We start from the raw sequence: 57206 nt of genomic DNA on the forward strand, positions 1-57206 counted from the left end.
GAAGGCCCGGAGGCCTTCGATTTGTTTCCTGTGCCGAGACCGGTTAGGCTTATCAGAACCGCAGTTCCGATCGCCCCCGTGGCAACTCGACTAGCTTAGCACATCCGCAGGCCGTGTCAAATCGGCTTCTTCGTGATGTCGGCGGGCGGGTTGCGGCCGTTCAGAGTGCCGTGATCACGAGGAGCACGACGATCATCACGATCGCCTTCCGTTGCCTTCATCCGCTCGTCGCCCCCGTTGCCGGTGGCGGTGTTGCTTCGAAGCCGGGACCGAAGTCCTGCAGAGGCTGTTCATCTTACGCTCACGATCCGAAGCCTTCAAGAGACGAATCTCTAACAGACGGTGGAGTGAGGGGATGGTCCCCGCTTGAGGCCGACGAACTGGTCTCGACGCTCTGCGTCCGACTCTCGCTCGCCGCTCCTTTGGGGTGACGAGGAGTTACATTACGTCGATGTTTCGCAGGGCCGCAAATCGCCTGCAGCCCGGGCGTGTCGCCCTAGGCCCCCTGCGCGACGAACGCGCCGGCGAAGCTCTTCTTGCCTCGGCGCAGCACGGCGATCCCGTCGATCAGCGGGAGGTCGCCGAGCAGAGCCGAGTCCTCCGTCACCACGGTGTTGTTCACCGAGATCCCTCCCTGCGCCACGCCACGGCGGGCCTCGCCGAGGCTCGTCGCGAGCCCCGTCTCGACCACCGCCTGGATCACCGGCATGGAGGCGTCCGCCTCGATCGTCCGGACCGCGGCCAGCGCGCCCCGGAGGATCTCCCCGTCGATCCCGTCGAGGGAGCCGCGGCCGAACAGCGCGGAGGCAGCGGCCTCGACCGCCCTCGTCACGGTCTCCCCGTGCACGAACGACGTGACCTCCCACGCGAGCGCGCGCTGCGCTTCGCGCTTGAAGGGAGCCGCCGCGGTCGCCTCGGCCAGCCGTTCGATCTCCGTCCGCGGAAGGAAGGTGAAGACCTTGAGGCGGTCGATGACATCGCCGTCGTCGACGTTGAGCCAGAACTGGTGGAAGGCGTACGGGCTCGTGAGCTCGGGATCGAGCCAGACGGCGTTGCCCTCGCTCTTGCCGAACTTCGTCCCGTCCGAGTTCATCACCAGCGGCGTGCCGATCGCGTGCACCGAGACCCCCTCCGTGCGGTGGATCAGATCGGTGCCGCTGGTCAGGTTCCCCCACTGGTCGCTGCCGCCCGTCTGCAGAACGCAGCCGTACTGGCGGTGCAGCTCGAGGAAGTCCAGACCCTGCAGGATCTGGTAGCTGAACTCGGTGTAGCTGATGCCGGCGTCCGAGTTGAGGCGCGCGCTGACCGCGTCCTTCTTGAGCATCGTGCCCACCCGGAAGTGCTTCCCGATCTCGCGGAGGAAGTCGATCGCCGACAGCGGCGCCGTCCAGTCCAGGTTGTTCACCAGACGCAGCGCGTTGTCCCCCTCGGTCGAGAGGAACCGCGACACCTGCCGCTGCAGCTTCTCGACCCACTCGGACACGGTCTCCCGGGTGTTGAGCGTCCGCTCCGCCGTCGGCCGCGGGTCTCCGATCAGCCCGGTGGATCCCCCGACGAGACCGAGCGGGCGGTGCCCGGCCAGCTGGAACCGGCGCATCACGATCAGCTGCACGAGGTTGCCCAGGTGCAGGCTGGGCGCGGTGGGGTCGAATCCGCAGTAGTAGGTGATCGGGTCTCCGGAGAGCAGCTCCCGGAGCGCGTCCCGGTCGGTCGACACGTGCACCGAGCCGCGCCAGACGATCTCGTCCCAGACGTTGTCGAAGCTCGGGTCCAGCAGGGGGTGCGCAGCGGAGCCGGTGGATGCCTGATCGATCACCGGACCAGGGTATCGCCCGTCCTCCGCGGAGGTCCGTGCTGATCAAGTGTCGGGGCTTGATATCGGCGCATCAAGCCTGGATACTTGATAACGGAGGGTCCATGTTCGTCATCACCGCCGATCAGCGCGACAGCCGCCACGATGCGGACCGGGTCGACGAGGTGATCTCGCGTCTCCTCGCCGAGAGGGCGGACGACCTGGTGCTCCGTCCGGAGCGCACGGCCGGCGACGAGTTCCAGTGCGTCCTCGACGACCCGCACGCCGTCGTCCCCCTCGTGCTCGAGCTCCATCGCAGCGCCCACTGGAGCATCGGGCTCGGGATCGGCTCGGTCGAGCGCCCGCTCCCCCGCACCATCAGGGCGGCGACGGGACAGGCGTTCTTCGCCGCCCGCCGAGCGGTCGAGAGCGCCAAGGGCCGGCCGGCGCGATTCTCGCTCGATCCCGACGCGGTGCGCGGATCCTTCCCCTCGATCGCCGACGCCAGGGGCTCTTCGATCCGCTGCTGCACCTGCGCGACGCGCGCTCGGATGCGGGCTGGGAGATCATCGACCTCCTCGCCTCGGGGCGCACCCAGAAGGAGGCGGCCGCGCAGCTCTCCGTGACCCCGCAGGCGGTCAGCCTCCGGGTGCGGGCGGCGAGCGCTCGAGTGGACGAGCCCGCCGTGGACGCCCTGGTCAGACTGCTGACGGTGGTCGACCGTACTCTCGACCCCACCGACGGAAGGACAGAGCGATGATCCCGCCCCGCACAGCATGGAGCGACACGGTGGCCGTCACCGTGCAGACCGCCGCTGCCACCGGAGTCGTCCTCGTCCTGATCGCGGCGCTCGTCGGGACGGTCCTCGCCCTTCGGCTGCAGCGGCCGGGGCTCGCCTGGATCCCCGTCGGCGGCGTCGCGGCCGCGTTCCTGCTCACGGGACTGGGCGGTGCGGCCGCACCCGCTCTCGTCGTCGCGACCCTCGCCTTCGCCCTGGCGATCCTCGGCGGCGGACCGGCGGTCCTGCTCACCCTCGATCTCGCGACCGCCGGCACCCGGGCGGGCGTCCACGGCGGCATCATGATCGCCGCCCCGCGGGGTGGGACATCCGTTCCCACCGCCATCGGCCAGCCCATCGAGGTGCTTCGCGGAGGCACCACCATCGGCCTGCTCGAGCGCCTCGCCACCGCCGGCGCGCTGATGAGCGGCATCCCCGAGGCCGTGGCCGTCGTGGTCGCCGTCAAGGGCGTCGGCCGGTTCAGCGAACTCGCCTCGCCGGAGGCGCGCGAGCGCTTCATCATCGGCACTCTCGCGAGCCTCGCCTGGGCGGCCGCGCTGGGCGTGCTCGGGCGGATCTACCTCGCCGGCTGAGGTCCATCGGGTCGCCTGCGCGGCACGGCGGGCCGGTACGGCGACACCGTCGGCTCGTCGGGGATCGAGAACCGCCACGGGAACGCTGCACCACCTCCGGGTCCTGCCACTCCCGTCCTCGGCGACGCCCGCACCGGCACCGCCCGCGATCGCGACCGGAGCTCGAACGACGCCGTGAGCGGATCGCCCGACTCCGACAGCAGCACCCCGAGCGCCTGCGCCAGTCGAGCGGGTCCTCGAGCGAGATCCCGATCGGAGGCCCTCCCCCGTCGCGATCTCGCGAGGTCGACACCCTCGACGACCTCGCCCGCGCGCAGCAGCACGGCGGACGCGGTGCCCTCGGGAGCGCAGACGATGTTCACGCAGGTGTGCATCCCGTAGGTGAAGTACGCGTAGACGGTCCCGGGCGGACCGAACATGGGGGCCGTGCGGTCGGTCCTGCGCCGGTAGGCGTGCGAGCCGGGATCCTCGCCGACGCCGAGGTACGCCTCGACCTCCGTGAGGCGCACGGCGACCGCACCCTCGACGGTGCGGTGCACCAGAGTGCAGCCGAGCAGGTCTGGCGCCACGTCGAGCGCGGACCGGCTCAGGTCGATCGGCGTCCGCACGCGCTAGAAGAAGCTCTGGCCGGTCATCACCGTGACGAGCACCACGCCACGATGATCACCGAGGCCACGACGACGAGTGTGCGCTGCTGCCAGGGGCGCAGCGTCGGACGCTGATCGTCGTCGTCGGCGCGTCGCAGGGTCATCAGCGCTCCCCCCGCAACGAGGAGCGCACCACGCGCACGCGCTCGGTCAGCCGGGCGAGCTGCTCCGCGACCCGGACGGGGGCAGTGCCGCCCACCCCGTCACGACTCGCGACGGACCCCTCGAGCGAGAGCACGGAGCGCACGTCCGGCGTGAGCAGGGGCGACACGGCCGCGAGTGCCGCATCGTCGAGATCCTCGAGACCGAGGCCGCGCTGCTCCGCCGTCTTCACGAGCTCGCCCGTGATCTCGTGCGCGTCCCGGAACGGGACGTGCTTCTTCACGAGCCATTCGGCGACGTCCGTGGCGAGCGAGTAGCCCTGCGGAGCGAGCTCCGCCATCCGCTCGGTGTGGAAGGTCAGGGTGGCGATCATCCCGCTGAAGGCGGGCAGCAGGACCTCGAGGGTCGTCACCGAGTCGAAGACCGGCTCCTTGTCCTCCTGGAGGTCGCGGTTGTACGCGAGCGGCAGCGCCTTGAGCGTCGCGAGGAGGCCGGTCAGGTTGCCCAGCAGACGACCCGCCTTGCCGCGCGCGAGCTCGGCGATGTCGGGGTTCTTCTTCTGCGGCATGATCGAGGACCCGGTCGAGTAGCCGTCGTCGAGGGTGACGAACGCGAACTCGCGGGTGTTCCAGAGGATGATCTCCTCGGCGATCCGCGAGACGTCGACTCCGATCATCGCCGCGACGAAGGCGAACTCGGCGACGAGGTCGCGGCTCGCCGTGCCGTCGATCGAATTGGGCACGCTGCCGGCGAAGCCGAGCTCGCGCGCCACCGCCTCGGCGTCGAGGCCGAGGGTCGATCCCGCGAGGGCCCCGGAGCCGTAGGGCGAGACGTCGGCGCGGACGCCCCAGTCGCGCAGTCGCTCCAGGTCGCGCAGCAGCGCCCAGGCGTGCGCGAGCAGATGGTGCGCGAGCAGCACGGGCTGCGCGTGCTGGAGGTGCGTGCGCCCGGGCATGATCGCGTCGGGGTGAGCGGACGCCTGGGCGGCGATCGCGTCGATCAGCTGGACCACCTGCTCGGCGATCACCGCCGCGTGGTCGCGGAGGTACATCCGCACGAAGGTCGCGATCTGGTCGTTGCGCGACCGGCCCGCGCGCAGCTTGCCTCCGAGCTCGGGGCCGGCCTCGAGCATCAGGCCCCGCTCGAGCGCTCCGTGCACGTCCTCGTCCGAGTCCTCGGCGACGAAGCGCCCGTCGGCGACGGCGGCCGCGAGGCGCTCGAGGGCGTCGAGCATCGCGGAGAGCTCCGCATCGTCCAGGTAGCCCGCGGCCGCGAGGGCGCGCGCGTGCGCCCGGGAGCCGGCGAGGTCGTAGGCGGCGAGCTGCCAGTCGAAGTGCGTCGACTTCGAGAGGGCGGCGAGCTCCGGCGACGGGCCGCCGGCGAACCGGCCGCCCCAGAGAGCGCCGGCCTCGCCCGCGCGGGCGGAGGGTCGTTCCGTCATGGTTCTCCTCGGGGTCGGCTGTCGAGTCTACTGAGCGGCGGCGGGCTCGCCCGCGCGCTCGAGGAGCCAGACGAGGAGCGCCTTCTGAGCGTGCAGGCGGTTCTCCGCCTCGTCCCAGATCACGCTCTGCGGCCCGTCGATCACCTCGGAGGTGACCTCGTACCCGCGGTCGGCCGGCAGGCAGTGCAGGAAGAGGGCGTCGGAGGCGGCGGCGGCCATCGTCCCGGCGTCGACCCGGTAGGCGCCGAACGTCGCGACGCGCTCTGCCTTCTCCTCCTCCTTGCCCATCGACACCCAGGTGTCGGTGATCACGATGTCGGAGCCGGCGGCGCCCTCGGCCGGATCGGTCGTCGTGGACGCCGAGCCGCCCGTGCCCGCAGCGATGCGCTGGGCGTCGGCCAGCACGTCCGGATCGGGAGAGTAGCTCTCCGGCGACACGATCCGCACGTGCATGCCGGCGGTCGCCCCTGCGAGCAGGTACGAGTGGGCCATGTTGCTGGCCCCGTCACCGAAGAAGGTCAGGGTGAGCCCGGCCAGGCGCCCGCGGTGCTCGCGGATGGTCAGCAGATCCGCGAGCAGCTGGCACGGGTGGAACTCGTCGGACAGCGCGTTCACGACGGGGACCCGGGTGCCGCGCGCCATCTCCTCGAGCCCGGACTGCGCGTAGGTGCGCCAGACGATCGCCGCCACCTGCCGCTCGAGGACCCGCGCGGTGTCGGACGCGGTCTCCTTGCCGCCGAGCTGGCTGCTCGCGGTCGAGATGATCAGCGGCGATCCTCCGAGGTCGGCGATGCCGACGGCGAAGGACACCCGCGTGCGCGTCGAGGACTTGTCGAAGATGACCGCGACGGTCTGCGGACCCTGCAGCGGGGTGCGCGACCACCGGTCGCGCTTGAGCTCGAGCGCGAGATCGAGGATCTCGGCCTGCTCGGCGGGGGTGATGTCGTCGTCGCGGAGGAAGTGGCGGGTCACGGGCGCGGGTCGCTTTCGCTGGAGGAGTGGTCGGAGGTGAGCGCCGCGAGAGCGCGGCCGAGGCGGGCGGCGAAGTCGTCGACGTCGTCGGCGGTGATGATGAGGGGAGGCGCGAGACGGATGCTCGATTCGTTCGCCGCGTTGACGATCAGCCCCTCGGCGAGGGCTGCGGCGGCGAGCTCCACCGCAACGGGCTCGGTCAGGGCGATCCCCAGCAGGAGCCCTGCTCCGCGGACGCCGCCGATCAGGGGCGAGCCGAGCGCGTCGACGGCGCGCACGATCTGCGCCCCGCGCTGCCGGGCGTTGTCGAGCAGGTCGGCCCGCTCGATCTCGCCGATCACCGCTCCCGCTACGGCCGTGGCGAGCGGATTGCCGCCGAAGGTGCTGCCGTGGTGCCCCTTCTGGAACAGCTCGGACGCCCGGCCGAAGGTGACCAGCGCGCCCACCGGGAAGCCGCCGCCGAGTCCCTTGGCGAGGGTGATCGCATCGGGCACGATCCCCGCGCGCTGGAAGGCGAACCAGTGGCCGGTCCGCCCCACTCCGGTCTGGATCTCGTCGACGATGAGCAGCGCTCCGTGCTGCAGGGTGAGCTCGCGGGCGCGCTCGAGGAAGCCGTCGGGCAGCGGGACGACTCCCGCCTCCCCCTGGATCGGCTCGACGACGAGCGCGGCGACCGAGCCGTCGAGTGCCTGCTCGAGCGCCTCGATCGTGGCGTCGATGTGCTCGACCCCCGACGGCATCGGCTCGAACGGCGCCCGCATGGACGCCTTGGCCGTCAGCGCCAGTGCGCCCATGGTGCGGCCGTGGAACGCGCCGTGCAGGGCGAGGATCCGCGGGCGGGGGCCGTCCTGGACGTTCAACCGGGCGAGCTTGAACGCTGCCTCGTTCGCCTCGGTGCCGGAGTTGGCGAAGTAGACGCGGCCCGCGTCCCCCGCTCCGCTCAGCTCGCGGAGCTTCTCGGCGAGCGCGATCTGCGGTGCCGTGGCGAAGTAGTTGGAGACGTGCGCGAGGGCGCCCGCCTGGCGGGCCACCGCCTCCACGAACACCGGATGGGCGTGGCCGAGCGAGTTCACCGCGATCCCGCCGAGGAAGTCGAGGTACTCGCGACCGTCGACGTCCCACACACGGCAGCCCTCGCCCCGCTCGAGGACGGCGAGCGGAGCGGCGAAGGTGCGCATCATCGCCGCGGCGTAGCGATCGCGCGCCTCGTCGGTGCGCGAGTCGGTGAGGACGGAGTCGGAGGACATGGAGAGCCTTTCTGAGCGAGCGGACCGGCCTGTGGGGCCGTCGGTGCGCGGATCCGGGAGGATCGGCGCTCGGAGCCGGGGCCGCTGAGGGGTCAGCGGCCCGACGTTCGCTCCCGGTCGTCCGTCGGCGGGGAGGCGACGACCTCGGTGCCGACGCCCTCGCTCGTGAACACCTCGAGGAGCACGGAGTGGGGCAGACGGCCGTCGATGATCGCCGCCTTGGGGACGCCGCCCTGCACCGCGTCCAGGCACGCCGTCATCTTGGGGATCATGCCCGACTCGAGGGAGGGCAGGAGGGCGATGAGCTCGTCGGACGAGATCTGCGAGACCAGGGAGTCGCGGTCCGGCCAGTCCGAGTAGAGGCCGGGGACGTCGGTCAGGATCACGAGCTTCTCGGCGCCCAGAGCCACCGCGAGCGCGGCCGCGGCCGCATCGGCGTTGACGTTGAGCGACTGCGTCGGATCGTCGGAGTCGGGTGCGATCGAGGACACCACGGGGATGCGGCCGGCCTCGAGCTGCGCGAGCACGGCGGCCGGGTCGACGGCGACCACATCGCCCACGAGCCCGAGGTCGTGCTCGACGCCGTCGAGGACGACGCCGCGCCTGCGGCCGACGAACAGCCCGGCGTCCTCGCCGGAGATCCCCGCGGCCAGAGGTCCGTGCTCGTTGATGCGGCGGACGATGTCGCGGCTGATCTGCCCGGTGAGCACCATCCGGACGACCTCCATCGCCTCCGGACTCGTCACGCGGTACCCGCCGCGGAACTCGCTGGCGATGCCGAGCCGGTCCAGCATCCTCGTGATCTGCGGACCTCCGCCGTGCACGACGACGGGCCGGATGCCGGCGTAGCGCAGGTAGACGATGTCCTGGGCGAAGGCGCGCTGCAGCTCCTCCGACACCATGGCGTTGCCGCCGAACTTGATCACCATCGTGCGGCCGTGGAACCGCTTCAGCCAGGGCAGCGCCTCGATGAGGGTGCCGGCCTTCACGCCCGCGTCGGCGCGCAGGGCGATCCCCTCCGCTTCGGTGTGCGTGTCGTGGTCCATGTCCGCCTCAGCTCGAGTAGGCCGAGTTCTCGTGCACGTAGTCGTGCGTGAGATCGTTCGTCCAGATGGTCGCGGTGGCCGGGCCCGCGTGCAGGTCGATGTCGACCGACACGGCCCGCGGCGCGAGATCGACGAGGTCGCGGCTCTCGAAGGGCTCGCCCGCACGGCAGACCTGGACGCCGTTGATCGCCACGTCGATGCCGTAGGGATCGAACTCGGCGTCGGTCGTGCCCACGGCCGCCAGGACCCGGCCCCAGTTCGGATCGTTGCCGAAGATCGCGGCCTTGAAGAGGTTGCTGCGGGACACGGCGCGGGCGACGACCACGGCCTCGTCCTCGCTCGCCGCGTTCACGACGCGGATCGCCACGTCGTGCGCGGCTCCCTCCGCATCGGCCTGGAGCTGGAGCGTCAGGTCGCGGCAGACCTCGGTGAGGGCGGCGGCGAACGCGTCGACCGACGGGCGCACCCCGCTCGCTCCGCTGGCCAGCAGCGCGACGGTGTCGTTGGTCGACATGCAGCCGTCGGAGTCGAGGCGGTCGAACGTCACGCGGGTGGCCGACCGCAGCGCCGCGTCGAGCTCGGGCGACTCGAGGACGGCATCGGTCGTGATCACCACGAGCATCGTCGCGAGGCCCGGCGCGAGCATGCCCGCTCCCTTGGCCATGCCGCCGATGCTCCAGCCGTCGTCCGAGCGCACGGTCGACTGCTTGGGCACGGTGTCGGTGGTCATGATCGCGCGCGCGGCGTCCTCGCCGGCCTCCGCGCCGGTCGCGTCCACGAGGACCGCCGCCGCCTCCGTCACTCCGCCGGTGATCTTCGCGAGGTCGAGCTGATCGCCGATGAGCCCGGTCGAGCAGACCAGCACGTCGCCCGCGGCCACCTCGAGCAGCTCGCCCACGAGCTCGGCCGTGCGGTGCGTCACCTGGAAGCCCTGCGAGCCGGTGTAGCAGTTGGCGCCGCCGGAGTTGAGCACGATGGCGGACACGACGCCGTCGCGCATCACCTGCTCGCTCCAGAGCACGGGGTTCGCCTTGCAGCGGTTGCTCGTGAACACGGCGGCCGCGTTCTGCAGCGGCCCGAGGTTGCGGACGAGCGCGATGTCGCGCGCTCCGGTCGACTTGAGACCGGCGACGACGCCGGCGGCCTCGAAGCCCGCTGCTGCGGTGACGCTCACGGGGCGACTCCGTTCACGCTGAGGCCCAGGGACTCGGGGAGGCCCAGGGCGATGTTGGTGGACTGGATCGCGGCGCCCGCGGTGCCCTTCACCAGGTTGTCGATCGCGGTGACCGCCACCACCCGGCGGGCGCGCTCGTCGACGCCCACGCCGACCAGGGCGGTGTTCGCTCCGACCACGTCGGCCGTCCGCGGGAACACTCCCTCCGGCAGCAGCTGCACGAAGGTCTCGTCGCCGTACGCCGCCTCCCAGGCGGCGCGGACGTCGTGCGCGGACACCCCCGGTGCCAGCCGCGCCGTCGAGGTGGCGAGGATGCCCCTCGACATCGGCACGAGGACCGGGGTGAAGGAGATCGAGACGGGACCGGCGCCCGCGAGCGCGAGGTTCTGCCGGATCTCGGGGTTGTGGCGGTGCGCGCCGGAGAGGCCGTAGGCGTGGGCGGAGCCGAGGAGCTCGCTTGCGAGCAGGTCCGTCCGCAGGGACTTGCCCGCACCGGAGGGACCCACCGCCAGCACCGAGACGAGGTCGCCGGGCTCGATCACACCGGCGTGCAGGCCCGGCGCGAGACCGAGGGTGACGGCGGTCACGTTGCACCCGGGGACCGCGATGCGCCGCACGCCCTGGAGCAGCTCGCGCTGCTTGCGTCCGCCGCCGCCGATCAGAAGCTCGGGGAGTCCGTAGGGCCAGGCTCCGGCGAACGCGCCGCCGTAGTAGTCGGCCCAGTCCTGCTCGTCGCTCAGCCGGTGGTCGGCCCCGCAGTCGACGACGAGCACGTCGTCCGGCAACGTGGCGGTGATCTCTCCCGACCTGCCGTGCGGCAGGGCGAGGAAGACGACGTCGTGACCGGCGAGGTTCTCGGTCGTGGTGTCGACGAGCGTCAGGTGGCGCAGCGATCGCAGGTGCGGCTGGAGGGCGATCAGAGGCTGACCGGCGTTGGCGTGCGCGGTCACCGTGCGCACCTCGAGCTCGGGGTGATCGGCGAGCAGGCGCAGGAGCTCGCCGCCCGCGTAGCCGCTGGCACCGGCCACCGCCACGGAAAAAGTCATGCCCGACAGCCTAGTCCGTGCTGGTGACGCGATCGGTCCGGCCGCCTGCCCCGCGGGGCGGGCGGCCGGACCGCTCAGTCGCGCAGTCGGGCGCCGAAGCGCTCGGCCGCGAGAGCGACTCCGCTCTCCTTCGACGCGGTCGCCTCGGCGGCCGTCAGAGTGCGGTCGGCGGCGCGGAAGCGCAGCGCGAAGGTCAGCGACTTCGTCCCCTGCTCGAGGCCGGCCCCCCGGTAGTCGTCGACGAGGCGCAGCGACTCCAGCAGCATCCCGGCGCCCTCGGCCACGGCCGAGCGCACCTCCCCCGCCGGCACGTCGACCGGGACGACGAGCGACAGGTCCTGCGTCGCCGCGGGCAGCGCTCCGACCGGGCGGGCGACGACGACGCGCCGGCGCGGACGAGGACCGCGTCGAGATCGACCTCGACGACGGCGACCCGGCGCGGCAGATCGAGCTCCTCGGCCAGCGAGGGCAGCAGCTCCCCCGCGTGCCCGACGACGGCGCCTGCGAGCAGGACCTCGGCGGTGCGTCCGGGGTGCAGAGCCGCGTGCGCGCCCTGACGGATCTCGAGCTCGACGCCGGCGGCCGCGCCGATCGCCCGGACGACGTCGAGCGCGTCCCGCCAGTCGACGTCGCGCTGGGCGACGCCCGGCTGGCGCTCCACGGCGGCTCCGGTCAGCAGCGCGGCGACGTGCAGCGGCTGCGGCGGGATCCCCGCGTTCAGCGCACGCTCGATCTCGGCGGAGGGTCTCTCAGCGCCGCGCGGCAGGACCGCGGAGCCGAACGGCGCGTCGGCGTCGGGGAGGAACACCGTCCCCGTCTCGTAGACGGCCAGGTCGGTCAGCCCGCGGGAGCGGTTGCGCGCCGCGACCTGCACGAGGCCGGGGAGCAGCGTGACGCGCAGCTGCGCCGCGGTCGCGTCGAGCGGATTGGCCAGCGTGACCTGCTGAACCGGCTCACCGGTCGGCGAGCCGAGCCGGTCGTTCATCGCCCGAGGGAGGAACGGGTACGACAGCACCTCGACGAGCCCCTGAGCGGCGAGCGTCTGCGCGATCGAGCGGCGCAGGCGCTGACCGGTGGTCAGGCCGCGGCCGGGAGGCGCGACGGGCAGGATCGAGGGGATGCGGTCGTAGCCGGTGATCCGGGCGACCTCCTCCGCCAGCGTCGCCTTGTCGGTCAGGTCGGGACGCCAGCTCGGCGGAGTCACGAGGAGCCCCGAGCCGCCGGTCTCGACGCTCGCGCCGATCTCGACGAGCGAGCCGCGGATCTCCTCCGGCGAGTACTCGACCCCGATGAGGCCGGACACGTAGCCGTCCGGCAGCTCGAGGACGCGCGGCGCGACCGAGCCGGTCAGGGACGAGCCGAGCTCGTCCGCCGTGCCGCCGGCCAGCTCGACGAGCAGCTGCACCGCCCTCGCCGCCGCCACCGGGGCGACCAGCGGATCGACTCCGCGCTCGAAGCGGCGGGAGGCCTCGCTCGGCAGCTTGTGCCGCCGCGCGGTGCGCGCGATGGACACCGGATCGAAGTTCGCCGCCTCGATCAGGACGTCCCGCGTCGCCGCGCCGATCTCGGTGCGGGCGCCGCCCATGACCCCGGCGAGGCCGATCGCGCCGCCGTCGTCGGCGATGACCAGGTCCTCCGGGTGGAGCGTGCGGGTCTGCCCGTCGAGCGTCTCGAGAGACTCGCCCGCCTGCGCACGGCGCACGACGATGCCGCCCTGCAGGGTGGCGAGGTCGTAGCCGTGCAGCGGCTGGCCGAGCTCGAACATGACGTAGTTGGTGATGTCGACGACGAGCGAGATCGAGCGCACTCCGGCGAGCCGGAGGCGCGCGACCATCCAGGGCGGGGTCGGACGGGCGGTGTCGACGCCGCGGACGACGCGGGTCACGAAGACCGAGGCGCCGTCCCGGCCGCGGATCGGAGCCTGGTCCTCGAGGGAGACGGGGAACACCGGGCCGTCCTCGGAGCGCTCGACGCCGGCGACCGCGAGAGCGGGGTCGCGGAACGCGGCACCCGTGGCGTGCGCGTACTCGCGGGCGATCCCGCGGAGGGAGAAGGCGTAGCCGCGGTCGGGAGTCACGTTGACCTCGACGGCGGCGTCGTCGAGACCGAGCAGCGCGATCGCGTCGGTGCCGACCTCGGGGTCGACGCCGAGGGTCGCCAGGCGCAGGATCCCGTCGTGGTCGTCACCGAGGCCGAGCTCGCGACTGGACGCGATCATGCCGTCGGACACGTGCCCGTAGGTCTTCCGCGCCGAGATCGGGAACGGACCGGGCAGGACCGCGCCGGGCAGGGAGACCACGACCTTGTCGCCCACGGCGAAGTTGTGCGCACCGCAGACGATGCCGCGGACGTCCTCGCCGCCGTCGGCCGCCGTCTCCCCCTCGGGGGCGACGCGGACCGAGCACCAGTTGATGGTCTTGCCGTTCTTCTGCGGCTCCGGAGTGGACTCGAGCACCTGCCCGACCACGACGGGTCCGGAGACGTCGAAGCGGTGGACGTCCTCCTCCTCCAGGCCCACGGAGACCAGGGCGGCGTGCACCGACTCGGTGCTCGTCCCCGGCTCCAGGTCGACGTACTCGCCCAGCCAGCTCAGCGGGATGCGCATCAGATCACCATCCCGTACTGCTCGCTGAAGCGGACGTCGCCCTCGACCATGTCGCGCATGTCCTTCACGTCGTTGCGGAACATCAGCGTGCGCTCGATGCCCATGCCGAAGGCGAACCCGGAGTACTCCTCCGGGTCGATGCCGGCCGCGCGCAGCACGTTCGGGTTGATCATGCCGCAGCCTCCCCACTCGATCCACCGGGCGCCGCCGACGAACGTGGGGTGCCAGATGTCGAGCTCCGCGCTGGGCTCGGTGAAGGGGAAGTAGTTGGGGCGGAGTCGGATGCGGGCCTCGTCCCCGAACAGCAGCCGGGCGACGTGCTCCAGAGTGCCTCGCAGATGCGCCATGGTCAGGCCGCGGTCGACCGCCAGCCCCTCGAACTGCGTGAAGACGGGGGTGTGCGTCGCGTCGAGCTCGTCGGTGCGGTACACGCGTCCGGGCGCGATGACGTAGACGGGCAGGTCGCGCTCGAGCATGGAGCGGATCTGCACCGGCGAGGTGTGCGTGCGCAGCACCAGGTGCGAGTCGACCGGATCGACGAAGAACGTGTCCTGCATCGCACGGGCCGGGTGGTCCTCGTCGAAGTTCAGGGCGTCGAAGTTGAACCACTCGTTCTCGAGCTCGGGGCCCTCGGCGATCTCCCAGCCCATGCCGACGAAGACGTCCGCGATGGTCTCCTGCAGGAGCGACAGCGGGTGCCTGGCGCCGACCCGGCGGAAGCTCGCCCCGGCGGTGACGTCGACGCGCTCGGCGTCGAGGGCGGCGGACTCCTCCGCTGCGACGAGCTCGGCCTCGCGGGCGGCGTAGGCGTCGCCGACCTGCTTGCGGGCGGAGCCGACGAGCTTGCCGGAGGCCGCCTTGGCCTCGGGGGGCACGGAGCGCATCTGCGCGTTCAGTCGGGCGAGGGCCGAGCCCTCGCCGAGGTGGGCGGAGCGGGCCGCTCTCAGGGCCGCGGAGTCGCCGGCCGCGCTGATCGCGGTGAGCGCCTCGGCGACCGCTGCGGAGACGGACTCGTCGGTGATCGGGTTGCTGTCGGACACGATCCCCCAGTGTAGGCGAGGCCTCGCGCGGCCCTCCTCGCCCGAGGCAGGTGCCGGTACGCCCGTCGCCGGCGCTCATCGCCGCCCCGGGGCTCGCCCGGGGAGGGATCGCATCGGGAGGAGGTCGGTCTCGATACGCCGCTGCGCGGCCACTCGACCAGCAAGGGGAAGGCCACGACTCAAGAACGTGGGTCTCGATCCGCCGCTGCGCGTCTACTCGACCAGCAGAGCGGCGAGGGTGCCCCCGGTCGAGGCCCTCGCGGACGACCGGCCGCGCCCTCGGAGGCGAACGCGTGAATCGCGTGCCGGCGATTCGCGCCTGCCGAACGCACCCCGCTCCCGTGAACGCACCACGCGGCCAGCCGACCGCGGTCCTTCACGCCGACGGCGTGAAGGACCGAACAACTCAATCCTGCGCCGCGAGCAGGGCCGTGTCGGTGGTGGCGCGGGCGGCGGGGTGGCCCGTGCCGCGGCGTCCGCTGTTCTTGGTGCGGATCTCGACCCACTTCGCCAGGCCCGACAGGGCGAGGCAGATGCCGATGTAGATCGCACCGATGACGATGGCCGCCGGGATGATCGGGCTGTCGAGGCTCGGCTGGTTGCGAGGTACTTCGCGTAGTAGAGCAGCTCGTTGTAGGTGATGATCGAGCCGAGTGCGGTGTCCTTGAGGGCGACCACGAGCTGCGCGATGATCACCGGCAGCATCGAGCGGATCGCCTGGGGGAACAGGATCAGGCGCATGACGCCGGCCTTGCTCAGGCCGACGGCGTAGCCCGCCTCCTTCTGCCCGCGCGGGAGCGCCTCGATGCCGGCGCGGAAGATCTCGGAGAAGACGGAGCCGTTGTAGAGGGTCAGGGCGATCACGACCGCGAGGTACGGGCTGAGCTTGAGTCCGGCGAACGGCAGCCCGTAGTACATCAGCATCATCAGGATGAGGACGGGGATCGCGCGGAACAGCTCGATGAAGAGCGTGACGGGGATGTTGATCCACCGCCGGTCCGAGAGCCGGCCGACGGCGAGGACCAGGCCGAGCACGATGCTGGCGACTCCGGCGGTCGCGAAGGCGGCGAGGGTCTGCCCGAGCGCTGCTCCGATGCTCTGCCAGACCAGCGGGTACTGGAAGGCGCGCCACTTCCCGGCCGAGAACTGCCCCGACTCGGCGAAGCGCCAGAGAACGAAGGCGAGGAAGGCGGCGATGAGGAGGACGACGACCGCCCCGATCAGGCGGTTCCGGGCGATGGCGCGCGGACCCGGGTTGTCGAAGAGGACGGAGCTCATCGGGCGACCCTCCACTTCTTCTCGAGCTGGCGTTGGACGAGCGAGAGCACGGTGACCAGGACGACGAACACGAGGGCGACCCAGAGCACGACGATGAGGCTGTTCTCGCCGCGCTCGTTGAGCTCGCGCACGATCGTGCCGGCCTCGGCGACGGAGAAGCCCGCGGCGACGGTGGTGTTCTTGAGGAGGGCGATCAGCACGCTCATCAGCGGCGGGATCACCGAGCGGAAGGCCTGGGGCAGGACGACCTGCGTCATCGTGAGGCCGAAGTCGAGTCCGATGGCACGGGCGGCCTCGGCCTGCCCGATCGGCACGGTGTTGATGCCCGAGCGCAGCACCTCGGCCACGTAGGTGGCGGTGTAGAGGCTGAGGGCGAAGATCGCGAGAGTCGTGTAGTCGAGATCCGGGAGATCGAGCTTCGGGTAGCCGAAGGCGAAGAAGAACATCAGGAGCGTCAGCGGCGTGTTCCTGATGGTGTTGACGTAGACCGTGCCGACCGCGCGGGCGATCGGGACGGGCGAGACGCGCATCGCGCCGACGACGGTGCCGATGAGGAGGGCGAAGACGAGCGAGACGGCGAAGAGCAACAGGGTGTTGCCGAAGGCCGGGACGAACACGTCGAGGTTGTTCAGCAGAACATCCATGCGGCGGGCCCTTTCATCGGGAGGTGGGTGGGAGAGGCGGGACCCCGGGGCGGCGCGCTCGGCGCCGCCCCGGGAGGCCTGCTAGTACGCGTCGACCGCGGGCTGCTCGACCTCGGTGCCGGACTCGCCGAGGGTCTCGTCGTAGATCGCGGTCCAGGTGTCACCGCCCTCGGTGAACATGTCGTTGATGAAGCCGCGCAGCGCGGTGTCGTCCTTCGCGAGGCCGACTCCGTAGAGCTCGGTGCTGAAGGGCTCGCCGACGACCTTGAGCTCGTCGGGGTTCTGCGCCGCGTAGCCGATCAGGATCGCGCCGTCGGTGGTGACGGCGTCGACCTGTCCGTCGTTGAGGGCGTCGACGCACTGCGAGTACGTGTCGAACTCCTCGGTCGGGACGGCCGGGTAGTTGGTGCGGATGTTCTGGATCGGGGTGGACCCGGTCGCCGAGCACACGGTGGTCTCGGCGGTGAGGTCGTCCGGACCCTCGATCGTGTCGTTGTCCGCGGCGACCAGCAGCTGCTGGCCGGTCTCGAAGTAGGGCCCGGCGAAGCCGACCTGCTCCTTGCGCTTGTCGGTGATCGAGTAGGTGCCGACGTAGTAGTCGATGTCGCCGTTCACGATCGACGCCTCGCGGTTGGCCGACGGGATGGCCGTGTACTCGATCTGGTCGTCGGAGAAGCCGAGGGAGGCGGCGATCCACTTCGCGATCTCGATGTCGAAGCCCGAGCGCTCGCCGGTCGCGGCGTCGAGGTAGCCCAGACCGGGCTGGTCCTCCTTGACTCCGATGGTGACCTGGTCGGCCGAGGTCATCGCATCGAAGGTGGGGCTGCCCTCGAGGGTCACGTCGGTGGCGACCTCGTAGGCCGCTCCGCTCTCCTCGGATCCTGCTCCGGCGTCGCCGGTGCCGGAGTCTCCGCCGGCGCAGCCGGCGAGGGCGAGGGTCGCTGCTGCGATCCCGGCGGTCATGAACATGAGCTTGGTGCGCATGGTCGTCCTTCCTGGGTGTGGCCCGTCTGAGCGGGCGGTGTCCGATCGCTCCCCGGGATGGTGGGGGTCGATCCGTCGGATGGATGCTGTGCGGGGCCCCGCGTCCTGCGTGCTGTGCGGACGCGGTCCCCCGCACCTCCTGGTGCGGGAGGAGTCAGTGGGTGATGAGCTTCGAGAGGAAGTCCTTGGCGCGGTCGGTGCGCGGGGCGGTGAAGAACGACTCGGGGTCGGTGTCCTCGAGGATCTCGCCGTCGGCCATGAAGACGACGCGATCGGCGGCCTTGCGGGCGAAGCCCATCTCGTGGGTGACGACGATCATGGTCATGCCGTCCTTGGCGAGGCCGACCATCACGTCGAGCACCTCGTTGATCATCTCGGGGTCCAGGGCCGAGGTGGGCTCGTCGAAGAGCATCACCTTGGGCTTCATCGCGAGCGCCCGGGCGATGGCCACGCGCTGCTGCTGGCCGCCCGAGAGCTGCGCCGGGGTCTTGCCGGCCTGGTGCCCCACGCCGACCCGGTCGAGGAGCGCCTGCGCCTCGGCCTCGGCGGCCTTCCGGGCGAGCTTGCGGACCTTGATCGGCCCGAGCGTCACGTTCTCGAGGATCGTCTTGTGCGCGAAGAGGTTGAAGGACTGGAACACCATGCCCACGTCCGCACGGAGCGCGGCGAGTCCCTTGCCCTCCTCCGGCAGCTTCTGACCGTCGATCGAGATCGTGCCGCCCGAGATGGTCTCGAGGCGGTTGATCGTGCGGCAGAGGGTCGACTTGCCGGAGCCGGAGGGCCCGAGGACCACGACGACCTCACCGCGGTTGATGGTGAGGTCGATGTCCTTCAGCGCCTGGAACTCCCCGTAGTGCTTCTGCACACCGTCGAGGACGACGAGGGGTTCTCCGACGGGAGCGGACGAGCGATCGCCCTGCACAGGTGCTTCCATTCGGCCAGAGAATCACACGCGAATGGGCCGGTCAAATCATGAGGGTCTTCTTAATCAGAGGTTAATAACCCGCCGGACGCCCGTCGCGGGTCCCCGCCCCTCCTCGCATCCCTCAGGACCGCTGGGCGAAAGCGCTCTCGTACAGGCAGACGGAGGCGGCGGTCGCGAGGTTGAGCGACTCGGCCGCCCCGTAGATCGGCACGGCGACGACTCCGTCGACGAGCTCGAGCGACTCGTCCTCCAGCCCGCGGGCCTCGTTGCCGAACACCCACACGGTCGGCCGGGCGAGATCGCCGCGGGCGCGCACGTCGAGCAGGTCCTCCCCCTTCACGTCGGCGGCGACGGAGCGCAGGCCGATCGCGCGCAGCCGCTGGAGCACGTCCGCGAGCTGGGCGTCGACCGCCACGGGGAGGTGGAACAGGGAGCCCGTCGTGGAGCGCACGACCTTCGGGTTGTAGAGGTCGACCGAGCGTCCCGTGAGGACGACGGCGTCGGCGCCGGCCGCATCGGCCGCCCGCACGATCGTGCCGAGGTTGCCCGGGTCGCGCACCTCCTCGAGCACGGCGACGAGGCGCGGCTCCGAGGCGACGATGTCCTTCAGCGAGGTCGGGAACTGCCGGCAGACCGAGACGAAGCCCTGCGGCGTGACCGTGTCGGCCATCGCGTCGAGGACGTCCTCGGTCACGTACTCGATCTCGACGTCCGCCTCCTCGGCGGCGGCCACGATCTCGGGGTGGCGCTCCAGCGCGGTCGGAGTCGCGAACGACTCGACGAGCAGCTCCGGACGGTAGCGCAGCGCCTCCGAGACGGCCTGCGGCCCCTCGAGGAGGAAGAGCCCCGTCTCCTGCCGGGCCGGGCGCCGGGTGAGCTTGGCCACGGAGCGGACACGGGGGGAACGGGGGTTGTCGAGCATGCGGCGAGCCTATCGGCGGCTCCCACGGCCGCCCCGGCGACACGTCGCCCTCCGGGAAGCCGCCCCCGGGAACGACGGAAGGGGCCACGACCGATGGTCGTGACCCCTTCCGGGTGCTGCGAGGACTACGCGGCGGCCTTGGGCGCCGAGGTGTCGGCGGGCAGCGCGTTCTTCGCGGTGGCCACGAGGGCGGCGAAGGTCGCGGGCTCGGTGATCGCGAGGTCCGCGAGGATGCGGCGGTCGACCTGGACGCCGGCCAGGGCGAGGCCCTGGATGAAGCGGTTGTAGGTCAGGCCGTTCGCGCGGGAGGCGGCGTTGATGCGCTGGATCCAGAGACGGCGGAACTCGCCCTTCTTGGCGCGGCGGTCGCGGTACGAGTAGACGAGGGAGTGGGTGACCTGCTCCTTCGCCTTGCGGTACAGGCGCGAACGCTGGCCGCGGTAGCCCGAGGCGCGCTCGAGGATGACGCGACGCTTCTTGTGGGCGTTGACCGCCCTCTTGACTCTTGCCATTTCTTTTTCTTCCTATCGATCCGGGTCGGTGCAGTAGCGGACCACGCGGCGCAGCGGACTGCGCGGCAGTGGGCTACAGACCGAGAAGCTTCTTGGCGACCTTGGCGTCCTGCGGGGCGAGGACCTGGTCCTGGTTCAGGCGGCGGGTGCGGACGCTGGACTTGGACTCCAGGTTGTGACGCATACCGGCCTGCTGCTTCATGATCTTGCCGGAGCCGGTCACCTTGAAGCGCTTCTTGGCACCCGAGTGGGTCTTCATCTTGGGCATGTTCTCTCCTTGTCACGTCGCACCCGCGTCAGCGGGGCGAAACCGGTGCCCCGCGAGCAGGGCGTCCGCCGGCCCCGAGGCCGGGGCGGCGAAGTATCAGACGGATTCGGCCTCGGCCGATTCCTCAGGGGTGTTGGCCTCGCGGCGAGCCGCGCGGACCGCGTTCGCCTCGGCCTTCGCCTCGGACTTGTTCTTCAGCGGGCCGATGACCATCACCATGTTGCGACCGTCGATGGTCGGGGTGGACTCGACCTGACCGAACTCGGACACGTCCTCCGCGAAGCGCTGCAGGAGTCGGACGCCCATCTCGGGGCGGGACTGCTCGCGACCGCGGAACAGGATCATGGCCTTGACCTTGTCGCCGGCCTTCAGGAAGCCCTCGGCGCGCTTGCGCTTGGTCTCGTAGTCGTGCTTGTCGATCTTCAGGCGGAAACGGACCTCCTTGAGGATCGTGTTCGCCTGATTGCGACGGGCTTCCTTGAGCTTCTGGGCCTGCTCGTACTTGAACTTCCCGTAGTCCATGATCTTGGCGACGGGAGGCTTGGAGTTGGGAGCAACCTCGACCAGATCCAGGTCTGCGTCCTGCGCGAGTCGCAGGGCGACCTCGATTTTCACGACGCCGACCTGTTCTCCGGCGGGACCGACGAGGCGGACCTCGGGGACGCGGATTCGGTCGTTGGTACGGGGATCGCTGATTGCGTTTCTCCTCTGATCTCGGTGAGTTGCTGCTCTGCGGCCGGATTCTGATCCGGCGCATCCCGAGAGAGGAGATTCCTGACGCGCTCGTGCACGTGCTCGCACCCTGCGACCCGGCCTCCGGGGGTGAACCCGGGTGCCGCAGCCCTGCCCTCGTCACCGAGGGCGGAGTGCTTCAGACCCGGTAACCTAATGAAGCGGTCAAGCGCGGGTGGGAGAATCTCCACTTTCGAACCGAGGACATGCCTCGGAGCCCGCATCATCTTAGCAGAATCCCGGCCCGAGCGACAGAGCGGATGCGGGCGCTCTCTCCGCCTCGGCGCGAGGCTCCCCCGGCGGGCCCGATCCACCGAACGAAGGACCCATGGCCCAGTACGACGACGACTACCTGCGGCGCTTCGGCGACGCCGACGCCTCCTCCGACGTGGAGGCCGCCCGCGACATCGCGGAGGTGCCCGCCGTGGAGATCATCACCACGGCGGCGGTCCACCTCATGAGCGCCGCCGCGGTGAAGTGCGGCCTCGCCGACGAGCCGGGCGCCCAGGTCGACCTCGACGAGGCGCGGAAGCTCATCAACGCGCTCGCGGGCCTCGTGACCGCGGGCGCTCCGGACATCAGCGACATGCACGCGCGCAGTCTGCGCGACGGACTGCGCACCCTCCAGCTCGCGTTCCGCGAGGCGTCCCCGATCGCCGACCCCATCGGCAAGGGCCCGGGCGAGAAGTGGACGGGTCCGGTCAACTGACCCCGGGAGCGGACGCCAGCTGGACCGACAGCGAGTCGACCCGCGACGCGACGATCCCGTCGGCGGCCCACCTCTCCCCCAGGCGGGAGACGAGGGACCCGAGAGCTCCGCGGTCGAGGCCCGGAGCGAGTGCGAGCACGACGACGAGCTCGGGTCCCCGGAGCCGCTGATGCGGATCGCCGGCTCGGACGTCGACCGAGACGACCACCGCCTCCTGCTCCGCGGACGCGCGCAGCGCGCGGAGCACCTCGGAGTCGTCCGCGCAGGAGCGCCACGGCGTGCCCTCGGCGATCGCCCACAGCGCCGGCCGGCGCACCGCGAACTCGTGCTCGGACACGGGGTCGAGGACCATCAGCTCCGTGGACTCGGCCACGGCCGCGAGCGCGGCACGGCGCCCGTCGACGGGGACGGGTCGGGCGGCCGCATCCCAGCGGCGCATCGCGTCGACGCTGCTGAAGACCGGCAGCACGTCGCGGCCGTCGGGGCCGGCGACCGTGACGATCGACAGCTCCTGCGTCTTGTCGGTGCGGAGACCGGCGACCTCGTCGCCCTCCTCGCCGAGGTGCGCGACCAGAGGGATCAGCAGACGGGACGTCCGCAGCGCGTCGACGACCGCGTCCGGTCCGCGCGATCCGTCGGCGAAGGCGGCGAGGGCCTGCACGAGCGCCTCCGGCGCGCGACCGTCGTCCTCGGCGGCGGCACTCGGCTCGAAGTGCCGGCCCGCCCATGGCGTCCCGGCGGAGTCGGTCAGATGCGAGGGGAGGGCGCGTCCGTCACTCGGACGCGACATCCAGCGCCTCCGCCAGCGTGAAGGCGCCGGCGTAGAGCGCCTTGCCCACGATCGCGCCCTCGAGGCCCTGCGGGACGAGGTCGCGCAGAGCGGCGATGTCATCGAGGTTCGAGATGCCGCCGGAGGCGATGACCGGACGGCGGGTCCGGGCCATGACCTGCTCGAGCAGCTCGAGGTTCGGCCCCTTGAGGGTGCCGTCCTTGGTCACGTCGGTGACGACGTAGCGGGTGCAGCCGGCCTCCTCGAGGCGGTCGAGGACCTGCCAGAGGTCGCCTCCCTCCTTGGTCCAGCCGCGAGCCGCGAGGGTGGTGCCGCGCACGTCGAGACCGACGGCGATCTGGTCGCCGTACTGCGCGATCACACTGGCGGCCCATTCGGGGTTCTCGAGGGCGGCGGTGCCGAGGTTGATGCGCTTGGCACCGGCGCTCAACGCGGACTCGAGGCTGCGGTCGTCGCGGATCCCGCCGGAGAGCTCGACGTTGACGCCCTTGACCTGCCGGATCACCTTCTTCATGATGCCGTGGTTGTCCCCGCGGCCGAACGCGGCGTCGAGGTCGACGAGGTGGATCCACTCCGCGCCCTGATCGGCCCAGTCGCCGGCGGCGTCGATGGGGTCACCGTAGTTGGTCTCGGTCCCTGCCTCGCCCTGCGTCAGCCGGACGGCCTTGCCGCCCGCCACGTCGATCGCGGGCAGAAGGACAAGGCCCGGGGCCTTGGTGAACTCGCTCATCGTCATCCTCAGTCTCGGGAGCCCTGGTGCGGAGGCGGCGCTCACGGGGAGCGGCGCCGACCACCGGCCGATCCTAGTTCGTGCGGAGCCCGCCCAGCCAATTCGAGAGCAGGCGCAGGCCCGCCGCGCCGGACTTCTCGGGGTGGAACTGGGTCGCCGAGAGCGGCCCGTTCTCGACCGCGGCGATGAACGGGCCGCCGTGGTCGGCCCAGGTGACCGCGGGAGCGGGGAACGGCGGGATGACGTCGAGCGACCACTCCCGCGCACCGTAGGAGTGGACGAAGTAGAAGCGCTCGTCGGCGATGCCCTCGAAGAGCCTCGACCCCTCGGGGGCGCTGACGGTGTTCCATCCCATGTGCGGCACGACCTCGGCGGGAAGGAGGTCGACCGTGCCGGGCCACTCGCCCAGGCCCTCGCTCTCGACGCCGCGCTCGACGCCGCGCTCGAACAGCACCTGCATGCCGACGCAGATGCCGAGCACCGGGCGCCCGCCGGACAGGCGCTTGTCGATGATCTCGCCGCCGCGCGCCTTCGTCAGTGCGTCCATGACCGCGCTGAACGCGCCGACGCCGGGGACGAGCAGTCCGTCGGCCTCGAGCGCCTTCGTGCGGTCCGAGGTCAGCTCGACGTCGGCACCTGCGAGCTCGAGCGCCTTGACGGCGGAGTGGACGTTGCCGGAGCCGTAGTCGTAGACGACGACGGACGGGCGCGCGCTCACAGCGCGCCCTTGGTGGAGGGCACGCCGACGACGAGGGGGTCGAGCGCCTTGGCCTGGCGGAACGCGCGGGCGAACGCCTTGAACTCGGCCTCCGCGATGTGGTGGGGATCGCGTCCGCCCAGCACGGTGATGTGCACGGTGAGCCCGGCGTTGAAGGCGATCGCCTCGAAGACGTGGCGCACCATGGAACCGGTGAAGTGCCCGCCGACGAGGTGCAGGGCGAAGCCCTCCGGCTCGCCGCTGTGGACCAGGTAGGGGCGTCCGGAGATGTCGACGACGGCCTGCACGAGGGCCTCGTCGAGCGGCACCAGAGCGTCGCCGAACCGCGAGATGCCGGACTTGTCGCCGAGGGCCTGCCGGATGGCGGTGCCGAGGGCGATGCCGATGTCCTCCGCCGTGTGGTGGATGTCGATCTCGATGTCGCCCGTCGCCCGGACCCGGAGGTCGGTGAGCGAGTGCTTCGCGAAGGCGGTGAGCAGGTGGTCGAAGAACGGCACGCCGGTCTCGAGGTCCGCGGTGCCGGTGCCGTCGAGGTCGATCGACAGCTCGATGCTGGACTCGCTGGTGGCACGGCTGAGGGAGGCGGTGCGCCCGGGTGCGGCGCTCGGGGAGGTCATGGGACCAGTCTATTCGCCGCTCCCCGGCCACCCGCGGGCCGAGCGCTACTCGTGCGCGAGCGCCGCGGCGGGGTCGGCCTCGAGGGAGGGCAGGGAGGCCAGGGCCTCGAGGAACGCGGTCGTCTCCTCCTGGGTGCCGGCGCTCACCCGCAGGTGGTTCGGGATGCCGACGTCGCGGATGAGGACGCCCCGGGCGAGGAGCGCCTCGAAGGTCGCGCCCGGATCGGCGACTCCGCCGAAGAGGACGAAGTTGCTGCCGCTCGCGTGCGGCGTGTAGCCGAGCTCGCGGAGGCCGACCACCATGCGGTCGCGCTGCTCGATGATGTCGCCGACCATCGCCAGCATCTCGTCGGCGTGCGCCAGAGCGGCCGCCGCGGCCGCCTGCGTGAGGGCCGAGAGGTGGTAGGGCAGGCGGACGAGCCGCAGGGCGTCGACGACGGCCGGATCGGCGGCGAGGTAGCCCAGGCGCACCCCGGCGAAGGCGAACGCCTTGCTCATGGTGCGGGAGACCAGGAGCCGGGGTCGTCCGGGGAGCAGGCTCAGAGCGGTCGGGGCGTCGCGGCCCCCGAACTCGGCGTAGGCCTCGTCGACGACGACGATGCCGTCGGTGGCGTCGTAGACCGCCTCGACGGTCTCGAGGGAGAGGGGCGTGCCCGTGGGGTTGTTGGGCGCGCAGAGGAAGACCAGGTCGGGCTGCGCGCGACGGACCTGATCGGCCGCGTACCGGGCTCCGACCTCGAAGTCGTCCTCTCGCGGAACGCCGATCCACTCGGTTCCGCTGCCGGAGGCGAGGATTGAGTACATCGAGTAGGTGGGCGCGAAGCCGAGCACCGAGCGTCCCGGGCCGCCGAACGCCTGCAGGATGTGCTGCAGGACCTCGTTGGAGCCGTTCGCCGCCCAGACCCCGTCCGCGGTCAAGCCGTGCCCGAGGTAGCCGGCGAGGGAGTCGCGCAGCTCGCGGAACTCGCGGTCGGGGTAGCGGTTGACCGTCCGCAGGGCGACCGAGACCCGCTCGACGATGTCGGAGATGACGCCGTCGGGGACCGGGTGGGTGTTCTCGTTGACGTTGAGCGCCACGGGGACGATCTTCTGCGGGGCGCCGTACGGCAGCTTCCCGCGGAGGTCGTCGCGGAGGGGGAGGTCGTCGAGAGTCGTCACCAGGGAATGGTAGCGGCGACCGGTGAGCCGGACCCGCTGAGGCGCTCCCACCCGGGTGTCACCGGCGAGCGGAGCGGCAGCGGACGGATCAGCGGGTCAGCTCGTACTCGGACGGGACGGCGAGCTGCTGCCCGGGCTCGAGGCCGGCGCTGGCCAGCTGGTTGAGCGAGAGGAGATCCGAGACCACGTCGCGCGGGTCGGAGTCGGGGGCGATGTCCTCGGCGAGCGACCAGAGGGACTCGCCCGCGCGGACCGTCACGTACTGGAAGCGCACGTCGGAGGACTCGCCCGAGGCGACCGCTCCCCCGCCGTTGAGGCCGAAGACGAACGCTCCCGCGACGATCGGGAGAGCGCCCAGGACTGCCAGGACACCGCGACCGCGGCGGGTGATCCGCAGACGCACGCGCGCGACAGCGGGAGCAGCGACGGCGGATGCCTGCGCCTGGGGACCGGAGGTGGTGCGGTGCTGGTCGATGTGCTGATCGATCATGGGGATCGCTCCTTTCAGCAGGGACTCGGGGCGGACCTCGGCCGGGAGGGCCGCCCCGAATCTCTGTTCCGAATATATCTTCGAATAAAGCGGGAGGCAAGAGCCTGCCGCTTCGCATCCGTCGACGGATCGCGCGACACACTCGAACGAATGTTCCGAACGGGAACCCTCGGCGGATACAGTTTCGAGAGCCCGCTGGTAGTACAGCAGCGACCACCGACATCGGTGATCGACGAGGAGCCGGGCGGCGCGCACGCGGGGTGCGCGCCGAGAGAGGACGACGTGAGCGACGCGCAGACCGCCAAGGCGAAGCAGGGCACCGGACGGCGCCGGAAGAACCTGAGCGCGAAGCAGCTCGCGATCCTCGACGTGATCCAGCGCTCCGTCTCGAGCCGGGGCTACCCGCCGAGCATGCGCGAGATCGGCGACGCCGTCGGCCTCGCCTCGCTCTCCAGCGTCACGCACCAGCTCAACCAGCTCGAGCTCAGCGGCTACCTCCGACGCGACCCGAACCGCCCCCGCGCGCTCGAGATCCTCATCGACGTCCCGAGCTCCACCGAGGACGACGGCTCGTTCGAGTCGAGCGTCACGGTCGGCGACGCCGCCATGGTGCCGCTCGTCGGCAGGATCGCGGCCGGTGTCCCCATCACGGCGGACCAGCAGATCGACGAGGTGTTCCCCCTCCCCCGCCAGCTCGTCGGCAAGGGCGAGCTCTTCATGCTCAAGGTCGTCGGCGAGTCGATGATCGACGCCGCGATCTGCGACGGCGACTGGGTCGTCGTCCGTTCGCAGCGCACGGCCGAGAACGGCGAGATCGTCGCCGCCATGCTCGACGGGGAGGCCACGGTGAAGGTCCTGCGCCAGCGCGACGGGCACACCTGGCTGCTCCCCCGCAACTCGAACTTCGAGCCGATCCTCGGCGACGAGGCCGAGGTCCTCGGCAAGATCGTGGCGGTCCTCCGCTCGGTCTGAGCCGTCGTCGCCGTGCCGGGCACGGTCGCGCAGAGAGGGAGAAGGGGCGGACGGCCGAGAGCCGTCCGCCCCTTCTCCGCTCCCTCCCTAGACCACGGCCTCCACGAGGGCTCGCCGGGCTTCCACCGCCGTCTCGACCATCGTGCGCAGCGACGCCACGGTCTCGTCGTAGCCGCGCGTTTTCAGCCCGCAGTCCGGGTTGATCCAGAGCTGGCGCGCCGGGATGGAGGCCAGCGCCGTGCCGACCAGTTCCGACAGCTCGCCCGCGCCGGGGATCCGCGGCGAGTGGATGTCGTACACCCCGGGTCCGATGCCCCGCGCGAAGCCCGAGCGCTCGATGTCGGTGACGACCTCCATGCGCGACCGTGCGGCCTCGATGCTCGTCACGTCCGCGTCGAGGCGGTCGATCGCGTCGATCACCACGCCGAACTCGGAGTAGCAGAGGTGGGTGTGGATCTGGGTCGCGGTGAGCGCCCCCGCGGTCGCCAGCCGGAACGCGCCCACCGACCACTCGAGGTACGCGGGCTGATTCGCCTTCTCGAGCGGCAGGAGCTCCCGCAGCGCGGGCTCGTCCACCTGCACGATGCGGATGCCCGCCCCCTCCAGGTCGGCGATCTCGTCGCGCAGGCTCAGCGCGACCTGCTCGGCCGTCTCCTTCAGCGGCTGGTCGTCGCGCACGAACGACCAGGCGAGGATGGTGACCGGGCCGGTCAGCATGCCCTTGACCGGCCTCGTCGTCAGGGACTGCGTGTAGCCCGACCACTCGACGGTGATCGGAGCCGGCCGGGAGACGTCGCCCCACAGCAGCGACGGACGGGTGCAGCGGCTGCCGTAGGACTGCACCCAGCCGTTGCGCGTCACCGCGAAGCCGTCGAGGTTCTCGGCGAAGTACTGCACCATGTCGTTGCGCTCGGGCTCGCCGTGCACGAGGACGTCGAGGCCGATCTCCTCCTGGAGGCGCACCACCCGCTCGATCTCGGCGCGCATGCGCTCCACGTACTGCTGCTCGGACAGATCGCCGCGGACCACCGCGGCTCGGGCCGTGCGGATCTCGCGGGTCTGCGGGAACGAGCCGATCGTGGTGGTCGGCAGCACCGGCAGCGCCAGCGACTCCTCCTGCGCGGCGAGCCTCTGGGAGTACGGTGCGCGACGGTAGTCGGCGTCCGTGAGCGCTGCGGCGCGCTGCCGGACGGCTCCGTCGCGCACCCCGGGAGCGGAGCGCCGGTCCTCGAGCGCCTCGCTCGCCGCGCGCAGCTCGCCGTCGATCGAGGAGGCGCCGTCGACCAGCCCACGGGCGAGGACCGCGATCTGCCGCGTCTTCTGGTCGGCGAAGGCGAGCCACGAGGCGAGCCGGGGGTCGAGCTCGGGCTCGTCCTCCACGTCGTGCGGGACGTGGAAGAGGGAGGTCGAGCTGGACACGGCGAGTCCGCCCCCGAGCGAGCGCAGGCTCTCGGCCTTGTCGAGTGCCTCGGCGAGATCTCCGCGCCACACGTTGTGCCCATCGATCACTCCGGCGACCAGCACCGTGCGCTCGAGTCCTGCGGACGCGCTCGGCGTCGCGCCCTTCACGAGGTCGATGCCGACCGCCTCGACCGGTGAAGCGGCGAGCACGGGCAGCGCGTCCCCCAGGTCGCCGTAGGGGCCGGCGACGAAGAGCGCGGGCCGGTCCTCGGTCGCGCCGAGGACGCGGTACGCCTCAGCCGTCGCGGCGAGGACGTCAGCCCGCGGGACCTCGATCGACTCCGAGACGAGGGCGGGCTCGTCGAGCTGCACCCACTCCGCTCCCGCGCGGCCGAGGAGCGACAGGAGCTCCGCGTACACGGGGAGGAGGTCGCCGAGCCGCGACAGCGGCGAGAAGCCCGACGGAGCGGAGTCGGTCGGCTTCGCGAGGAGGAGGTAGGTGACCGGGCCGACCAGGACGGGGCGGGTCGTGAAGCCGGCGCCGCGCGCCTCCTCGACCTCGCGCACGCGTCGCGCGTCGGCGAGCGAGAAGACGGTCTCGGGGCCGATCTCGGGCACGAGGTAGTGGTAGTTGGAGTCGAACCACTTGGTCATCTCGAGCGGAGCCCTGTCGCCGTCGCCCCGCGCGAGGGTGAAGTAGCCCGCGAGGTCGACGGAGCCGTCGACGACGAGGTCGGCGAAGCGCTCCGGGACCGCACCGACCGCGACGGTCGTGTCGAGCACCTGATCGTAGAAGGAGTGGGCCTCCGGGATGGAGGAGTCCGTGCGGCCCAGGCCCAGCGCCACGAGACGCTCCCGGGTCGCCGCACGGAGCCGCTGCGCCTCGAGCTCGAGCTCGTGGACGGAGGACGCGCCGCTCCAGAAGGCCTCGACGGCCTTCTTCAGCTCGCGGCGGCGGCCGATGCGCGGGTATCCCAGGACGGTGCCGGTCGGGAAGTCGGGTGCGGTCGTGCTCATGATGCTCTCTCCGTGGTGGGTGTCGGGGCGGCCGCGGTCAGGAGACCGCTCTCGGCGAGGACGGCGAGGACCGCCTCGTGTCGGTTGAAGGCGTAGAGGTGGACGGCGGGGACGCCCGCGTCGACGAGAGTGCGGACGAGTCCCGCCGCGTGCTCGACGCCGATGCGGATCCGCGCGTCCTCGTCGAATTCGACATCGAGCGCGATGGCGAGCTCGGCGGGCAGGTCCTCGCCGCTGAGCTCGAGCATTCGGCGCAGGCGCCCGGGGCTGGTGACCGGCATCACTCCGGGGATGATCGGCATGCGGAGGCCGGCGGCGCGGGCGCGGTCGACGAAGCTCAGATAGTCGGACGCATGGAAGAACAGCTGCGTGATCGCGAAGGACGCACCGGCCGCCTCCTTCGCGAGGAGCGCGTCGATGTCCTGCGAGCGCGAGCGCGACCGGGGATGGCCGTTGGGGAACGCGGCGACGGCGACCTGGGCGCGGGGACGGGCGGCCGGGTCCACGCGCAGGGCGGTCGAACCCGGTACCGCCGTCGCCCCGTACGGCTGCCGCTCCGCCTGGACCCGGTGGATGAGCTGCACGAGCTCGGCGGCGCTGCCGAGCTCGCCCAGGAACCGCTCGCCCTCCGCGGTGCCGGTGGGGGGATCGCCGCGCAGGGCCAGGAAGCGGGTCACTCCGGCCTCGAGGAACTCGTGCACGAGGCGCCCCGCCTCGAGCGCCGTGGACCCGACACACGTGAGATGCGCGAGCGCCTCGACGGAGGTGTGGTCGCGCAGGTACCGGAGGATCTCGAGTGAGGCGCTGCGGGACGAGCCGCCGGCGCCGTACGTGACCGAGATGAAGGAGGGCTCCGCCTCCGCCAGCCTGTCGACGGTGGCGGTCAGCGCGGACGCCGCCGCGGCGCTGCGCGGCGGGTAGATCTCGAAGGAGAACGGGACGCGGTCCGGACAGTGAGGGTCCGGAGGGGTCTCCGATCGGTTCGTCGGCACAGCAGGGCCCTCCGTTCCACAGCGCGTGATCGGTGGGGCGGGTGCCGGGCTCGGCTGTCGCTCCAGGCGCCGGGGGGCGCTCCGGGGTCCACAGTAGGAAGGGCCGGGCGGCGCCGTCGAGGCGCGTGACGCGGTGTGTCCGAGCGTGACGGAGTGTGTCGCCGGAGGCGGAGCCGGCGCCCGGTGCTCCCGGAACGACGGAGCGCCCGCCTCCCCTCAGCGGGGAGCGCGGGCGCTCACTCGTGCGATCAGGCTTCGACGGCCGCCGCGGGGGCGGCGAACTCGGCCAGCGAGCCCGCCAGATCCTGGTGGACGAGAGCCTGCACGCGGGTGCCGCCGTCGACGTACTCCGTGGCCAGGATGCGGCCGCTGCGGTGCAGGTGCGACACCACGTCACCGCGGTCGTAGGGGACGAGCAGGTCGATCTCGACGTCCGGCTCGGGCAGGATCTCGGCGATCCTGGACTGCAGCTCGTCGATGCCCTCTCCGGTGCGCGCGGAGACGAAGACCGCGTCCGGAGCGAGCCCGCGGAGGACGAGGCGCGTGCCCTCGTCGACCAGGTCGGACTTGTTGAAGGCGATGATCTCGGGGATCCCGCGTGCTCCGACCTCGCCGATCACATCGCGCACCGTCGCGATCTGCCCGGCGGGGTCGGGGTGCGAGCCGTCGACGACGTGGACGATGATGTCCGAGTCGGCGACCTCCTCCAGCGTCGAGCGGAACGCCTCGACCAGCTGGTGCGGCAGTGCTCGCACGAAGCCGACGGTGTCGGCGAACGTGTACAGCCGGCCGTCGGCCGTCTGCGCCTTGCGCACGGTCGCGTCCAGCGTCGCGAACAGCGAGTTCTCGACGAGGACCCCCGCGTGCGTCATCCGGTTCAGAAGGCTCGACTTGCCGGCGTTGGTGTAGCCGGCGATGGCGACGGAGGGGACGGCGTTCCGCTTGCGGTTCGCGCGCTTCGCCTCGCGCGCCGGCTTCATCGCGGTGATCTGCTTGCGCAGTCGCGCCATGCGGGTGTGGATCCGGCGGCGGTCGAGCTCGATCTTCGTCTCACCCGGTCCGCGCGAGCCCATGCCGGCTCCGGCGCCCACCTGGCCACCGGCCTGGCGGGACATCGACTCACCCCATCCGCGCAGTCGCGGGAGGAGGTACTCGAGCTGTGCGAGCTCGACCTGCGCCTTGCCCTCGCGGCTCTTGGCGTGCTGGCTGAAGATGTCGAGGATCACCGCGGTGCGGTCGATCACCTTCACCTTCACGACGTCCTCGAGCGCGCGACGCTGGCTCGGTGCGAGCTCGGTGTCGGCGACGACCGTGTCGGCTCCGAGCGCCGCGACGACTCCCGCGAGCTCCTGGGCCTTGCCCTTGCCGAGGTACGTGCTCGGGTCGGGGTGCGGACGCCTCTGCAGGAGTCCGTCGAGCACGGTGGCGCCGGCGGTCTCGGCGAGAGCGGCCAGCTCGTGCAGCGAGTTCTCGGCGTCCTCGAGCGAGCCCTGCGAGTACACGCCGATCAGCACCACGTTCTCGAGGCGCAGCTGGCGGTACTCGACCTCGGTGACGTCCTCGAGCTCGGTCGACAGGCCTGCGACGCGGCGCAGCGCCTGGCGGTCGGCGCGGTCGAACTGCTCGCCGTCCGAATCCTCGCCCTCGTGGCCCGAGGTCTGCAGCGCCTGTGCGCCGCCCGCGACGAAGCGCGAGTATCCCGCCGACCGCGACTGCGCGTTCGCCAGGACCCTCGAGACGACGTCCACGGCCTCGGTCGTGTCGGTCTCGTTCAGGTCTTCCGTCATCCGGATAACACTAACTCCTCAGCTGTTGATAAGTTCACTTCCCATGGCCGCCGAGCACTACTTCACGAGCACCCCCGACGGCGACATCCGGCCCCGCAGGATCACGGCCCGTCTCGCGGGCCGCGACCTCGAGCTCACCACCGCCGGAGGCGTGTTCAGCCCCGGCCACGTGGATCTGGGAACGCGCGTCCTGCTGGACTCCGTTCCCGAGCCTCCCGCCGGCGGGGACCTGCTGGACCTCGGCTGCGGCTGGGGTCCGATCGCCCTCGCGCTCGCCCTCGACGCACCGGACGCCCGGGTGTGGGCGGTCGACGTCAATCAGCGGGCGCTCGAGCTGGTCCGTCGCAACTGCGAGGAACTCGGCGTCACCAATGTCAACGCCGTGCTGCCCGAGGATGTTCCCGACGACGTCCGCTTCCGCACGATCTGGTCCAACCCGCCGATCCGGATCGGCAAGGTCGAGCTGCACGCGCTGCTCGAGCGCTGGCTCCCCCGGCTCGAGACCGGAGCGGACGCCTGGCTCGTGGTGCAGCGCAATCTCGGGTCCGACTCGCTGCAGACCTGGCTCACGGAGACGTTCGACGATCGCCTGGAGGTCGAGCGCGCCGGCGTCTCCAAGGGATTCCGCGTGCTGCGGACGACCAGGATCTGAGCGACCCGCCTCAGTCGATGCGGATCGTGCCGGTGTAGACGAGGTCGGCCGGGCCCGAGAGGCCCACGTGCTCGCCCTCCTCGGTGGCGAACATCGACACACCGAGCGTGCCGCCGGGCACCTCCACGCGCCAGGACTGCGGAGCACGCTCCCCCGCCCAGTACCGGACCGCCAGTGCCGCTGCCGCGGCGCCGGTGCCGCAGCTGAGGGTCTCACCGCTGCCGCGCTCGTGCACGCGCATCCGGATGCGGCCGATGCCGTCGTGGATGAGCGGCTCCCCCGGCACGACGAACTCGACGTTGGCCCCGTCGACGGGCTCGGGATCGAGCTGCGGGATGTAGGTGAGGTCGGCGGAGTCGAGCTCCTCGTCGTTGCTGAGCGCGACGACGACGTGCGGGTTGCCGAGATCGATGCCGATGCCCGGACGGGCGACCTTGAGCTCCTTGGCACGGACCAGGGGCTCGCCGCCCGCCAGCTGCCAGCGCCCGAGATCGACCTGGAACCCGGCTCCGCTGCGGGTGACGTCGCGCACGCCGGCGCGGGTGCCGATCGGCAGAGTGTCACCGGGCTCCAACCCGGCCAGCCCGCCCGCCAGGAGGAAGGCGGCGTAGACGCGGATGCCGTTGCCGCACATCTCGGCGATCGATCCGTCGGCGTTGCGGTAGTCCATGAACCACTCGGCCTCCGGCTCCTCGGCGAGCGACGCGGCACCCTCGGCGATCGCCTTCGAGCGCACGGCGCGGATGAGGCCGTCCGCCCCGACTCCGAAGTGCCGGTCGCAGATCATCGCGATCTGCGCGGGCGTGAGCTCCACCTCGCCGTCCGGGTCGCTGAAGAGCACGAAGTCGTTGCCCGTGCCCTGGCCCTTGGTGAAGTGCAGCTCGATGGTCATGGCGGACAGCCTAGCGAGAGGCAGAGCCGTCCAGCTGGGCGGCGGGGATCGCGCGCTCGAGCAGATCCGGGGCTCCCGACGGGAGCCGATGGGCGTCGCGGTAGCGGCGGAACCAGCTGTTCTGGCGTCGCGCGTACCTCCGCGTGAGGGCCTGGGTCGAGGCGATCGCCTCCTCCTGCGTGGCCTCGCCCGCGCGCTGCGCGAGCGCCTGCGCGTAGCCGATGGCGCGGCTGGCGGTCACTCCGCGCTCGATCCCCAGCGGGATCAGCGCGTCGATCTCCTCGAGCATCCCGGCCGCCCACATCCGCTCCACTCGGGCGTCGAGGCGCGGCACGAGCACCTCGCGCGGCGCCTCGAGGAACAGGAGCGCGGCCGGGCGCCACAGCTGCGGTTCATCCGACATCAGCGCGCTGTGCGGCGAGCCGGTCAGCTCGGCGATCTCGAGGGCACGGACGATCCGGCGCAGGTTGTGCGGGCCGATCCGCCCGGCGACGTCCGCGTCGATGGCGCGCAACCGCTCGAAGAGCACGGACGCTCCCTCGCGCTCTGCCGTCTCCTCCAGCGCCCGGCGGACCTCGGGGTCCGTGCCTGCGAAGGAGAACTCGAACACCACGCTCGACACGTAGAGTCCGGACCCGCCGACCAGGATCGGGACTGCTCCGCGGGACAGCACCTCGTCGATGACGCGACGGGCCTCGGCCTGGTAGCGGGCGACCGACGCCTCCTCCGTCACCTCGAGCACGTCGAGCAGGTGGTGCGGGACGCCACACCGCTCCTCGGGGGCGAGCTTCGCCGTGCCGATGTCCATTCCGCGGTAGAGCTGCATGGCGTCGGCGTTCACGATCTCGGCCGTGCGGCCGGAGTCGGCCACCGCCGCCGCGAGATCGAGTGCGAGCTCGGACTTGCCCGTGCCGGTCGCTCCGACGACGGCGATCACCTGCGGCGCGGGAGGCTCAGCGCTCGCCATCGAGGGCGTCGTAGATCGGAGTGGTGAGGGCCGCGGGGCGGACCCGGAGCGACGGCAGCCCGAGGGACACCCGCGGCGCGGCTCCCTCCGACGTGGCGGGCACCCCGCAGGACTCGGTCTGCGAGCGGTCCCAGGCGTCGCCCGCCCGCGTGCGGCGGATCCGCAGCGGCGCTCCGTCCGCGGAGTCCGCGATCAGGTAGAAGGGAGCCGCCCTGGTGATGCGCACCGAGACGACGTCGCCCGGACGCGGCTGCTCCGAGCCCGCCGGAACGTCGAAGTGCACGAGGCGGCTGTCCTCCGCGCGACCGCTGAGCCGGTGCGTCTCGGCATCGCGACGCCCCTCGCCCGTGGCGACCAGCACGTGCACCTCACGCCCCACGACGGCCCGGTTCTCCTGCTCGCTGATCGCGTCCTGGAGCGCCGCCAGTCGCTCGTAGCGCTCCTGGACGACCTCCTTCGGCAGCTGGTCGGGCATCGTCGCGGCCGGTGTGCCCGGGCGGATCGAGTACTGGAAGGTGAAGGCGGACGCGAAGCGCGCCTCCTCGACGACCCGCAGCGTCTCGGCGAAATCGGCCTCGGTCTCGCCGGGGAAGCCGACGATGATGTCGGTGCTGATCGCCGCGTGCGGGATGCGCGCGCGGACGCGCTCGAGGATCCCCAGGAAGCGCTCGGACCTGTAGGAGCGGCGCATCGCCTTGAGCACCCGGTCGGACCCCGACTGCAGGGGCATGTGCAGCTGAGGCATGACGGCCGGAGTCTCGGCCATCGCGTCGATGACGTCGTCGGTGAAGGCCGCAGGGTGCGGGCTCGTGAAGCGGATCCGCTCGAGCCCGTCGATCGTGCCCGCGGCGCGCAGGAGCTTCGAGAACGCCTGGCGGTCACCGAACTCGACGCCGTAGGAGTTCACGTTCTGCCCGAGCAGGGTCACCTCGATCGCGCCGTCGTCGACGAGCGCCTGGATCTCGGCGAGGACGTCACCCGGTCGGCGGTCCTTCTCCTTGCCGCGCAGGGAGGGGACGATGCAGAACGTGCAGGTGTTGTTGCAGCCGACCGAGATCGAGACCCAGCCGCTGTAGGTCGAGTCCCGCTTGGTGGGGAGGGTCGACGGGAAGACGTCGAGCGACTCGAGGATCTCGAGCTGGGCCTCGTCGTTGTGCCGGGCGCGCTCGAGCAGGCTCGGGAGCGCGCCCATGTTGTGCGTGCCGAAGACGACGTCGACCCACGGCGCCTTGTCGAGGATGACGTTCTTGTCCTTCTGGGCGAGGCAGCCGCCCACGGCGATCTGCATGCCCTCGTGCCGCCGCTTCACGGAGGCGAGGTGCCCCAGGTTGCCGTAGAGCTTGTTGTCCGCGTTCTCGCGGACCGCGCAGGTGTTGATGACCACGACGTCGGCCTCGGCGCCGTCGGCCGGCACGTAGCCGGCGGCCTCGAGGGATCCACTCAACCGCTCGGAGTCGTGGACGTTCATCTGGCAGCCGAAGGTCCGGACCTCGTAGGTCCGCGGTCGGCTGCCGGCGGCGGGGACCGGAGCGGGGCTGAGCGTGGTCATGGTCTCGGATTCTACGCGCCGCTCGGAGAGCCTCCGAGCGGCGCGGCGAGCCGCCCGCGAGGGCGGATCAGCGGAAGCGGACGCTCGAGCCGGGCTTGCGCACGGTCTCGCGCACCACGCGCTGCACGAGGGCACCGGAGTAGCCCCGACGGGCGAGGAAGCCCGTCAGCCGCCGCTCGGCCACCTCGTCCGACAGCGACCGCAGACTCGGGAGGCGCTTGCGCGCGAGCTCCACGGCGGTGCGGTACTCGTCGTCCCCGTCGAGCTCGTCGAGAGCCGTCGCGATGGCATCGGCATCGAGCTTGCGGGCGCGGAGCTCCTGCATGATCGAGGAGCGCCCGAGCTTCTTCCGCTCGCGCAGCTGCGTGACGAGCTGCTCGGCCATGCGGTGGTCGTCGAGGTAGCCGAAGCGGGCGAACCGGTCGAGGATCTCGAGGGCGTCCTTCTCGGCGACCCCCTCGGTGTAGAGGCGCGCCTCCACCTCCGCGACCGACAGGCTCTTCCTCGCGAGCCCCCGCACGATGCGGTCGGCGATCTGCTCGGGATCGGGCTCCTCCGGGAGCTCCGAGACGTCCTCGTCGGCGTCCCGGAACTCCGGAGCCTCCTCGGAGACCTCGGCGGGTGCGGCGGACCGGCGGGCGACGTGCGCGGACAGCTCGGCGATCCGATCCGTCCGCTCGTCGCCCGCCTCCGCGGCGACCGGAGTCGGGACCACGGCCTCCGGCTCGCCCTCGCCCTCGGACACCCACGGCAGGAAGGCGACGGGGCGACCCGCTCCCGTCGATCCCTCCGACCCGCTCACCGGACTCAAGCGCCCTTGCGGACGGGCTGCTTGGCGACGGGCTGCTTCGTGTCGATCGCGACCGGAGCGGCGTCCTTCACCGCGTTCGGATCGGCGACCACGCCCAGCTTGATCAGGATGCGCTTCTCGATCTCGGCCGCGATGTCGGGGTTGTCGATGAGGAACTGACGCGCCTTCTCCTTGCCCTGGCCGAGCTGGTCACCGTCGTAGGTGTACCAGGCGCCGGACTTGCGGACGATCTCGTGCTCGACGCCGAAGTCGATGAGGCTGCCCTCGCGCGAGATGCCGATGCCGTAGAGGATGTCGAACTCGGCCTGCTTGAAGGGCGGGGCCATCTTGTTCTTGACGACCTTGACGCGGGTGCGGTTTCCGACGGCGTCGGTGCCGTCCTTCAGCGTCTCGATGCGGCGGATGTCGAGTCGGACGGAGGCGTAGAACTTGAGCGCCTTGCCGCCCGCGGTGGTCTCGGGGCTTCCGAAGAAGACGCCGATCTTCTCGCGCAGCTGGTTGATGAAGATCATCGTGGTGTTGGTCGTGTTCAGACCACCCGTGAGCTTGCGGAGCGCCTGCGACATGAGGCGTGCCTGGAGGCCGACGTGCGAGTCGCCCATCTCGCCCTCGATCTCGGCACGCGGCACGAGCGCCGCGACGGAGTCGATGACGATCAGGTCGATGGAGCCGGAGCGCACGAGCATGTCGGCGATCTCGAGGGCCTGCTCACCCGTGTCGGGCTGCGAGACGAGGAGGGAGTCGATGTCGACGCCGAGCTTCTTCGCGTACTCGGGGTCGAGCGCGTGCTCGGCGTCGATGAAGGCCGCGATGCCGCCGTTGCGCTGGGCGTTGGCGATCGCGTGCAGGGTGAGGGTCGTCTTTCCGGAGGACTCGGGGCCGTAGATCTCGACGATGCGGCCGCGCGGGAGCCCGCCGATGCCGAGCGCGACGTCGAGCGCGATGGAGCCCGTCTGGATCACCTCGACGGGGGCGCGCTCATCGCTGCCGAGGCGCATGACGGCGCCCTTGCCGAACTGGCGGTCGATCTGCGCGAGTGCGGTCTCGAGGGACTTCTCGCGGTCTGAGGAACTGGGCATGGCCGTCTCGCTCTCGTGTCGGGGTGGTATCGCCTACAGGCTGTCGCGTCGTGCCGGTGGTGCGCCGTAGGAGTACGGCGCGGCCGGGTGCGACAAGGCGGTGAAGCAGGTCCGTTGACTTGTCTCGACGGTATGCCCGACCACCGACATCGGTGGAGGACACGAGCGCCACCGTGGAGACGGCGGCGTTCCTGCTTCTGTGGAGGAGCCTATCCCCGTTCGAACAGGACTTCGATCATCGAGTCCCGGCGTGTCGAACACGACTTCGGTCAGCCCCGACGTCCACCACTCAGCGGCGGCGCTTCGCCGGATCGATCCCGTGCCACCGGGACTCCGGCACGTCGTTCGCCCGGCACAGCGCGAGCCACACCGCGCGGGGCTCCGCACCGTCCCTCAGCGCCCGATCCGCGGTGCGGCCGTCGAGCTCGGTGAGGACCAGGTCCGAGACCAGCACGCGCGCGTAGGCGGCCCCGAACTCGTCGTCGACCAGCTGCCGGAAGTCGCTCAACCTCATGCCTCCACGCTAACCGCAGCCGAGTCCGGCCGGGAACGCCGAAGGGCGCCCGGGCCGGAGCCCGAGCGCCCTTCGCGTGGAATGAGGGTGATGGATGATGAGGACGGAGCCGTCTACCGCGTGACGAGATCCGCGTCGAATCCGGCGACCATGTCGGCCGGGATGGTGTCGGGGATGGTGTCGATCCCCTCGATCACGGCGAGACGGTCTCCGACCTCGCGCATGATGACCGAGATCGGGGTGTCGAGCGCATCGGCGACCGACGCGAGGATCTCGGAGGACGCCTCCTTCTGACCGCGCTCGACTTCGCTCAGGTACCCCAGAGCGACACTCGCCTTGCTCGCCACCTGGCGGAGCGTGCGACCTTTCTGCAGGCGAAAGTCCCTGAGGACATCGCCGATCTCCTGACGAACTAGAACCACTGGACCCTCCTTCTCCACGTCAACCGCTTCTTCGTCCACGGTCTCGTCGAAGGATGCCGGAGCAGGAATCGAAGGGGGTGTGTACGAAGGAACCGGATAGCTGTTCACTACCCGGTTCGTGTGAGTCGACTCTAATACCGGATGACTGGACTTTGCGTGTGAGCGACGTCAGATGTAACCCGGGCGAAACGCACTGCATTCCTTGTTCCGGAGCGGATTCCTGAACAGTCAGGAAAGGGCTCCGGGGCGTCCTCCGACGGTCTCCTCGGCGAGGGAGAGAGCGGCTTCGACGGCCGCCGCTCGGACGGCGGCGCGGTCGCCGGGGAACAGGTGCTCGCGCACCGTCTCGACGCCGTCGACCACCACGGCGACGAACACCGTGCCCACAGCGCGGCCGCCCTGGGGATCGGGGCCCGCGACCCCGGTCGTCGCGATGCCGACGGTGCGCCCGCCGACCGGGCCCAGGCGCTCCGCGACTCCGCGCGCCATCTGCAGGGCGACCTCGGGGTGCACCGGGCCCTCGGCGTCGAGCAGGGCCGCGTCGACCCCGAGCAGGAGGTGCTTGAGCTCCGTGGCATAGCTCACGACTGCCCCGCGGTGCACCGCCGAGGCGCCGGGCACCTCCACGACGGCGGAGCTCAGTGCTCCGCCGGTCAGCGACTCCGCGACGGCGAGGAGCAGGCCCCGGGACTCGAGGGTCCGGACCAGGCGCTCGGCGATCACGACCGGCGCGCGGCGCGGCTCTGGCGGGCCGCATCCGCCAGGTAGTCGATGCCGGTCGCGACGGTCAGCAGGACCGCGGCGGTCATCGTGAGCCCGTTCAGCCAGTGCACCCACTCGCCCAGCAGGTTCCACAGCGGCAGGAGGGCCAGCGAGAGCGCCACCGACTGCACGATCGTCTTGAGCTTGCCGCCGCGCGACGCGGGGATCACCCGGTCCGAGAGCACGGCCATCCGGAACACCGTGATGCCGATCTCGCGCACGAGCACGACGATCGTGACCCACCACGGCAGCTCGAGGAGGATCGAGAGCCCGACGAGAGCGGCTCCGGTGAGCACCTTGTCGGCGATGGGGTCGAGCAGCTTGCCCAGGTCGGTGACCAGTCCGCGGCTGCGGGCGATGTGCCCGTCGATCCCGTCGGTCGCGATGGCGAGGATGAAGAGCAGCGCCGCCGCGATGCGCAGACCGCCGTCCTCCCCCGCGTCGGCGAGCAGCATCCAGAAGAACAGCGGAGCCAGCAGGATCCGCACCACGGTGATGGCGTTGGGGAGGTTCCAGTTGCTGACCGGAGCCGCCGGGCCGGAGGCGGGACTGCTCATCGTTCTCCTGCGTTCGTCGTGATCGTCCGGGGGCCGCGCATCGCTCAGCGGCCGGTGAGCTGCCAGGCGTCGTCGTCCGAGCCCTCGTCGTCGTCGTGGTAGTCGGTCGCCACGGGGCCGGTCAGCTCGGCGAGGGGGTCGGCGTAGGCGTCGGGCGCCACTGCGGAGGGAGCGGCCGGCGCGTCGCCGGGCTGGTCCCCGCGCATCCGCGCCAGCACGCCGGGCAGCTGCTCCGCCGTGACCAGCACGTCGCGCGCCTTCGATCCCTCGGAGGGGCCGACGACCTCGCGGGACTCCAGGAGGTCCATCAGGCGGCCCGCCTTCGCGAAGCCGACGCGGAGCTTGCGCTGCAGCATCGAGGTGGAGCCGAACTGCGTGCTGACGACCAGCTCGGCGGCCGCGACCAGCAGCTCGAGGTCGTCGCCGATGTCGGAGTCGACCTCCTTGCGCTGCGCCTGCACCGTGATGTCCTGGCGGTACTCGGGCTGCGCCTGACGAGTGACGTGCTCGACGACCTTGGCGATCTCGTCCTCGCGGACCCACGCACCCTGGACGCGCATCGGCTTGTTCGTGCCCATCGGCAGGAAGAGCCCGTCGCCCTGCCCGATCAGCTTGTCGGCGCCGGGCTGGTCGAGGATGACCCGCGAGTCCGTGACGCTGGTCACGGCGAAGGCCAGGCGGCTCGGCACGTTGGCCTTGATCAGACCGGTCACGACATCGACGCTCGGACGCTGGGTGGCCAGCACGAGGTGGATGCCGGACGCGCGGGCCAGCTGCGTGATGCGGACGATCGAGTCCTCCACATCGCGCGGCGCGACCATCATGAGGTCGGCGAGCTCGTCGACGACGACGAGCAGGTAGGGGTAGGGCTTGAGGACCCGGTTGCTGCCGGGCGGCAGGACGATCTCGCCGCCGCGCACGGCCGCGTTGAAGTCGTCGATGTGGCGGTAGCCGAACGACGCGAGGTCGTCGTACCGCATGTCCATCTCCTTCACGACCCACTGCAGCGCCTCGGCCGCCTTCTTGGGGTTCGTGATGATGGGCGTGATCAGGTGCGGGACGCCCCCGTAGATGGTCAGCTCGACCCGCTTGGGGTCGATCAGCACCATGCGGACGTCCTGCGGACGGGCTCGCATGAGCAGGCTCGTGATCATGGAGTTCACGAAGCTGGACTTGCCGGAGCCGGTGGAGCCGGCGACCAGGAGGTGCGGCATCTTGGCGAGGTTCGCCACCACGTAGCCGCCCTCGACGTCCTTGCCGACACCGATCGTCATCGGGTGGGTCGAGGTGGTCGACGCGGACGAGCGGAGCACGTCGCCCAGCGAGACGATCTCGCGGTCGGTGTTCGGGATCTCGACGCCGATGGCGCTCTTGCCGGGGATCGGCGAGAGGATGCGGACCTCGTTGCTGGCGACCGCGTAGGACAGGTTCTTGCTCAGCGCGGTGACGCGCTCGACCTTCACTCCCGGGCCGAGCTCGATCTCGTACCGGGTGACGGTCGGGCCGCGCGAGAATCCGGTGACCGTCGCGTCGACGTTGAACTGCTGCAGCACCTCGGTGATCGCACGGACCATCTCGTCGTTCGCGGCCGAGCGCGCCTTCGACGGGGTGCCGGTGGACAGCGCCGCCGCGGACGCAGCCGGTAGGGGGCGTCCTCCTCGAACGAGGAGTCGAAGCCGGCCGTCGGGTCCTCGGACGGCAGGGGCGCGATGGGCCCCGTCCCGATCGCGGGCGGGACCGGCACGGCCGGCGCCACGTCGAGGTCGTCGAGGTGGATGACACCGGTCGCGTCGTCGTCGACGACTCCGACGGGAGTCGTCGCGGCACCGGATCGCTCGAAGCGGGCGAGCGCCGCCTCGGCGTCCTCGACGTCGGAGAGCACCTGCGTCTCGTAGGCCCGGGTCGGCGGATCGGCCGGCTCGTCGTGCTCCTCGATGGCGGTGTCGAACCCCTTGGCCCGGGAGCGTCCGCGGCGGGCCTTCGGCTCGTCGATGACCTCGGTGAGGGAGTCGATGGGGAGCTCCGTCTGCACGGTGGGCTCGTCCTCGCGACCGGACTCCGTGCGGCGCCACCAGGGCAGCTCGCCGCCCTCCTCCTGCTCGTCGGAGGAGTCGGCCTCGGCCTTGGCCGCCTTGGCCGCAGCCTTCTCCGCCTTCAGGCGCGCGCGCTCCTCGTCGTCCAGGACGGGAGCGCCGAACAGGTAGGAGTAGAGGTCGCGGAACCGCGCGCCGATGCGGTTCGGCGGCGTCTTGGTGATGATGAAGAGCGAGAGCAGGATGACCGCGGAGAGGATCACCGTCGCTCCCGGGACCGTGGCGATCGCGACGAGCGGTGCTCCGACGAGCCAGCCGAGCACTCCGCCGGCGGCCGCCATCGGGAGGATGCCGTCGCCGGGGTACGGCGTGCCGAGATGCGCGTGGCAGATGCCCGCCGAGGCGATGAGCAGGAACGACAGGCCCACGCCGATCCGGCCGTTGTCATCGACGGAGCTCGGGTGCCGGAAGAGCCACAGCGCGAACAGCACGAGCACCACCGGGAGGACGTAGGCGACCCGTCCGAAGAGGGCGCCGAAGCTCCAGGCGTCGAGGATCGCGGCGACGGGGTCGCCCGCGAGGAACCACTCGACCACCGCGCCGACCACGCCCAGCACCACCAGGAGGAAGGGGACGCCGTCGCGGCGCTCCTCCTTCGCGAGCCGCTCGGGCCCCAGCGCGCGCGCGGCTCCGCCGACGACGTGCGCCAGCGTCATCCAGAGGCGGACCAGGACGTTCGTGCGCGGAGGGGAGTCGAAGGCGACCGTGGCCTTCGTCTCGGCCGCTCCCCGCCCCGAGCCCCGTCCGGATCGCGGAGCGCCGGAGCGCGCGGAGCCGCTCCCCCGCCCGCGGGAGGTCGTCTTGGTGCTGGTCGCCATGAGGCCACCGTACCCGCCGCCCCCGTCATCCCCGGGGACCCGCGCCGGGACCCGGGGCGTCAGCGGAGGGTCACGACCATCGTCTCCGCATCGCCGCGGTCGTCCACCGCTGAGAAGCCCTCGCTCCGGTAGAGCCGCCGGGCGAAATTGTCGGTGGCGACGTTCAAGGACACCCGCGCGTAGCCGGCCGCGCGCGCCTGGCCGAGCGCGGCCTTCAGCAGGGCCCGGCCGACGCCCTGGGCGCGCCAGACGGGACGCACGCCGAGCGTCAGCTCCGGAACGCCCGGCGCGACGAAGCCGCGACCCGGCACCGCCGAGGAGAACAGCCGGGTCCAGCAGGCGCCGATCCGCTCGCCCTCGGAGGTCTCGGCGATGGAGCCGAGGTCTCCCGGTCGCGGCCAGCCCGCGACGTACCGGCGGGTGGACTCCTCCTCGAGGACGTCGATCCGCGTGCGCGCGGTCGTCCAGTTCCAGTTGGCGGCCTCGACGAGCATGTCCGCGAGGAAGGGCGCGTCCTCGCTCCGGGCGGTGCGGATGCTGTGGTCCACGTGCGGCCTCCTGGCTGCTCGAACGGCGGTCCCCCGCGGACGGTGCGCACTCCCCCGGGTGCTGGGAGCCGGACGGAGGCGGCGGGACCGCCTCCGTCCGACCGGGTCAGGCCTCGATGACGAGCGGGACGATCATCGGGCGGCGGCGGTAGCTCGTGTTGACCCAGCGTCCGACGACGCGGCGGATGGTCTGGGAGAGCGCGTGCTGGTCGTTGACTCCGCTCTGCACCGCCTCCTCGAGCGCCTTCGCGATGCGCGGCTTGACCTCGTCGAAGACGCGGTCGTCCTCGGCGAAGCCCTTCGCGTGGATCTCGGGTCCGACCACGATCCGCCCCGTGCCGGCCTCCACCACGACGATGATCGAGATGAAGCCCTCCTCGCTGAGGATGCGGCGGTCCTTCAGATCGGCGTCGGTGATCTCGCCGACGGTCGAGCCGTCGACGTAGACGAAGCCGAGGTCGAGCTGCCCGACCACCGAGACCTTCCCGTCGAGCAGGTCGATCACCGTGCCGTCCTCGGCGATGATCGTGTTCTCCTCCGGGATGCCCGTGTCGCGTGCCAGCTTCGCGTTCGCGACCAGGTGGCGGTACTCGCCGTGGACCGGCATCACGTTCAGCGGCTTGAGGATGTTGTAGCAGTAGATCAGCTCGCCGGCGGCGGCGTGCCCCGAGACGTGCACCTTGGCGTTGCCCTTGTGCACGACGGTCGCCCCGAGCTTCGTCAGCCCGTTGATCACGCGGTAGACGGCGTTCTCGTTGCCCGGGATCAGGCTCGACGCGAGGATGACGGTGTCGCCCTCGCCCGGCTGGATCTGGTGGTCGAGGTTGGCCATGCGGCTGAGCACCGCCATCGGCTCGCCCTGCGAACCGGTGGACATGTAGACGATGCGGTCCTCGGGGACGTCGCTGGCCTTTTTGACGTCGATGAGGACGCCCTGCGGGACCTTCAGGTAGCCCAGGTCGGCCGCGATGCCCATGTTGCGGACCATGGAGCGGCCGAGAAGCGCCACTCGGCGGCCGGTGGCGTGGGCGGCGTCGAGCACCTGCTGCACGCGGTGCACGTGGCTCGAGAAGCTCGCCACGATGACCCGCCGCGTCGCCTTCGCCATCACGCTCTCGATGACGGGGCCGATGTCGCGCTCGTTCGGCGTGAATCCGGGCACGTCGGCGTTCGTCGAGTCGACCAGGAACAGGTCGATGCCCTCCTCGCCCAGGCGGGCGAACGCGCGCAGGTCGGTGATGCGGCCGTCCAGCGGCAGCTGGTCCATCTTGAAGTCGCCGGTGTGCAGCACCGAGCCGGCGTCCGTGATGATCGCGACGGCGAGCGCATCCGGGATCGAGTGGTTCACCGCCACGAACTCGAGCTCGAACGGCCCGAGGTTCTCGATGTCCCCCTCCTTCACCGCCAGCGTGTAGGGCTTGATCCGGTGCTCCTTCAGCTTCGCCTCGACGAGGGCGAGCGTGAGGGTGGAGCCGATCAGGGGAAGGTCGCGCTTGAGCTTGAGCAGGTAGGGGACGGCGCCGATGTGGTCCTCGTGGCCGTGCGTGAGCACGACGCCCACGACGTCGTCGAGGCGGTCCTTGATCGGGCCGAAGTCGGGGAGGATCAGATCGACGCCCGGCTGGTTCTCCTCCGGGAAGAGCACGCCGCAGTCGACGATCAGGATCTTGCCGTCGATCTCGAAGATCGTCATGTTGCGGCCGATCTCGCCGAGACCGCCCAGGGGGACGATGCGCAGGGTCCCGGCCGCGAGCGCCGGCGGGATGATCACGGGACTGGGCATGCGTGCTCCTCTTCGTTCGTCTCTCGCCGGGCGCTGCCGCTCGCGCGGCGTCAGCGGGTGGTGCCGGCGACCTTCGGCAGTGCGCCGCCCGCGGCCGCGTTGCGGTCGGGACGGAAGTTGCGGAAGTCGACGCCCGGGATGTCGCGGACGAGACCGAGCTCGTCCTCGATGAGCGCGGCCTCCGACTCCTCCGGGCCGACGAGCGGCAGGCGCACGCGCGGCGAGGAGATGCGCCCGAGGCCGTGCAGGATGTACTTCACCGCGACGGTGCCGGGCACGTGCGTCATGAGGGCGCGCACGAGGGGCTCGAGCTGCTGGTGCGCGAGGGTCGCGGCGCGCAGATCGCCCGCGTTCACGGCGTCGACGATGGTGCGGTAGGGCGCGGAGGCGACGTTGGCGGTCACTCCGATGAGCCCGGTCGCGCCGATCGCGAGCTCGGGGAGCACGTTGGCGTCGTCGCCGCAGAAGTACATGAGATCGGTCTGGTTGAGGACCCGGCTCACCTCGGACAGATCGCCCTTGGCGTCCTTCACGGCGAGGATGTTGGGGTGCTTGGCCGCGCGCAGGATCGTCTCGTAGCGGATGGGGACGCCGGTGCGGCCCGGGATGTCGTAGAGGATGACGGGCAGATCGGTGGCGTCCGCGATCATCCGGAAGTGCGTGAGGATGCCCGCCTGCGTGGGCTTGTTGTAGTACGGCGTGACGATCATGTTGCCGTCGGCGCCGGCCTTCTCGCTCTGACGCGCGAGCTGCATCGCGTGCGCGGTCTCGTTCGAGCCTCCGCCGGTGATGATCTTGGCGCGGCCCGCCGCGACGGACTTGCCGACCTCGACGAGGCGGATCTTCTCGGGGTCGGTGAGCGTGCTCGTCTCCCCCGTCGTGCCGGTGACGACGATGCCGTCGGCGCCCGCTGCGATGCAGTCGTCGATGTGCTTCTCGACACCGGGCCAGTCGACCTCGCCGTCGGCGGTGAACGGGGTGACCAGGGCGACCAGGACCTGGCCGAAAGGATTCTCCGGAGTTGACACGAGGCCAGGGTAGCGGGTCGGCGACGGCGCGCCGGAGGACGGATCCGTCGGATCGGAGGGTCGCGCGACGCGGGAGTGGACCGGTGCGATCTGCAGGGGGTCGTGCGATCTGCAGGCGATTTGCGGAGGAAGACGCATTCCTCCGCTCGGCCCCGCCGTGACGGCGAGGATCCCCTGCAGACCGTTCACACGTTCTCCGGAGGGGAGGAACACCCGGCAGCTCTCAGCTCCGCCAGTGGTCGCCGCGCGAGAGCGCCGCGACGATGTCCGCCTCCGCGAGGTCCCAGCCGTCGTCGATCAGGGTCGTGCGGAGGTGGTGGATCCGGTATCCGAGGGAGCCGAGAGCCGCATCCCTGCGGTTGTCGCTGTCCGCATCGTGGAAGGCCGCACCGTCCGCTTCGAGCACGAGGACCTCGCCGATCACGAAGTCGACACGGCGTCCGCCGATGCGGACCTGCTGGCGGAACGCGATGCCCAGGCGGCGGAGGCGGAAGGCCACCTGCGACTCGAGTCCGCTCTCGGAGAGAGCGCCGGCCCACTCGAGGAGAGCCCGCATCGGAAGCGGCAGGCGTGCGAGGATCCGGGCCTTGCCCGCCGGGCCGAGCCGTCGGTGGTGGAGTGCGGACTCGAGCAGCACGAACGCCGCCTCCGCGCCGAGACACGACGCGGCGGTGACGATGCAGTCCTCGAGGGACTGGACGAGCGCGCGCGGAGGCGGTGCCGACAGGGACCAGTGCACGTGGACGTCCGGATCCGCGAGCAGCCGTCGCGCGTACTGCTCGCGATCACGCAGGCGGGAGGCGTGCTCGGGGACGGCGACGTGGAGACCGCGGAAGCGAGGTACCCAGAGTCCGTGGGAGACCGCGGCATCGGCGCAGGCGAGCACTCCGCCCACCCGGAAAGCCTGCTCCACTCGCCCGTCGAGGCCCGGGAGGCTGTACCAGCCCTTCCGGATGCGGACGAGCGAGCCCGCGACGACCGCATCACGCAGCCGGCGCGGTGTCGTTCCCTCCCGGAGGAACTCCTCGGTCTTCACCACCCCGCCGGAGCGGAGCACTGTCGTCGAGGAGGGGTGCACGGGGACAGTCTCGGGACCTCGACACGACACGAGGAGGAGACGGCGGCCTTCTGGGGAAGGGCGTGCGCGATGCCGACGTGGGGAGGGAGAACGGCGACGTCTCGAGCGCACGATCTGCAGGGGATCCGCGGCCATCGGGACCGGGTAGAGCGGTGGGAAGCGCATTCGTCCGCGGAGTACCTGCAGAGCGTGCGAGTACCTGCAGAGCGTGCGGTGGGACGGAGTGGGGCGCGGACCGGCGGCCGGAGGGGCTAGGGGGCGACGCGGCCGTTGGCGTTGAAGGCGGCGTAGGTGAGGGGCATGAGCTCCTCGAAGCGCTGCTCCATCTGCTCGGCGGCCATCTCGATCTCGCGCTGCGGGAAGGAGGGGAAGGTCGAGTCCTCGCGCTTGGTGCGCAGCGACAGGAAGTTCATCAGCGAGCGGGCGTTCAGCGTCACGTACATCGACGAGTAGATGTTCAACGGCAGGACGATGCGGGCGACCTCGCGGGCGACGCCCTCGCCGAGCATCCGCTGGTAGGCCTCGAAGGCCTGGGTGCTGGCGCGGCGGGTCTCGGCGACGACGAGCTCGGTCTGCTCCGGCGTGCCGGGCTCGAAGGAGTAGGCGCCGGGCTTGCCGACCTGGATGAGGTTGCGCTGGGGGCCGGGCACGTAGAAGACGGGACGCAGCTCGCGGTAGCGGCCCGACTCCTCGTTGTAGGAGGCGATGCGGTGCCGCATGAACTCGCGGAAGACGAAGATCGGCGCCTGAACGTAGAAGGTCATCGAGTTGTGCTCGAAGGGCGAGCCGTGGCGGTCGCGCATCAGGTAGTTGATGAGGCCGCGATCGCGTTTGCGCTGCAGCTCGGCATCGGCCTCGTCGGCGTCGTCGAGCGCTCCGGCGAGCGTCTGCTCGCCCTGGGTCGAGACCCGGGCGGCGAAGAGCACGTCGGAGTCGTGGGCGCTGGAGCGGACGAGCTCCACGACGACGTCGGATCGGAACTCGATCGAAGGTCCGGTCTCGGAGGGATTCGGATCGTTCTTCTGCTCGGTCACCGGATCACGATAGAGCACGCCCGCTCCGGCCGCCCGGGCTGCGCGGCTCGACTTCCCGCGCAATGAACGGACGTGCACGCGCCGTCCGCGCCTAGCCTTCCTCCGTGGACCCCCTTCCGATCGCCGCTCTGCTGGCCGGACTCGTCGCCGTCGCGACGGGCCTCGGCCTCGCCTACCGGCGCTCGCTCGGGCGCGTGCGCGCACGGCCCGCGCTCCGGGGCGAGCGGATCGATCCCGCCGACCTCGTCCCCGGGGCGGCTCTGGGCGCCACGGCGACGATCCTGCAGTTCTCGACCGAGTACTGCACGCGCTGCCCGGCGGTCCACCGCATACTCGACGGCCTGGCCCGTGAGCGCGACGGAGTGGCGCACCTCGACGTCGACCTCACGCACCGCGCCGACCTCGCCGACCGGTTCCGCGTGCTGCAGACGCCCACCCTCCTCGTCCTCGACCGCGACGGGATCCCCCGCAGCCGCATCGCGGGCGCCCCGGCGCGCAGCGTCGTGCTGGACGAGCTCGACCGACTCCTGGAGACCCCGTGACCACTCCCGCCCCCGCCGACCGCGTCGACCCGCGCGGACCGCGCTTCGCCGCCTCCGTCACCGCCCTCCTCCTGCTCGTCGCGGTGGGGCTCTCGCTCGCGGCTCCGGCCCGCGCCGACCTGCCCGCCCGCCTGGTGCAGCCGGGATTCCTCGCGCTCGCGCTGATCGCCGCGCTCTTCGCCTGGTCGGCGGCGCGAGGCGTCGGCTCCGGACCCTGGGCCGTCGTCTTCCGCCGTCTGGTGCGCCCGCGCCTGGCTCCGCCGTCGGAGTGGGAGGACGCCCGGCCGCCGCGCTTCGCGCAGCTCGTCGGCCTCGCCGTGACGGCCGTCGGAGTCGTGCTGCACGTCGCGGGCGTGCCCTACGCCGTGCCGGTCGCCGGGTCGCTGGCGTTCCTCGCCGCGTTCCTCAACGCGGTGTTCGGGCTGTGCCTGGGCTGCGAGCTCTACCTGCTGCTGGTCCGGGCCGGGCTGCTCGGGCGCTCGGCGGCCTCACGGGCGTGAGGCTCTAGGCTCGTTCTCACCTCGCGGGCCGCCCGCGACGGGCCTCGGGAGGCACAGATGAGCGACTCATCCGCACGGCACGCCGACACGGACGGCGCCGACGCCCCGTCCCGCCGCTCCGCTCGCGAGAGCGCCGAGCGTCCGTCGGTCCTGCCGCCGGCGCAGGCGCAGCCGGACGTCGCGGCGTCGGAGCCCGTCACGCCTCTGACCGTCCTGATCTCGGGTGCGAGCGGCATGATCGGCACGGAGCTGAGCCGCCAGCTGCGCGCGGACGGCCACGAGATCCTCCGCCTGGTGCGGCACGCGCCGACGCGCGCCGACGAGTTCCACTGGGCGCCGACCTCGCACATGCTCGACTTCAGCGTGCTGGACCGCGTGGACGCGGTCGTCAACCTGTCGGGCGCCTCCATCAGCCGGCTGCCGTGGACCTCCTCCTACAAGCGGGAGATCCTGGACTCGCGCGTGCAGGCGACCCGGACCCTCACCGACGCCATGCGGATGGCGTCCTCTCCCCCGTCGATCCTGCTCAACGCCTCCGCGGTCGGCTTCTACGGCGACCGGCCGGGCGAGGACCTCACCGAGGACTCCGCCCGCGGCGAGGGCTTCCTCGCCGACGTCGTCGCCCGCTGGGAGGACGCGGCGCACCTCGCGCCGGAGTCGACCCGCGTCGCGACCCTCCGCACCGGGCTCGTCCTCGGCGACGGAGGAGCGCTCAAGCCCCTGCTGCCGCTCACGAAGCTCGGACTCAGCGGACCGCTCGGCGGCGGCGGGCAGGCCTGGCCCTGGATCAGCCTCTACGACGAGGCGGCGGCGATCCGCCACCTCCTCACGTCGACGCTGTCCGGACCCGTCAACCTCGCCGGGCCCACCCCGCGACCGCGAACGAGATCATGAAGACGCTCGCCGAGCGGCTGCACCGTCCGTTCAAGCTCCCGGTGCCCGGCAGGATCATCGAGCTCGCCCTGCAGGACGCCGGCCACGAGCTGCTGCTCTCGAGCCAGCGGATGCTGCCGGAGCGGCTGCTCGAGGACGGCTTCGTGTTCCGGCACCGCACGGTCGCCGAAGCGCTGGAGTGGGTCCTCGCCTGACGCCCGACGGGCGTCCCCGCCGGATCAGGCGGGGGCGTCCCTCTCGAGGGCGATCGACGTCCTGATCGCTCCCCGGGCCCGCTTGCGGTCGCCGCTCGCGTCGTAGGCGAGTCCGAGGCGGTACCACGCCCGCCAGCTCTGCGGATCGGCGTCCACCTCGGCCGCGTAGCTCGGGAACAGGGCGTCGGCCTCCTCGCGCAGCGGGCGGCCGCTGGCGCGGGAATCGAGGACCTCCTCCGGCAGCGCGTCCTCGGACTCGAGTCTCCGGCCCAGGCGCTCGGCGCGGAGACCGAACAGGAGCTCGCGGACGAGACCCCAGACACCCACCGCGCCGAGGATGAGCAGTCCCAGGCCCATCACGATGCCGGGGACCGTGCCCGCGGCGAACGCGACCACGGAGTACTGCAGGCAGACGAAGAGGTAGAGGGCGAGCAGGACCGCCATCAGTCCGACGCCGATGCGGGTCCTCACGGCGCGCTCGTCGCTGCTGCGGCCTGGCCGGAGGGCGCGTCGTCGACCGGCGCCGGCTCGCTCGGAGCCCGCTCGGCCAGCGGCGCCGCATCGAACGCCGCGCGCAGGTCGAGGAGGGCGTCGAGCCCGACCACGACCCCCGAGGTCGAGCGCACCGCGTGGAGCGCCCTCAGGATCCCGGCCTCGTAGGAGGCGGGCGAGGAGGTGTCGTGGCGCAGCGTCACGGTCTCGCCGGTCCCGCCGAACACGACCTCCTGCCGGGCCTCCACTCCGGGCAGGCGCAGACTGTGCACCGGGATGCTCGCCACCTGCTGTCCGCGGGCGCGCTGGTCGGTGTGCGGCGCCTGCACGGGGCCCAGCTCCGCCCTGGCCTGCAGGATCAGCTCCGCGGTGCGGACGGCGGTGCCGGAGGGCGAGTCGACCTTGCGGGCCCCGTGCGTCTCGACGATCTCGACGGCGTCGAAGAAGCGGGCGGCCACGGTCGCGAGCGCGGTGGCGAGGACGGAGCCGAGCGAGAAGTTCGGGATGATGACGACTCCCGCGTCGGGCTGCGCCTCGACCGTGCGGCGCAGCGCCGCGATGCGGTCGCCCGTCCAGCCGGAGGTGCCGACGAGCACCTTGCGGCCGTGGGCGACCGCGAAGTCGACGACGCCCTGGCTGACCGCCGGGACCGTCATGTCGACGACCACGTCGGCCGCGAGCATCTCCTCCGGATCGCTCCGGGAGCCCAGCCGCGCGACGAGCTCGAACTCGTCGGAGGCGTCGATCAGCGAGCAGGTGAGGGAGCCGAGTCGGCCGGACGCGCCGACGACGGCGACGGAAGTAGTCACTCCGTCAGCGTAACAACGCGGGTGCTCCCGGGGGCGGGCGCCGCACCCGGGCGGTCGGCTCAGTAGGGCTGGGCCTCGGGCAGGCCGGTCCGCAGCTCCACCGGGAGATGGGCGAGGTCGTTGTGGACGACGAGGACCGGGGGCTTGCGCGAGCGGACCCGGATGATCGTCAGTCCGCAGTTGGCCTGGTTGAGCCCGAGCCAGCGCCAGTCCGGGGCGTCGAAGACGTGCCGCACGAACCAGCCGATGACGAAGTTGTGGGTGATGAGGAGGTCGTGCCGGTCCTCGCGGGAGGGCGCCAGGAACTCCGACACCGCGTCCTGCATCTGCGCGTGGCCCGCCTCGATCTCGGCCGGCGTGACGCTGCCGAAGAACGGCTCGAAGGCGCGCGGCATGTCGGGCGTGGGCCCGGAGGGGATGCAGTCGAACAGCAGCGAGGACGGCTCGATCGCGAGCCCGGGCAGGACCGCGCGGAACCGGGCGGCCGTCTCCTCGGCCCGGCGCAGCGGCGAGTGCCAGGCACCCGTGAACGGCACGCCGCCGAGCCGCTCGGCGATCAGTCGGGCCTGGCGCTCCCCGCGGGCCGACAGCGGCCCGTCGGGCATGCCGTGCTCGGCGTCCTGCTGCTCGCCGTGACGGACGAGGTAGATGTAATGGGACACGTGGGGCTCCCCCGGGTGCGGCGCGACGGTGCGCGGTCAACGGTCGTTCGCGAGAACGGATCAGACGGTGGGAGCGCTCTCGATCTCGGCGATCGCGGCGAACGTCGACGCGTCGACCGCACCGACGGCCGAGATCGACGAGGGCCCCCTCGCCAAGTCTGCCGCGAGAGCCTGGACATCCTCCGCGCCGACGCGCGCAAGACGGCGCAGGCTCTCGTCCAGGTCGACGAACTCGCCGAACGTCAGCTCGGCGCGGCCGAGCCGCGACATCCGCGTGTCCGAGTCCTCGAGGGCGAGGGCGGCGGCGCCGGACAGCTGGCCGCGGGCGCGCCCGATCTCGTCCTCGGAGACGCCGTCCTCGGCGAGGCGGTGGAACTCCGAGACGAGGAGCTCGGCGACCGTGCCGGCCTTGGCCGGCGTGCTGGCCGCGTACAGGCCGAAGATGCCGGCGTCGGAGTAGGACGGGGCGAACGAGTAGACCGAGTAGGCGAGGCCGCGCTTCTCGCGGATCTCCTGGAAGAGGCGCGAGGACATCCCGCCGCCGAGGATCGAGTTGAGCACGCCCATCGTCATCCGTCGGTCGTCCGCCGCGGCGAGGCCCGGGAACCCGATCAGGATGTTGGCCTGCTCGGTCGGGCGGTGCACGATCGAGAGCGCGCTGCCCCGCTCGTAGCGGGCCTCGAGACCGGTTCGGCGCGCCACGGGAGCCGCCGGGACCGAGAGGTCCCAGCCGTCGGAGGAGAGCACGCGCTCGAGCAGCGCGACGAGGGACTCGTGCTCGACGGCGCCGGCGACCGAGACGACGAGGTCGCGCGGGCTGTAGGCGGCCCGGTAGTGCGCCCAGACGGCGTCGCGCGTGGCCTCGCCGATGGTCTGCGGGCTGCCGCCGATGGGGCGCCCGAGCGGGTGATCGCCGAAGACGGACTCGAACAGGCGCTCGCTCGCCACATCGGCGGGATCGTCGTCGGCCATGGCGAGCTCCTCGAGGATCACGCCGCGCTCGGTCTCGAACTCGTCGGGGTCCAGGAGGCTGGAGGTCACCATGTCGCCGATGACCTCGACGGCCATCGGCAGGTCGCGGTCCTGCACCTTGGCGTAGTAGCAGGTGTACTCCTTCGCCGTGAGCGCGTTGTGCTCGCCGCCGACGGAGTCGAAGGACACCGCGATGTCGAGCGCGGAGCGCGACCGGGTGCCCTTGAAGAGCAGGTGCTCGAGGAAGTGGGTGGAGCCGAAGTTCGACGGGGCGCCCGGGCGGCCTCCCTCGGCGGGACGCGCGGGCTGCTCGTCGCGCGAGCCCGCGGCGACCCAGAAGCCGACGGTGGCGCTGCGGGCGCGGGGACGGCCTCGCTCAGGATGCGGACACCGCTGGAGAGGACGGAGCGGCGGACGAGCGAGCCACCGGCGGCCCGGATCGTCGTCTCCGGCTGGTCGAGAGGGAGTGCGACGCCGTGGTTCATCCGACCCACACTAGGTCACGCGCACGCCCCGTCCCGGCCGGCGGTCATCCGTGCAGGACCGGCGTCAGCGCCGGGCGCGCTCGAGGGCGTCGAGGTGCCCCGCGTCGAGCTCGAGCGAGACGGCGCGGACCAGGGTGTCGATCTCGGCGCAGGAGGCGGGCTCGACGGCCGCCGCGGCGACGCCCGGCCGGGCCAGCAGCCAGGCGAGGGCGACGGCGGCCGTCGTCGCGGACAGCTCGGCGCCGATCGCGTCGAGAGCGGCGAGCACCCGCCGTCCGCGCCGGCCCAGATGCACCGACGCGAGAGCCCCGTCGGGGAGGGCCCTCAGTTCGCGCCGCGAACGCGCCGCTCCGTGCAGGAACCCGTGCGCGAGGGGTGCGGTGGCGACGACGGAGAGCCCCTGGCCCCGGGCGACGAGCCCGAGATCGCCCTCGGCGTCCGATCCCTCGAGCAGGCTGTACCGCAGCTCGACGCCGGCGAAGCGCGGCAGACCGTGCCCGGCGAGCACGCGCGCCTCGAAGAGCTCCTCGGCCGCGAATCCCGAGGCGACGACCGCCCGCACCTTCCCGCGCGCGAGCAGGACCTCGACGGCGCTGAGCAGCTCGTCGAGCCTCCCGGCGCTGTCGGGCCGCACCGCGAGGACGTCGAGATGGTCGGTGCGCAGGCGCCGGAGCGACTCGTCGACGCGGGCGACGAGGGCGCGGGGGGACGGCGGGGCGTCGGCGGCCGAGCCGAGCCGGCCGAGGAGGAGGAAGCGGTCGCGGTCGCGGTGGCCGGCGAGCCACCGGCCCACGGTCTCCTCGCCGGCGGCGGAGGCGGCGGTGTCCGTGGCGACGATCCCGTTGCCTCCCCAGGCGGCGTACCGCTCGAGGAGCTCGGGACCGGCGTCGTGACCGCGGCGGCCGAGGGCGGCGGCATCGAGCAGGAGCGGGAAGAGCGCCTGAGCGGAGTCGCCGAGCGATCGGCGCTGCGTGTGGGCGACGACCGGTCCGGTGTCTCCCGGGGAGCCCGGCGAAACGGCTCCCGGGAGGCCTCGGAGGGATCCGTGACGCGTCGCCTTCACGGTCGCGCGGGCCTTCAGCCTCGGCACGCCACCACTCTCCCTGCGGCGGCTCGGGTCCCGCCACAAGCGAGAGTAGTCGAGCGCTGAGCGCCGCTCCGGAGGCGGTGCGGAACGGTTCATCAGATCGTTACACGGACGTCTCCTCCCCCGCCGCGAACCTCCTCCGCTCTCCCCCGATCGCGGTGCGGCGGCCCGTCGGGAGCGAGGCGTCGGGGCTAGATTCGGCCGCATGGAGCCCCTCACCCCGCCCCCGTCGACGCCTGGTGGACCAGTGCCGTCGTCTACCAGATCTACCCCCGCTCGTTCGCGGACTCGAACGGCGACGGCATCGGCGACCTCGGCGGGATCCGCTCCCGGCTGGACCACCTGGCCGACCTCGGAGTGGACGTCGTCTGGCTGTCGCCGATCTACCCCTCGCCGCAGCACGACAACGGCTACGACATCTCGGACTACGAGGACGTCGATCCGCTCTTCGGCGACCTGGCGGAGTTCGACCTGCTGCTGGCGGAGGCGCACGAGCGCGGCATCCGCATCGTTATGGACCTGGTGGTGAACCACACGAGCGACGAGCACGCGTGGTTCGTCGAGTCCCGCTCCTCGCTCGAGAGCCCGAAGCGCGACTGGTACTGGTGGCGGAAGGGCCGCACCGCCGCCGGCGCCTCACCCGAGCTCGAGGCCGCCGGCGAGGCGGGGCTGGACGTCGCCGAGCCCAACGGCTGGCGCTCGTACTTCTCCGGGCCGGCGTGGACCCGCGACTCCGAGACGGACGAGTACTTCCTCCACCTGTTCGCGGTGCAGCAGCCGGACCTGAACTGGGAGAACCCGGAGGTGCGGCGCGCGGTGCACGCGATGATGAACCGCTGGCTCGACCGCGGCGTCGACGGGTTCCGGATGGACGTCATCAACCTCGTGTCGAAGAACCTCGACGAGGTCGACGGCGAGGGCGGCGGCACGGGCATCGTCGGCGGAGTGGGTCCGCGACTGCACGAGTACCTCCGCGAGATGAACGAGGCCGTGTTCGCGGGGCGCGAGGGCGCCTACCTCACCGTCGGCGAGATGCCGGGAGTGACCCTGGAGGAGGCCGCGCTGGTCACCGATCCCCAGCGCCGGGAGCTCGACATGGTGTTCCAGTTCGAGCACGTGGGGATCGACCACGGGGTCGACAAGTTCCACCCGGTGCCGCTGGACCTCGTCGCGCTCAAGGCGAACCTCGCCCGCTGGCAGGACGGCCTCGCCGAGCGCGGCTGGAACTCGCTCTACCTCAACAACCACGACCAGCCGCGGCTGGTCTCGCGCTTCGGCGACGACGGCCGCTACCGCTACGAGTCGGCGACGCTGTGGGCGACGCTCCTGCACCTGCAGCGCGGCACGCCGTACATCTACCAGGGCGAGGAGATCGGGATGACGAACGTGCCCTTCTCGGGCATCGAGGACTTCCGGGACGTCGAGTCGCTGAACTACTATGCCGAGGCCGTCGGCGACCGCGGGGAGGATCCCGAGGAGGTGCTCGCCGGGCTGCGGGCGCAGAGCCGCGACAACGCCCGCACGCCCGTGCAGTGGGACGGCGGCGAGCACGCCGGGTTCACCACCGGAGAGCCGTGGATCCCGGTGAATCCCAACTCGACCGAGCTGAACGCAGCGGCCGATCGGGCGTCCGAGCGCTCGGTCTTCGAGTACTACCGGGCCCTGATCGCGCTGCGGCACGCCGACGAGACCGTGCAGCTGGGCCGGTTCCGGCTCCTCGAGCCCGAGCACCCGACCCTCTTCGCGTTCACCCGCACCGGGGCGAGCGAGCTGCTCGCCGTGGGCAACGTGTCGGGCGAGCCGCTCGAGGTGCCGCTGCTGGCCGAGTGGGCGGGCGCGGAGACGGTGCTGGG

General features: G+C 71.7%; 54 protein-coding genes and 3 pseudogenes (1 of these 57 running past the window's edge). 10 read left to right on the forward strand and 47 right to left on the reverse strand.

The genetic code is table 11. From position 1 onward, the window contains the following. Positions 1 to 496: 496 nt before the first annotated feature. Positions 497 to 1816, reverse strand: coding sequence for a tyrosine--tRNA ligase (tyrS, locus tag B0T42_RS06520; protein ID WP_077222437.1), 1320 nt, complete (start codon positions 1814 to 1816; stop codon positions 497 to 499). Between the two features lie 101 nt (positions 1817 to 1917). Here tyrS and B0T42_RS06525 point away from each other — a divergent pair, with 101 nt between their 5' ends. Together B0T42_RS06525 and B0T42_RS06530 are read left to right on the forward strand one after the other, a co-directional pair. Continuing rightward, complete coding sequence (locus B0T42_RS06525) at positions 1918 to 2418, forward strand: hypothetical protein (protein ID WP_236720155.1); 501 nt, start codon at positions 1918 to 1920, stop codon at positions 2416 to 2418. Positions 2419 to 2548: 130 nt separating this feature from the next. Then, entirely contained in the window at positions 2549 to 3163 is a 615-nt protein-coding gene (locus B0T42_RS06530) for a hypothetical protein (protein WP_077222438.1), read from the forward strand. Here the strand turns inward: B0T42_RS06530 and B0T42_RS06535 are convergent. The 17 genes and pseudogenes from B0T42_RS06535 to infC all read right to left on the reverse strand — a co-directional run bounded on the left by B0T42_RS06535 (position 3148) and on the right by infC (position 20712). Further along, positions 3148 to 3771 (reverse strand): DNA-3-methyladenine glycosylase, encoded by a 624-nt coding sequence (locus tag B0T42_RS06535; RefSeq protein ID WP_077222439.1) that lies wholly within the window; start codon positions 3769 to 3771, stop codon positions 3148 to 3150. The genes B0T42_RS06530 and B0T42_RS06535 overlap by 16 nt on opposite strands. A gap of 142 nt (positions 3772 to 3913) precedes the next feature. Beyond that, complete coding sequence (gene argH / locus B0T42_RS06540) at positions 3914 to 5353, reverse strand: argininosuccinate lyase (protein ID WP_077222440.1); 1440 nt, start codon at positions 5351 to 5353, stop codon at positions 3914 to 3916. Between the two features lie 27 nt (positions 5354 to 5380). Further along, complete coding sequence (argF, locus tag B0T42_RS06545) at positions 5381 to 6325, reverse strand: ornithine carbamoyltransferase (protein WP_077222441.1); 945 nt, start codon at positions 6323 to 6325, stop codon at positions 5381 to 5383. Next, a complete protein-coding gene (locus B0T42_RS06550; protein ID WP_077222442.1) occupies positions 6322 to 7572 on the reverse strand; it encodes an acetylornithine transaminase in 1251 nt (416 codons plus the stop codon). Before B0T42_RS06550 ends, argF begins: the two co-directional genes overlap by 4 nt. A gap of 92 nt (positions 7573 to 7664) precedes the next feature. After that, on the reverse strand, positions 7665 to 8618 hold the full coding sequence (gene argB / locus B0T42_RS06555; protein ID WP_077222443.1) for an acetylglutamate kinase: 954 nt from the start codon (positions 8616 to 8618) through the stop codon (positions 7665 to 7667). A 7-nt stretch (positions 8619 to 8625) separates the two neighbouring features. After that, positions 8626 to 9792: a bifunctional glutamate N-acetyltransferase/amino-acid acetyltransferase ArgJ gene (gene argJ, locus B0T42_RS06560; protein WP_077222444.1), complete on the reverse strand. Its 1167-nt coding sequence runs from the start codon at positions 9790 to 9792 to the stop codon at positions 8626 to 8628. Beyond that, positions 9789 to 10838 carry an N-acetyl-gamma-glutamyl-phosphate reductase gene (argC, locus tag B0T42_RS06565; protein WP_077222446.1) on the reverse strand — a complete coding sequence of 350 codons (1050 nt, stop codon included), beginning with the start codon at positions 10836 to 10838 and terminating at the stop codon, positions 9789 to 9791. Before argC ends, argJ begins: the two co-directional genes overlap by 4 nt. 74 nt (positions 10839 to 10912) lie before the next feature. Further along, positions 10913 to 13443: pseudogene (gene pheT, locus B0T42_RS06570) on the reverse strand (phenylalanine--tRNA ligase subunit beta). Further along, entirely contained in the window at positions 13443 to 14483 is a 1041-nt protein-coding gene (gene pheS / locus B0T42_RS06575) for a phenylalanine--tRNA ligase subunit alpha (protein ID WP_077222447.1), read from the reverse strand. Before pheS ends, pheT begins: the two are co-directional and overlap by 1 nt. Positions 14484 to 14696: 213 nt before the next feature. Further along, on the reverse strand, positions 14697 to 15761 hold the full coding sequence (locus B0T42_RS06580) for an amino acid ABC transporter permease (RefSeq protein WP_342418213.1): 1065 nt from the start codon (positions 15759 to 15761) through the stop codon (positions 14697 to 14699). Then, a complete protein-coding gene (locus tag B0T42_RS06585) occupies positions 15758 to 16405 on the reverse strand; it encodes an amino acid ABC transporter permease (RefSeq protein ID WP_055793280.1) in 648 nt (215 codons plus the stop codon). Before B0T42_RS06585 ends, B0T42_RS06580 begins: the two co-directional genes overlap by 4 nt. An 81-nt stretch (positions 16406 to 16486) precedes the next feature. Next, entirely contained in the window at positions 16487 to 17389 is a 903-nt protein-coding gene (locus B0T42_RS06590; RefSeq protein ID WP_077222448.1) for a glutamate ABC transporter substrate-binding protein, read from the reverse strand. A 154-nt stretch (positions 17390 to 17543) separates the two neighbouring features. Next, on the reverse strand, positions 17544 to 18323 hold the full coding sequence (locus B0T42_RS06595) for an amino acid ABC transporter ATP-binding protein (RefSeq protein WP_077222449.1): 780 nt from the start codon (positions 18321 to 18323) through the stop codon (positions 17544 to 17546). A 112-nt stretch (positions 18324 to 18435) separates the two neighbouring features. Beyond that, entirely contained in the window at positions 18436 to 19236 is an 801-nt protein-coding gene (locus tag B0T42_RS06600) for a TrmH family RNA methyltransferase (protein ID WP_077222451.1), read from the reverse strand. A gap of 125 nt (positions 19237 to 19361) precedes the next feature. Next, entirely contained in the window at positions 19362 to 19748 is a 387-nt protein-coding gene (rplT, locus tag B0T42_RS06605) for a 50S ribosomal protein L20 (protein WP_055793292.1), read from the reverse strand. 73 nt (positions 19749 to 19821) lie between these two features. Next, on the reverse strand, positions 19822 to 20016 hold the full coding sequence (gene rpmI, locus B0T42_RS06610; RefSeq protein WP_077222452.1) for a 50S ribosomal protein L35: 195 nt from the start codon (positions 20014 to 20016) through the stop codon (positions 19822 to 19824). Positions 20017 to 20112: 96 nt separating this feature from the next. After that, the gene (gene infC, locus B0T42_RS06615) at positions 20113 to 20712 is read right to left on the reverse strand and encodes a translation initiation factor IF-3 (protein WP_077222490.1); all 600 of its coding nucleotides are present in this window, start codon (positions 20710 to 20712) and stop codon (positions 20113 to 20115) included. 364 nt (positions 20713 to 21076) lie between these two features. Between infC and B0T42_RS06620 the strand changes: the two genes are divergently transcribed. Next, entirely contained in the window at positions 21077 to 21457 is a 381-nt protein-coding gene (locus B0T42_RS06620) for a DUF1844 domain-containing protein (protein ID WP_077222453.1), read from the forward strand. Here B0T42_RS06620 and B0T42_RS06625 read toward each other — a convergent pair. From B0T42_RS06625 to B0T42_RS06650, 6 genes are all read right to left on the reverse strand, one after another. Continuing rightward, the gene (locus B0T42_RS06625) at positions 21450 to 22247 is read right to left on the reverse strand and encodes an SseB family protein (RefSeq protein WP_077222454.1); all 798 of its coding nucleotides are present in this window, start codon (positions 22245 to 22247) and stop codon (positions 21450 to 21452) included. The genes B0T42_RS06620 and B0T42_RS06625 overlap by 8 nt on opposite strands. Then, the gene (gene priA / locus B0T42_RS06630; RefSeq protein WP_055793876.1) at positions 22231 to 22977 is read right to left on the reverse strand and encodes a bifunctional 1-(5-phosphoribosyl)-5-((5-phosphoribosylamino)methylideneamino)imidazole-4-carboxamide isomerase/phosphoribosylanthranilate isomerase PriA; all 747 of its coding nucleotides are present in this window, start codon (positions 22975 to 22977) and stop codon (positions 22231 to 22233) included. The genes B0T42_RS06625 and priA overlap by 17 nt, the downstream gene beginning before the upstream one ends. 73 nt (positions 22978 to 23050) lie before the next feature. Next, complete coding sequence (gene hisH / locus B0T42_RS06635) at positions 23051 to 23695, reverse strand: imidazole glycerol phosphate synthase subunit HisH (RefSeq protein WP_077222455.1); 645 nt, start codon at positions 23693 to 23695, stop codon at positions 23051 to 23053. Continuing rightward, positions 23692 to 24312, reverse strand: coding sequence for an imidazoleglycerol-phosphate dehydratase HisB (gene hisB, locus B0T42_RS06640; RefSeq protein ID WP_077222457.1), 621 nt, complete (start codon positions 24310 to 24312; stop codon positions 23692 to 23694). Before hisB ends, hisH begins: the two co-directional genes overlap by 4 nt. 45 nt (positions 24313 to 24357) lie before the next feature. After that, complete coding sequence (locus B0T42_RS06645) at positions 24358 to 25473, reverse strand: histidinol-phosphate transaminase (protein WP_094742698.1); 1116 nt, start codon at positions 25471 to 25473, stop codon at positions 24358 to 24360. Between the two features lie 85 nt (positions 25474 to 25558). Next, complete coding sequence (locus tag B0T42_RS06650) at positions 25559 to 25960, reverse strand: LysM peptidoglycan-binding domain-containing protein (RefSeq protein ID WP_077222459.1); 402 nt, start codon at positions 25958 to 25960, stop codon at positions 25559 to 25561. 282 nt (positions 25961 to 26242) lie between these two features. On the opposite strand from B0T42_RS06650, the gene lexA reads away from it, so the two are divergent. After that, a complete protein-coding gene (gene lexA, locus B0T42_RS06655; protein WP_055793315.1) occupies positions 26243 to 26932 on the forward strand; it encodes a transcriptional repressor LexA in 690 nt (229 codons plus the stop codon). Positions 26933 to 27019: 87 nt separating this feature from the next. Here lexA and metE read toward each other — a convergent pair whose 3' ends face one another. The 3 genes from metE to hflX form a co-directional block, all read right to left on the reverse strand. After that, complete coding sequence (metE, locus tag B0T42_RS06660; RefSeq protein WP_077222460.1) at positions 27020 to 29350, reverse strand: 5-methyltetrahydropteroyltriglutamate--homocysteine S-methyltransferase; 2331 nt, start codon at positions 29348 to 29350, stop codon at positions 27020 to 27022. Next, positions 29347 to 30342: a methylenetetrahydrofolate reductase gene (locus B0T42_RS06665; RefSeq protein ID WP_077222462.1), complete on the reverse strand. Its 996-nt coding sequence runs from the start codon at positions 30340 to 30342 to the stop codon at positions 29347 to 29349. The genes metE and B0T42_RS06665 overlap by 4 nt, the downstream gene beginning before the upstream one ends. Positions 30343 to 30590: 248 nt before the next feature. Next, positions 30591 to 32129: a GTPase HflX gene (gene hflX, locus B0T42_RS06670; RefSeq protein ID WP_077222464.1), complete on the reverse strand. Its 1539-nt coding sequence runs from the start codon at positions 32127 to 32129 to the stop codon at positions 30591 to 30593. 43 nt (positions 32130 to 32172) lie between these two features. Here hflX and B0T42_RS06675 point away from each other — a divergent pair, with 43 nt between their 5' ends. After that, positions 32173 to 32781, forward strand: coding sequence for a class I SAM-dependent methyltransferase (locus B0T42_RS06675; RefSeq protein WP_077222465.1), 609 nt, complete (start codon positions 32173 to 32175; stop codon positions 32779 to 32781). Between the two features lie 10 nt (positions 32782 to 32791). Here B0T42_RS06675 and dapF read toward each other — a convergent pair whose 3' ends face one another. The 15 genes and pseudogenes from dapF to thyX all read right to left on the reverse strand — a co-directional run bounded on the left by dapF (position 32792) and on the right by thyX (position 48716). Then, positions 32792 to 33673 (reverse strand): diaminopimelate epimerase, encoded by an 882-nt coding sequence (gene dapF / locus B0T42_RS06680; protein WP_077222466.1) that lies wholly within the window; start codon positions 33671 to 33673, stop codon positions 32792 to 32794. Between the two features lie 10 nt (positions 33674 to 33683). After that, complete coding sequence (gene miaA, locus B0T42_RS06685) at positions 33684 to 34640, reverse strand: tRNA (adenosine(37)-N6)-dimethylallyltransferase MiaA (RefSeq protein WP_077222467.1); 957 nt, start codon at positions 34638 to 34640, stop codon at positions 33684 to 33686. Continuing rightward, the gene (gene miaB, locus B0T42_RS06690) at positions 34627 to 36189 is read right to left on the reverse strand and encodes a tRNA (N6-isopentenyl adenosine(37)-C2)-methylthiotransferase MiaB (protein ID WP_077222468.1); all 1563 of its coding nucleotides are present in this window, start codon (positions 36187 to 36189) and stop codon (positions 34627 to 34629) included. The genes miaA and miaB overlap by 14 nt, the downstream gene beginning before the upstream one ends. 67 nt (positions 36190 to 36256) lie before the next feature. Continuing rightward, positions 36257 to 36991, reverse strand: coding sequence for a regulatory protein RecX (locus B0T42_RS06695; RefSeq protein WP_094742694.1), 735 nt, complete (start codon positions 36989 to 36991; stop codon positions 36257 to 36259). Between the two features lie 5 nt (positions 36992 to 36996). Then, entirely contained in the window at positions 36997 to 38079 is a 1083-nt protein-coding gene (gene recA / locus B0T42_RS06700) for a recombinase RecA (protein ID WP_077222471.1), read from the reverse strand. A 289-nt stretch (positions 38080 to 38368) separates the two neighbouring features. Further along, on the reverse strand, positions 38369 to 38593 hold the full coding sequence (locus B0T42_RS06705; RefSeq protein WP_077222472.1) for a DUF3046 domain-containing protein: 225 nt from the start codon (positions 38591 to 38593) through the stop codon (positions 38369 to 38371). Positions 38594 to 38706: 113 nt separating this feature from the next. Next, complete coding sequence (locus tag B0T42_RS06710; protein WP_055793878.1) at positions 38707 to 39015, reverse strand: helix-turn-helix domain-containing protein; 309 nt, start codon at positions 39013 to 39015, stop codon at positions 38707 to 38709. Between the two features lie 228 nt (positions 39016 to 39243). Continuing rightward, entirely contained in the window at positions 39244 to 39738 is a 495-nt protein-coding gene (locus B0T42_RS06715) for a CinA family protein (protein WP_236720157.1), read from the reverse strand. Then, on the reverse strand, positions 39735 to 40334 hold the full coding sequence (gene pgsA, locus B0T42_RS06720) for a CDP-diacylglycerol--glycerol-3-phosphate 3-phosphatidyltransferase (protein WP_077222473.1): 600 nt from the start codon (positions 40332 to 40334) through the stop codon (positions 39735 to 39737). Before pgsA ends, B0T42_RS06715 begins: the two co-directional genes overlap by 4 nt. A gap of 44 nt (positions 40335 to 40378) precedes the next feature. Beyond that, positions 40379 to 43245: pseudogene (locus B0T42_RS06725) on the reverse strand (FtsK/SpoIIIE family DNA translocase). A gap of 59 nt (positions 43246 to 43304) precedes the next feature. After that, positions 43305 to 43793, reverse strand: a complete 489-nt coding sequence (locus B0T42_RS06730) for a GNAT family N-acetyltransferase (protein WP_236720158.1) — start codon at positions 43791 to 43793, stop codon at positions 43305 to 43307. Positions 43794 to 43899: 106 nt separating this feature from the next. Beyond that, entirely contained in the window at positions 43900 to 45576 is a 1677-nt protein-coding gene (locus B0T42_RS06735) for a ribonuclease J (RefSeq protein ID WP_077222474.1), read from the reverse strand. A 50-nt stretch (positions 45577 to 45626) separates the two neighbouring features. Then, the gene (dapA, locus tag B0T42_RS06740) at positions 45627 to 46604 is read right to left on the reverse strand and encodes a 4-hydroxy-tetrahydrodipicolinate synthase (RefSeq protein ID WP_055793351.1); all 978 of its coding nucleotides are present in this window, start codon (positions 46602 to 46604) and stop codon (positions 45627 to 45629) included. A gap of 223 nt (positions 46605 to 46827) precedes the next feature. Further along, complete coding sequence (locus B0T42_RS06745; RefSeq protein WP_158078057.1) at positions 46828 to 47682, reverse strand: type IV toxin-antitoxin system AbiEi family antitoxin domain-containing protein; 855 nt, start codon at positions 47680 to 47682, stop codon at positions 46828 to 46830. Positions 47683 to 47933: 251 nt separating this feature from the next. After that, on the reverse strand, positions 47934 to 48716 hold the full coding sequence (gene thyX / locus B0T42_RS06750) for an FAD-dependent thymidylate synthase (RefSeq protein ID WP_077222477.1): 783 nt from the start codon (positions 48714 to 48716) through the stop codon (positions 47934 to 47936). Between the two features lie 104 nt (positions 48717 to 48820). On the opposite strand from thyX, the gene B0T42_RS06755 reads away from it, so the two are divergent. Genes B0T42_RS06755 through B0T42_RS22270 form a run of 4 tightly spaced genes read left to right on the forward strand, consistent with a single transcriptional unit; the run spans position 48821 to position 50846 of the window. Beyond that, positions 48821 to 49258 (forward strand): thioredoxin family protein, encoded by a 438-nt coding sequence (locus B0T42_RS06755; RefSeq protein ID WP_077222478.1) that lies wholly within the window; start codon positions 48821 to 48823, stop codon positions 49256 to 49258. Then, positions 49255 to 49758, forward strand: coding sequence for a DUF4395 domain-containing protein (locus tag B0T42_RS06760; protein ID WP_077222479.1), 504 nt, complete (start codon positions 49255 to 49257; stop codon positions 49756 to 49758). Before B0T42_RS06755 ends, B0T42_RS06760 begins: the two co-directional genes overlap by 4 nt. A gap of 57 nt (positions 49759 to 49815) precedes the next feature. Next, positions 49816 to 50652: a TIGR01777 family oxidoreductase gene (locus tag B0T42_RS06765; RefSeq protein WP_342418214.1), complete on the forward strand. Its 837-nt coding sequence runs from the start codon at positions 49816 to 49818 to the stop codon at positions 50650 to 50652. Then, positions 50649 to 50846: a DUF1731 domain-containing protein gene (locus tag B0T42_RS22270; RefSeq protein WP_342418215.1), complete on the forward strand. Its 198-nt coding sequence runs from the start codon at positions 50649 to 50651 to the stop codon at positions 50844 to 50846. Before B0T42_RS06765 ends, B0T42_RS22270 begins: the two co-directional genes overlap by 4 nt. A gap of 24 nt (positions 50847 to 50870) precedes the next feature. Here B0T42_RS22270 and B0T42_RS06770 read toward each other — a convergent pair whose 3' ends face one another. The 5 genes and pseudogenes from B0T42_RS06770 to B0T42_RS06790 form a co-directional block, all read right to left on the reverse strand. Further along, complete coding sequence (locus B0T42_RS06770) at positions 50871 to 51317, reverse strand: hypothetical protein (RefSeq protein ID WP_077222481.1); 447 nt, start codon at positions 51315 to 51317, stop codon at positions 50871 to 50873. Continuing rightward, positions 51314 to 52147, reverse strand: coding sequence for a 4-hydroxy-tetrahydrodipicolinate reductase (gene dapB, locus B0T42_RS06775; RefSeq protein ID WP_077222482.1), 834 nt, complete (start codon positions 52145 to 52147; stop codon positions 51314 to 51316). Before dapB ends, B0T42_RS06770 begins: the two co-directional genes overlap by 4 nt. A 59-nt stretch (positions 52148 to 52206) precedes the next feature. Continuing rightward, positions 52207 to 52809, reverse strand: coding sequence for a histidine phosphatase family protein (locus B0T42_RS06780; RefSeq protein ID WP_055793368.1), 603 nt, complete (start codon positions 52807 to 52809; stop codon positions 52207 to 52209). A gap of 60 nt (positions 52810 to 52869) precedes the next feature. Then, positions 52870 to 54266: pseudogene (locus B0T42_RS06785) on the reverse strand (M16 family metallopeptidase). 64 nt (positions 54267 to 54330) lie between these two features. After that, a complete protein-coding gene (locus B0T42_RS06790) occupies positions 54331 to 55356 on the reverse strand; it encodes an aldo/keto reductase (RefSeq protein WP_158078058.1) in 1026 nt (341 codons plus the stop codon). A gap of 192 nt (positions 55357 to 55548) precedes the next feature. On the opposite strand from B0T42_RS06790, the gene B0T42_RS06795 reads away from it, so the two are divergent. Next, on the forward strand, positions 55549 to 57206 hold the 5' portion of the coding sequence (locus B0T42_RS06795; protein ID WP_077222484.1) for a glycoside hydrolase family 13 protein. Its footprint extends 64 nt past the window's final position; only the first 1658 of its 1722 coding nucleotides appear in the window; the start codon lies at positions 55549 to 55551; the stop codon falls past the right edge of the window.

It is taken from the genome of Rathayibacter rhapontici (assembly GCF_001995175.1).
Classification (GTDB): domain Bacteria; phylum Actinomycetota; class Actinomycetes; order Actinomycetales; family Microbacteriaceae; genus Rathayibacter.

Coding starts and splice junctions, on each gene's coding strand:
- B0T42_RS06600 (WP_077222451.1), bottom strand. CDS start 19,236: ATGCTCGACAACCCCCGTTCCCCCCGTGTCCGCTCCGTGGCCAAGCTC.
- B0T42_RS06650 (WP_077222459.1), bottom strand. CDS start 25,960: ATGATCGATCAGCACATCGACCAGCACCGCACCACCTCCGGTCCCCAG.
- miaA (WP_077222467.1), bottom strand. CDS start 34,640: ATGGCGAGCGCTGAGCCTCCCGCGCCGCAGGTGATCGCCGTCGTCGGA.
- B0T42_RS06550 (WP_077222442.1), bottom strand. CDS start 7,572: ATGTCCTCCGACTCCGTCCTCACCGACTCGCGCACCGACGAGGCGCGC.
- dapF (WP_077222466.1), bottom strand. CDS start 33,673: ATGACCATCGAGCTGCACTTCACCAAGGGCCAGGGCACGGGCAACGAC.
- B0T42_RS06530 (WP_077222438.1), top strand. CDS start 2,549: ATGATCCCGCCCCGCACAGCATGGAGCGACACGGTGGCCGTCACCGTG.
- B0T42_RS06590 (WP_077222448.1), bottom strand. CDS start 17,389: ATGCGCACCAAGCTCATGTTCATGACCGCCGGGATCGCAGCAGCGACC.
- argB (WP_077222443.1), bottom strand. CDS start 8,618: ATGGACCACGACACGCACACCGAAGCGGAGGGGATCGCCCTGCGCGCC.
- B0T42_RS06675 (WP_077222465.1), top strand. CDS start 32,173: ATGGCCGCCGAGCACTACTTCACGAGCACCCCCGACGGCGACATCCGG.
- metE (WP_077222460.1), bottom strand. CDS start 29,350: ATGAGCACGACCGCACCCGACTTCCCGACCGGCACCGTCCTGGGATAC.
- B0T42_RS22270 (WP_342418215.1), top strand. CDS start 50,649: ATGAAGACGCTCGCCGAGCGGCTGCACCGTCCGTTCAAGCTCCCGGTG.
- B0T42_RS06595 (WP_077222449.1), bottom strand. CDS start 18,323: ATGGAAGCACCTGTGCAGGGCGATCGCTCGTCCGCTCCCGTCGGAGAA.
- pgsA (WP_077222473.1), bottom strand. CDS start 40,334: ATGAGCAGTCCCGCCTCCGGCCCGGCGGCTCCGGTCAGCAACTGGAAC.
- hflX (WP_077222464.1), bottom strand. CDS start 32,129: ATGACGGAAGACCTGAACGAGACCGACACGACCGAGGCCGTGGACGTC.
- B0T42_RS06735 (WP_077222474.1), bottom strand. CDS start 45,576: ATGCCCAGTCCCGTGATCATCCCGCCGGCGCTCGCGGCCGGGACCCTG.
- B0T42_RS06705 (WP_077222472.1), bottom strand. CDS start 38,593: ATGAGGTTGAGCGACTTCCGGCAGCTGGTCGACGACGAGTTCGGGGCC.
- priA (WP_055793876.1), bottom strand. CDS start 22,977: ATGAGCGAGTTCACCAAGGCCCCGGGCCTTGTCCTTCTGCCCGCGATC.
- B0T42_RS06625 (WP_077222454.1), bottom strand. CDS start 22,247: ATGTCGCGTCCGAGTGACGGACGCGCCCTCCCCTCGCATCTGACCGAC.
- argH (WP_077222440.1), bottom strand. CDS start 5,353: ATGACGGAACGACCCTCCGCCCGCGCGGGCGAGGCCGGCGCTCTCTGG.
- rplT (WP_055793292.1), bottom strand. CDS start 19,748: ATGGCAAGAGTCAAGAGGGCGGTCAACGCCCACAAGAAGCGTCGCGTC.
- miaB (WP_077222468.1), bottom strand. CDS start 36,189: ATGACCACGCTCAGCCCCGCTCCGGTCCCCGCCGCCGGCAGCCGACCG.
- B0T42_RS06585 (WP_055793280.1), bottom strand. CDS start 16,405: ATGGATGTTCTGCTGAACAACCTCGACGTGTTCGTCCCGGCCTTCGGC.
- argC (WP_077222446.1), bottom strand. CDS start 10,838: ATGACTTTTTCCGTGGCGGTGGCCGGTGCCAGCGGCTACGCGGGCGGC.
- rpmI (WP_077222452.1), bottom strand. CDS start 20,016: ATGCCCAAGATGAAGACCCACTCGGGTGCCAAGAAGCGCTTCAAGGTG.
- B0T42_RS06525 (WP_236720155.1), top strand. CDS start 1,918: ATGTTCGTCATCACCGCCGATCAGCGCGACAGCCGCCACGATGCGGAC.
- hisB (WP_077222457.1), bottom strand. CDS start 24,312: ATGACCTCCCCGAGCGCCGCACCCGGGCGCACCGCCTCCCTCAGCCGT.
- B0T42_RS06620 (WP_077222453.1), top strand. CDS start 21,077: ATGGCCCAGTACGACGACGACTACCTGCGGCGCTTCGGCGACGCCGAC.
- B0T42_RS06580 (WP_342418213.1), bottom strand. CDS start 15,761: ATGAGCTCCGTCCTCTTCGACAACCCGGGTCCGCGCGCCATCGCCCGG.
- recA (WP_077222471.1), bottom strand. CDS start 38,079: ATGCCCAGTTCCTCAGACCGCGAGAAGTCCCTCGAGACCGCACTCGCG.
- B0T42_RS06765 (WP_342418214.1), top strand. CDS start 49,816: ATGAGCGACTCATCCGCACGGCACGCCGACACGGACGGCGCCGACGCC.